The organism is Amycolatopsis sp. A133, from assembly GCF_031082405.1.
Taxonomy (GTDB): Bacteria; Actinomycetota; Actinomycetes; order Mycobacteriales; family Pseudonocardiaceae; genus Amycolatopsis.
In genome coordinates this window covers 742,322-784,674 of record NZ_JAVHJU010000004.1, presented here as the reverse complement: position 1 = coordinate 784,674, position 42,353 = coordinate 742,322, and the positions used below count along the sequence as shown (strand labels likewise).

40 protein-coding genes (1 of these 40 cut by a window edge) are annotated in these 42,353 nt (G+C 72.1%); 27 read left to right on the top strand and 13 right to left on the bottom strand.

Annotated elements, in window-relative coordinates; all coding sequences use genetic code 11:
• Nucleotides 1-132 precede the first annotated feature (132 nt).
• From Q5425_RS07815 to larB, 3 genes are read right to left on the bottom strand one after another with little or no spacing between them, the layout of a single operon-like run.
• A complete protein-coding gene (locus tag Q5425_RS07815; protein WP_308671417.1) occupies nt 133-600 on the bottom strand; it encodes a DUF4383 domain-containing protein in 468 nt (155 codons plus the stop codon).
• A 10-nt stretch (nt 601-610) separates the two neighbouring features.
• Nucleotides 611-1,822 (bottom strand): nickel pincer cofactor biosynthesis protein LarC, encoded by a 1,212-nt coding sequence (gene larC / locus Q5425_RS07810; protein ID WP_308671416.1) that lies wholly within the window; start codon nt 1,820-1,822, stop codon nt 611-613.
• A complete protein-coding gene (larB, locus tag Q5425_RS07805; protein WP_308671415.1) occupies nt 1,819-2,514 on the bottom strand; it encodes a nickel pincer cofactor biosynthesis protein LarB in 696 nt (231 codons plus the stop codon). Before larB ends, larC begins: the two co-directional genes overlap by 4 nt.
• A 194-nt stretch (nt 2,515-2,708) precedes the next feature.
• Here larB and Q5425_RS07800 point away from each other — a divergent pair, with 194 nt between their 5' ends.
• The 16 genes from Q5425_RS07800 to Q5425_RS07725 all read left to right on the top strand — a co-directional run bounded on the left by Q5425_RS07800 (nt 2,709) and on the right by Q5425_RS07725 (nt 22,595).
• Nucleotides 2,709-3,533 carry an asparagine synthase-related protein gene (locus tag Q5425_RS07800; RefSeq protein ID WP_308671414.1) on the top strand — a complete coding sequence of 275 codons (825 nt, stop codon included), beginning with the start codon at nt 2,709-2,711 and terminating at the stop codon, nt 3,531-3,533.
• A gap of 239 nt (nt 3,534-3,772) precedes the next feature.
• Nucleotides 3,773-5,593 (top strand): BTAD domain-containing putative transcriptional regulator, encoded by a 1,821-nt coding sequence (locus Q5425_RS07795; RefSeq protein WP_308671413.1) that lies wholly within the window; start codon nt 3,773-3,775, stop codon nt 5,591-5,593.
• A gap of 281 nt (nt 5,594-5,874) precedes the next feature.
• Nucleotides 5,875-7,539 carry a class I adenylate-forming enzyme family protein gene (locus Q5425_RS07790; protein ID WP_308671412.1) on the top strand — a complete coding sequence of 555 codons (1,665 nt, stop codon included), beginning with the start codon at nt 5,875-5,877 and terminating at the stop codon, nt 7,537-7,539.
• Nucleotides 7,540-7,560: 21 nt separating this feature from the next.
• A complete protein-coding gene (aroF, locus tag Q5425_RS07785) occupies nt 7,561-8,598 on the top strand; it encodes a 3-deoxy-7-phosphoheptulonate synthase (protein WP_308671411.1) in 1,038 nt (345 codons plus the stop codon).
• A gap of 30 nt (nt 8,599-8,628) precedes the next feature.
• On the top strand, nt 8,629-10,557 hold the full coding sequence (locus Q5425_RS07780; RefSeq protein ID WP_308671410.1) for an FAD/NAD(P)-binding protein: 1,929 nt from the start codon (nt 8,629-8,631) through the stop codon (nt 10,555-10,557).
• Nucleotides 10,554-11,876 carry an adenylosuccinate lyase family protein gene (locus tag Q5425_RS07775; protein ID WP_308671409.1) on the top strand — a complete coding sequence of 441 codons (1,323 nt, stop codon included), beginning with the start codon at nt 10,554-10,556 and terminating at the stop codon, nt 11,874-11,876. The genes Q5425_RS07780 and Q5425_RS07775 overlap by 4 nt, the downstream gene beginning before the upstream one ends.
• A complete protein-coding gene (locus Q5425_RS07770; RefSeq protein ID WP_308671408.1) occupies nt 11,873-12,949 on the top strand; it encodes a branched-chain amino acid aminotransferase in 1,077 nt (358 codons plus the stop codon). Before Q5425_RS07775 ends, Q5425_RS07770 begins: the two co-directional genes overlap by 4 nt.
• 14 nt (nt 12,950-12,963) lie before the next feature.
• Entirely contained in the window at nt 12,964-13,560 is a 597-nt protein-coding gene (locus tag Q5425_RS07765; protein ID WP_308671407.1) for a disulfide bond formation protein DsbA, read from the top strand.
• A gap of 10 nt (nt 13,561-13,570) precedes the next feature.
• The gene (locus Q5425_RS07760) at nt 13,571-14,818 is read left to right on the top strand and encodes an ATP-grasp domain-containing protein (RefSeq protein WP_308671406.1); all 1,248 of its coding nucleotides are present in this window, start codon (nt 13,571-13,573) and stop codon (nt 14,816-14,818) included.
• Between the two features lie 170 nt (nt 14,819-14,988).
• On the top strand, nt 14,989-16,200 hold the full coding sequence (locus tag Q5425_RS07755; protein ID WP_308671405.1) for an ATP-grasp domain-containing protein: 1,212 nt from the start codon (nt 14,989-14,991) through the stop codon (nt 16,198-16,200).
• Nucleotides 16,197-17,444 (top strand): MFS transporter, encoded by a 1,248-nt coding sequence (locus Q5425_RS07750; RefSeq protein ID WP_308671404.1) that lies wholly within the window; start codon nt 16,197-16,199, stop codon nt 17,442-17,444. Before Q5425_RS07755 ends, Q5425_RS07750 begins: the two co-directional genes overlap by 4 nt.
• A gap of 19 nt (nt 17,445-17,463) precedes the next feature.
• Nucleotides 17,464-18,798: a hypothetical protein gene (locus tag Q5425_RS07745; protein ID WP_308671403.1), complete on the top strand. Its 1,335-nt coding sequence runs from the start codon at nt 17,464-17,466 to the stop codon at nt 18,796-18,798.
• 48 nt (nt 18,799-18,846) lie between these two features.
• Complete coding sequence (locus Q5425_RS07740) at nt 18,847-19,521, top strand: cyclase family protein (RefSeq protein ID WP_308671402.1); 675 nt, start codon at nt 18,847-18,849, stop codon at nt 19,519-19,521.
• Nucleotides 19,514-20,680, top strand: a complete 1,167-nt coding sequence (locus Q5425_RS07735) for a DUF362 domain-containing protein (RefSeq protein ID WP_308671401.1) — start codon at nt 19,514-19,516, stop codon at nt 20,678-20,680. The genes Q5425_RS07740 and Q5425_RS07735 overlap by 8 nt, the downstream gene beginning before the upstream one ends.
• Nucleotides 20,677-22,017 (top strand): anthranilate synthase component I family protein, encoded by a 1,341-nt coding sequence (locus Q5425_RS07730; protein ID WP_308671400.1) that lies wholly within the window; start codon nt 20,677-20,679, stop codon nt 22,015-22,017. Before Q5425_RS07735 ends, Q5425_RS07730 begins: the two co-directional genes overlap by 4 nt.
• Complete coding sequence (locus Q5425_RS07725; protein ID WP_308671399.1) at nt 22,014-22,595, top strand: aminodeoxychorismate/anthranilate synthase component II; 582 nt, start codon at nt 22,014-22,016, stop codon at nt 22,593-22,595. The genes Q5425_RS07730 and Q5425_RS07725 overlap by 4 nt, the downstream gene beginning before the upstream one ends.
• Here Q5425_RS07725 and Q5425_RS07720 read toward each other — a convergent pair.
• Together Q5425_RS07720 and Q5425_RS07715 are read right to left on the bottom strand one after the other, a co-directional pair.
• Nucleotides 22,592-22,861 (bottom strand): hypothetical protein, encoded by a 270-nt coding sequence (locus Q5425_RS07720; protein WP_308671398.1) that lies wholly within the window; start codon nt 22,859-22,861, stop codon nt 22,592-22,594. The genes Q5425_RS07725 and Q5425_RS07720 overlap by 4 nt on opposite strands.
• A 335-nt stretch (nt 22,862-23,196) precedes the next feature.
• Nucleotides 23,197-24,156: a winged helix-turn-helix domain-containing protein gene (locus tag Q5425_RS07715; protein WP_308671397.1), complete on the bottom strand. Its 960-nt coding sequence runs from the start codon at nt 24,154-24,156 to the stop codon at nt 23,197-23,199.
• 377 nt (nt 24,157-24,533) lie between these two features.
• On the opposite strand from Q5425_RS07715, the gene Q5425_RS07710 reads away from it, so the two are divergent.
• Genes Q5425_RS07710 through Q5425_RS07690 form a run of 5 tightly spaced genes read left to right on the top strand, consistent with a single transcriptional unit; the run spans nt 24,534 to nt 28,883 of the window.
• Entirely contained in the window at nt 24,534-26,702 is a 2,169-nt protein-coding gene (locus Q5425_RS07710; protein ID WP_308671396.1) for an ATP-binding protein, read from the top strand.
• A complete protein-coding gene (locus Q5425_RS07705) occupies nt 26,702-27,136 on the top strand; it encodes a roadblock/LC7 domain-containing protein (RefSeq protein ID WP_308671395.1) in 435 nt (144 codons plus the stop codon). The genes Q5425_RS07710 and Q5425_RS07705 overlap by 1 nt, the downstream gene beginning before the upstream one ends.
• A complete protein-coding gene (locus Q5425_RS07700) occupies nt 27,133-27,510 on the top strand; it encodes a DUF742 domain-containing protein (protein ID WP_308671394.1) in 378 nt (125 codons plus the stop codon). Before Q5425_RS07705 ends, Q5425_RS07700 begins: the two co-directional genes overlap by 4 nt.
• Entirely contained in the window at nt 27,491-28,105 is a 615-nt protein-coding gene (locus Q5425_RS07695) for a GTP-binding protein (protein WP_396135132.1), read from the top strand. The genes Q5425_RS07700 and Q5425_RS07695 overlap by 20 nt, the downstream gene beginning before the upstream one ends.
• A gap of 19 nt (nt 28,106-28,124) precedes the next feature.
• Nucleotides 28,125-28,883, top strand: a complete 759-nt coding sequence (locus Q5425_RS07690; protein ID WP_308671442.1) for an MHYT domain-containing protein — start codon at nt 28,125-28,127, stop codon at nt 28,881-28,883.
• Here Q5425_RS07690 and Q5425_RS07685 read toward each other — a convergent pair.
• Nucleotides 28,880-29,509, bottom strand: coding sequence for a PaaI family thioesterase (locus Q5425_RS07685; protein WP_308671393.1), 630 nt, complete (start codon nt 29,507-29,509; stop codon nt 28,880-28,882). The genes Q5425_RS07690 and Q5425_RS07685 overlap by 4 nt on opposite strands.
• Nucleotides 29,510-29,694: 185 nt before the next feature.
• The gene (locus tag Q5425_RS07680) at nt 29,695-30,444 is read right to left on the bottom strand and encodes an SDR family NAD(P)-dependent oxidoreductase (protein ID WP_308671441.1); all 750 of its coding nucleotides are present in this window, start codon (nt 30,442-30,444) and stop codon (nt 29,695-29,697) included.
• A gap of 57 nt (nt 30,445-30,501) precedes the next feature.
• On the opposite strand from Q5425_RS07680, the gene Q5425_RS07675 reads away from it, so the two are divergent.
• The gene (locus tag Q5425_RS07675; protein ID WP_308671392.1) at nt 30,502-31,038 is read left to right on the top strand and encodes a ferritin; all 537 of its coding nucleotides are present in this window, start codon (nt 30,502-30,504) and stop codon (nt 31,036-31,038) included.
• Between the two features lie 18 nt (nt 31,039-31,056).
• Here Q5425_RS07675 and Q5425_RS07670 read toward each other — a convergent pair whose 3' ends face one another.
• Nucleotides 31,057-31,668, bottom strand: coding sequence for a helix-turn-helix domain-containing protein (locus tag Q5425_RS07670; protein ID WP_308671391.1), 612 nt, complete (start codon nt 31,666-31,668; stop codon nt 31,057-31,059).
• A 57-nt stretch (nt 31,669-31,725) separates the two neighbouring features.
• Between Q5425_RS07670 and Q5425_RS07665 the strand changes: the two genes are divergently transcribed.
• From Q5425_RS07665 to Q5425_RS07650, 4 genes are all read left to right on the top strand, one after another.
• Nucleotides 31,726-32,349: a hypothetical protein gene (locus tag Q5425_RS07665; protein ID WP_308671390.1), complete on the top strand. Its 624-nt coding sequence runs from the start codon at nt 31,726-31,728 to the stop codon at nt 32,347-32,349.
• 229 nt (nt 32,350-32,578) lie between these two features.
• A complete protein-coding gene (locus Q5425_RS07660; protein ID WP_308671389.1) occupies nt 32,579-33,616 on the top strand; it encodes a non-reducing end alpha-L-arabinofuranosidase family hydrolase in 1,038 nt (345 codons plus the stop codon).
• A gap of 12 nt (nt 33,617-33,628) precedes the next feature.
• Nucleotides 33,629-34,354, top strand: coding sequence for an SGNH/GDSL hydrolase family protein (locus Q5425_RS07655; protein ID WP_308671388.1), 726 nt, complete (start codon nt 33,629-33,631; stop codon nt 34,352-34,354).
• Entirely contained in the window at nt 34,351-35,262 is a 912-nt protein-coding gene (locus tag Q5425_RS07650; protein ID WP_308671387.1) for a PHB depolymerase family esterase, read from the top strand. Before Q5425_RS07655 ends, Q5425_RS07650 begins: the two co-directional genes overlap by 4 nt.
• Before the next feature lie 76 nt (nt 35,263-35,338).
• Here the strand turns inward: Q5425_RS07650 and Q5425_RS07645 are convergent, their stop codons facing one another.
• From Q5425_RS07645 to Q5425_RS07625, 5 genes are read right to left on the bottom strand one after another with little or no spacing between them, the layout of a single operon-like run.
• Nucleotides 35,339-37,459: an esterase gene (locus Q5425_RS07645; RefSeq protein ID WP_308671386.1), complete on the bottom strand. Its 2,121-nt coding sequence runs from the start codon at nt 37,457-37,459 to the stop codon at nt 35,339-35,341.
• Nucleotides 37,456-38,562, bottom strand: coding sequence for an alpha/beta hydrolase (locus tag Q5425_RS07640; RefSeq protein WP_308671385.1), 1,107 nt, complete (start codon nt 38,560-38,562; stop codon nt 37,456-37,458). The genes Q5425_RS07645 and Q5425_RS07640 overlap by 4 nt, the downstream gene beginning before the upstream one ends.
• Before the next feature lie 21 nt (nt 38,563-38,583).
• A complete protein-coding gene (locus Q5425_RS07635) occupies nt 38,584-39,573 on the bottom strand; it encodes a transporter (RefSeq protein WP_308671384.1) in 990 nt (329 codons plus the stop codon).
• Complete coding sequence (locus Q5425_RS07630) at nt 39,570-40,451, bottom strand: ABC transporter ATP-binding protein (protein ID WP_308671383.1); 882 nt, start codon at nt 40,449-40,451, stop codon at nt 39,570-39,572. The genes Q5425_RS07635 and Q5425_RS07630 overlap by 4 nt, the downstream gene beginning before the upstream one ends.
• Nucleotides 40,448-40,843: a GntR family transcriptional regulator gene (locus Q5425_RS07625; RefSeq protein ID WP_308671382.1), complete on the bottom strand. Its 396-nt coding sequence runs from the start codon at nt 40,841-40,843 to the stop codon at nt 40,448-40,450. The genes Q5425_RS07630 and Q5425_RS07625 overlap by 4 nt, the downstream gene beginning before the upstream one ends.
• Nucleotides 40,844-41,050: 207 nt before the next feature.
• Here Q5425_RS07625 and Q5425_RS07620 point away from each other — a divergent pair, with 207 nt between their 5' ends.
• Nucleotides 41,051-42,353: the 5' portion of an alpha/beta hydrolase gene (locus tag Q5425_RS07620; protein ID WP_308671440.1), read on the top strand. It continues 188 nt past the right edge of the window; the window shows 1,303 of its 1,491 coding nt (coding positions 1-1,303); the start codon lies at nt 41,051-41,053; its stop codon lies beyond the right edge, outside the window.

Genomic DNA, 42,353 nt, shown 5'->3' with positions numbered 1-42,353 from the left:
TGGGTGCGTTGGGCGCACCGAACGCCACATTGGGTGCGTTGGGCGCACCGAACGCCACATTGGGTGCGTTGGGCGCAACCAACGCCACATTGGGTGCGTTGGACGCAACCAACGCCGCATTGGGGCGCTTGGTCAGTGGCCCTGCTTCTCCGGCTCCGGGTACTGGCCGCGCTTGCGGTCGGCGGCCGTGGTCGCGATGGCCGCGGCGATCATCGCCAGGCCCAGGCCGAGGTGCAGCCAGTCGTCGGCGTTGTCCATCGGGAGGATGTTGGCCGGGCTGTCGTGGTCCATCGCCAGGCCGAACACCCACAGCAGCACGTAGATCCCGCCGCCGATCATCAGGAACACCCGGGAACTCCCGTTGCTGCGGGCGGCCAAGACGCCCAGGACGCCGAACAGCAGGTGCACCAGGTTGTGCAGCACCGACACGGTGAACACGCCGAACAGCTGCGCGCCCGACTCGTGCCCGGCGAACTTCAGGGCGTCGTAATCCGCGGTGATCCCCGGGATGAACCCCAGCACGCCCACGAGCAGGAACGCGACCCCGAACACCATCGCGGCGGCCCGGGCCGCGCTCCGCTCAACTCGTACATCCGTCATGGGGGCCCGGCTACCCCACCCCGGCCCGGACAAACCCGCTGCCCTGCGCCGCCGCGCGGACCTCGTCGAGGACCTGGCGCAGGGGCTGCCCGCTCGCTTCCGCGGCCGCCTTCACCTCCTCGTACTCCGGCTGGGCCGTGACGACCTCGCCGTTCAGGTAGCCGCGCTTCACGCTGACGGGTGTTCCCCGGTAGTCCACCGTGACGCTGTCGCGCGGCAGCGCGCGCCGCTCCACCGGGGACAGGCGGACGCCCAGCGTCGTGGTGTGCGCGAACACCGCCGCGCAGACGCCGTCGACGCGGTCCTCGGCCGCCAGGGCCGTCAGGAGCACGCCCGGCCGTCCCTTCGGCGCGGTCACCGGTGCGCACCAGGCGTCGGCCGCGCCCGCGCCGCGCAGCGCGGCCAATACCTCCGGCCACAGCCGGGGATCCAGGTCGTCCACTGTGGTCTCGACGACCGTCATCGCCGTGCGGACCCAGGACGGCGACGGCGTCGAGGCCGATCCGACGACCACGCGGACGATGTTCGCGTGCCCGGGCGGGTCGGCGGTGCCCGCGCCGACGCCGACCCGCACCGGCACGCACGCCGGCATGGGGCCGTACCCGTCGGCCAGCGTGACGAGCAGCGCCGCGCCGGTCGGCGTGCACAGCTCGCGCGCGGCAGGGTGCGCGGCCACCGGGGCGGCCGCGCCGGTGAGCAGCGCGAGCACCGCGGGCGGGGGCACGGTGAGCCGGCCGTGGGCCGCGGTGACCGTGCCGCCGCCGACGGCGATCGGGGAGACCGTGACCGTTGCGTCCAGCAGCCCCAGCGCGTCCAGCCCGAGCGCGCACCCGACGATGTCCACGATGGCGTCGAGCGCGCCCACCTCGTGGAAGTGCACCCGCTCCGGTTCGATGCCGTGCACGCCGGCTTCCGCCTCGGCCAGCTTGCCGAACACGGCGGTGGCGAAGCGTTCCGCCGCGCCGGGCAGCGCGGCGCTCCCGATCAGCTCGAGGATCTCCGGCAGGTGCCGGGCGTGCCGCGTCTCGGGCGCTTCGACGACCACCTGCCGGGCCCGCAGCCCGTGCCGCCGCACCACCTGTTCGGTGAGCCGGACGTCGTCGACCCGCAGCCGCGCCAGTCCCGCGAGGACACCGCCGAAGTCCGCGCCCGCGTCGACCAGCGCGGCCAGCAGCATGTCGCCGGCGCACCCGTTCCCCGCGTCGATCCAGGCGACGGTCACGACGCCACCGACTGCCGGGCGACGCGGGCCGCGGCGACCCCCGCGCCGAAGCCGTTGTCGATGTTGACCGTCACCACGCCGGGCGCGCAGCTGTTGAGCATGGTCAGGAACGCGGTCAGGCCGTCGAGGTGCCAGCCGTAGCCGACGCTCGTCGGCACCGCGATCAGCGGGGTGCCGCACAGTCCACCGAGGACGGTCGGCAGCGCCGCCTCCATCCCGGCGATCGCCACGACCGCGTCGGCGCCGTCGATGCGGTCGCGTTCGGCCAGCAGCCGGTGCAGCCCGGCCACGCCGACGTCGACGACGAGGTCCGGCGCCGAGCCGAAGACCGCGACCGTGGTGGCGCATTCCCGGGCGACGGGCAGGTCCGAAGTGCCCGCGCACACCACGGCCACCCGGCCGCGCGGCGCGGGCCGCGGACCCAGCGTCACCGTGCGGCCCGCGACGTCGATGTCCGCGCCCGGCAGGGTTTCCCGGCACAGCGCCCGGGCCTCGGCGTCGACGCGGGTGGCGAGGACCGCCCGGCCGGGATGGGCTTCGTGCAGGCGCGCGAGCGCCGCACTGATCTGCTCGGGCGTCTTCCCCGCGCCGAACACCACTTCCGGGTCGCCGGTGCGGGCGGCGCGGTCGAGGTCCAGGCGGGCGAATCCGAGGTCGGCGATGGCGGGTGCGGGTGTTCCGGTCGATACCACGGCCGACACGCTAGTGAGGCCGCGTTCGCGCTGTAAACCGAGTGCCGGGAATGCCGCACGAATGCGGCAATGGGTTGACTCGGTGGAACCACCGCGGTCGACTTGGCCGCACCACAGACAGTTCCGAGTGGAGGATACGTGTCTTTTCGGCCGAAAGGGATCACGATGACCGATCGACCAGCGGGAATGCCGTAATGTCCGCCGGAATCGAAGACCGGCTGCTGGCCCGGGTCCGCGCACTGGGCAGTGTGGCCGTGGCGTTCTCCGGCGGCGTCGACTCGGCGCTCGTCCTGGCCGCCGCCGTGCGGGCCCTGCCGCGCGGGCGCGTGCTGGCCGCGATCGCCGACTCGCCGAGCCTCGCGCGGGCGGAACTCGCCGCCGCACGGGAGATCGCGGCCGGTCTCGGCGCCGAGCTGGCCGAGGTCCCGGTCGTCGAGCTGGACGTGGCCGGCTACCGGGACAACGCGGGCGACCGCTGCTACTTCTGCAAGCAGACGGTGCTGACCGCCATCAGCGGGCTCGCGCACCGGCGCGGCCTGGCCCACGTGGCCACCGGCACCCACGCCGACGACCACCGGGCGGTGCACCGCCCGGGCCTGCGAGCCGCGCGTGAGCTGCGGATCGCCGAGCCGCTGGCCGAGGCCGGGCTGGGCAAGAGCGACGTCCGGGCCCTGGCGGCCGCCTGGTCGCTGCCGGTGGCGGACAAGCCGTCGGCACCCTGCCTGGCGTCGCGGATCTCGGTGGGGGTGCCGGTTTCCGTGGGGCGGCTGGGACTGGTGGAACGCGCCGAGATCGCGGTGGGCGCGCGGCTGGCCGAGGCCGGGATCCGCACCCGTGACCTGCGGGTCCGCCTGCTCGGCCGGGGGTTCCGGGTGGAGCTGGACGCCCGTGCGCGCGCGGCCGTCGAAGCGCGGCCGGGGCTCGCCGCGGCGGTGCTGGCCGAGCTGGGCGGGCTCGGCCTGGCCGGCCCGGGGACGCTTTCGGCTTATCGCGCGCCGGTCCTCGTGCCGCCGCAGTAACCGCGCGCATCATTTCCGTGACCGCGGTGCGGGCATTTTTACCGTCATCGAACGGAGCATAAAAAATTCCCGGCACCGCTTGCCGGTGCTGGGTGCCCGATATTTGCCGCCGAATGGTGTCGGTAATTCTTCATCGTGCTTTCTCTGGCCGGTCGAGCGCATTTTTCCGCTATGTTCCGGCAGGTCCGTGCGACGGCGCTGCCGACGGTAACCGTCCGCGTACGGTGGGGAGGATCGAAGTGTACTTCCAGTTGCTCGGCACCGTGCGGGTCCAGCGCGACGGGGAACGGGTCGACCTCGGCGGCCTGCGTCAGCAGCGGCTCCTGGTGATGTTGCTGCTCGACGCCGGCAAGGTGGTCAGCGCCGACCGGCTGCTCGAGGCCATGTGGGACGGTGCGCCGCCCGTGACGGCGCGGCGGCAGCTGCACAACGCGGTGGCCGCGCTGCGGCGCAGCTTCGGGGCCGCCAAGCACATCGTCGTCAAGGACGGCCCCGGCTACCGCATCACGGTGACCGCGCAGGACGTCGACGCCCACCGCTTCGCCACCATGGTCGCCGCCGCTTCGGCGGCCGCTTCCGTCGGGCGCACCGAGGCGGCCGTGGAGCTGCTGGAGGCGGCCCTCGCCCTGTGGGAGGGGCCGGCGCTGTCCGGGTTGTCCAGCCCGGCGTTCGAGATCGCCGCCGCGCGGTTCGAGGAGAACCGGGTGACCGCGACCGAACGGCTCGCGGTGCTGCGGCTGGACGGCGGCGACGCGGCGGCGGTGGTGGTGCAGCTGGGCGAGCTCGTCTCGCGGCACCCGCTGCGGGAAGAGACCCGCAAGCTGCTGATGCTCGCGCTGCACCGGTGCGGCCGCACGGCCGACGCGCTCACCGTGTACGAGCAGGGCAGGCGGCTGCTGCGGGACGAGCTCGGCGTCGACCCGGGCGCGGGCCTGCGCGAGCTGTACGAGCGGATCCTGCGTGACGAACTGCCGCACCGCAAGGCCGCGGAACCCGGCGGGCGGTCCTTCCTGCCGTACGACACGGCGCACTTCACGGGCCGGGCCGAAGAGCTCGAGTTCCTGACGGGCAGCCGGCCGGCCGGGACGGCGTTGAGCATCCTGGCCATCGACGGCATGGCCGGCGTCGGCAAGACGACGCTGGCCGTCCGGCTCGCCCACCAGCTGGCGCACGGGTTCCCCGAGGGGCATCTGTTCATCGACCTGCACGGGCACACCGCCGGGCAGGAGCCGCTGGACCCGGGCACGGCGCTGGAGCGGCTGCTGCTGGACTTCGGGCTCGCGCCGGAGCAGGTGCCCGGCGACACCGGGCAGCGCGCGGCGCGCTGGCGGGCGGAGGTCGCCGAGCGGCGGGTGCTCGTGGTGCTGGACAACGCCCTCGACGCCGGCCAGGTCCGCCCGTTGCTGCCGGGCACGGGAAAGGCGCAGGTGATCATCACCAGCCGGCGGCGGCTCGCCGGCCTCGACGGGGTGACGTCCCGCTCGCTCGACGTGTTCCCGGCCGGGGACGCGGCGGCGCTGTTCACCCGCGTCGCGGGCGCCGGCCGCACGGCGCAACGCCCGGACGCGGTCGCCGAAGTGGTGGCCCTGTGCGGTCACCTGCCGCTCGCGGTGGGGATCGCGGCGTGGCGGTTCCACAACCGGCCGGCGTGGTCGCTGGAGGACCTGGTGTTCCGGCTGCGCGACCGCGCCGGCCGGCTCGCCGAGCTCCGCATGGGCGACCGCAGTGTGGCCGCGCAGTTCGAGGTGTCGTACCGGAAGCTGTCGCCGGGACAGCGCCGGCTGTTCCGCATCCTGGGCGGCACGACCCGCCCCGGCGAGGAGTTCGACGCGGGCACGGCGGCCCGGCTGGTGAACCAGCCGGTGCGGGAAGCGGAGCGGCTGCTGGAGGAGCTGTTCGACGCGCACATGCTCCGCCAGCGGGCGACGGGGTGCTACCACTTCCACGAACTGGTCCACGAACACGCACGCGCGAAGACGGAGGAGCCGGACGACGGCCTCTTGACCACGTTCGGCCGCACCCTGCCTTCGGTGACCAAAGTGGAGTACAGCCTGGGCTGAGCCCCGCTGTCTGCCGGCGAACCGGCTTCCGGGAGGAGGCCGGCGCGGAACTTTCCCTACGAAAGTGACGGCTTGGGCGCGGAACTTTCCCTGCGAAAGTGACGGTTCGGCGGTGGGTCACCGAGCCGGCGCGCTGCGCGAACCCGGCCACCCGGGCACCGCCGCCGATGCAGGGCCGATGCGTCGGCGAGGCCGCACCGATGGCCGCTCCCGGCAGGGTGAACCGGGAACCGAACCCCCAGTCCCGTCGCCGTCGTGGGCCCGCACCAGAAAGTGATGACATGGAGTTCACTCACCAGACCGTCCTGAGCCCCGAGCTGCGGGCCAGGGTTCTCGAGGACCCGGCCATCGGGGGCGGGAACCTGCTGCCCGCCATGCTGGAGCTCAACCCGCGCCCCGACGAGCCGTTCATCCGCTCCCTGACGCCGATCCCGTACACCGACGGGGAAACGCGGACCCGGTTCAGCCTCCGGGACCTCGACCACCTCGTGCAGAGCTGGTCGGTCTGGTACCTCGAGCGGGGCGTGCGGCCGCGCGACCGGGTCGCCGTCTTCCCGCCCGACTCCATCCAGTACTTCATCCACCTCTGCGCGCTGGCGCAGATCGGCGCCATCTCGATGCTCATCAACAGCAACGCGAAGCGGGACAGCGCGGTCGCCCTGATCGAACGCAGCGGGGCCATCGGCCTCTACACCGACTCCGAACGGCTCGACCGGATCGCGGGCGACCTCGACCGGCTGAACCTGACGTGGGTCGAGACCCGCCAGGACGGCCCGCCGTCGGCCGTCCTGCCCGACGCGGACCGGTTCCGGCACCACCCGGACGATCCCGTCGGCCTGATGCACTCCTCGGGCACCACCGGGCTGCCGAAGCCGGTGATCCACACCCACAAGACCATCTTGGACGGTCCGAAGTGGCGGGCTGTCAACTACCGGGAAGAGCCCGGCGCCGTCATCCTGAACGCCCTCCCGCAGTCGCACCAGGGCTGCGTGTCGTTCAACGCCTACGCCGTGCTCGGCGGGCAGCCGATGGTCGTGTGGCGGGACGTCTCCGGCGCCGAACTCGCCCACGCCGTCGAGGCGCACGAGCCCACCATGGTGATGGCGTTCGGCCACGCCTACCCGGAGCTGGCCGCGATCGAGACGCCGCCGGGCGCGCTGGACTCGGTGAACATCTGGGTGTCCATGGCCGACGCCATCCACGAGCGGCACCTCAAGAACATCCTGGGCCGCCGGTCGCCGGGCCTGCCGCCCGCCGCCTTCCTCGACCGGCTCGGCACCACCGAACTGGGCTGGGGCGTGCTCATGCAGCCGCGCACCCTCGCGACCGAGCGCAACGACCGGTGCGTCGGCAAGTCCGTGGGCTACGCCGAAGTCGCGATCGTGCGGGAGAACGGCACCCTCGCCGAACCCGGCGAGATCGGCCTGCTCGGCGCGAAACCGCCGTCGATGACCGTGGGCTACTGGGGCAACCAGGACACCTACTACCGCAGCAAGCTCGCCGGCTACTGGCTCACCGGCGACGTCGCCTACCGGGACGAGGACGGCTGCTTCTACCAGGTCGACCGCGCGGTGGACGTGGTGCACACCGCCGCCGGGCCGGGCTACTCCGTGCAGATGGAGGAACTCATCCTCAACGAGGTGGCCGGGGTCGAGGACTGCACGGTGGTGGCCGGGCACCACGACGGCGAAGAGGTCGCCGTCGCCGTCGTGACCGGCGATGGCGTGGACGCGGAGAAGGTCCTGTTCGCGGCCAATGAAGCCTTGCGCGCCCACGGGAAGCCCGAGCTGTCCGTGGTCGAGGTGGCCACCGGCGACGAGGACTTCCCGCTCGGCGTCACCGGCAAGTCGCTCAAGCGCTTCCTGCGCGACAAGTACTCCGACCTCGCCGTCCACGTCCGTGACCGCCGGGGCAAGAACCTCGCGACGAGCGACGCGCTCGCCTGACCTTTCGGAGAAGAGATCGCCGTGACCGACCAAGACCTGCTGCTCGTGTTCGACGACACCGTGACCCGCGCCGACGTCGACGGCTGGCTGCGCCACCTGCGCGCCGCGGGCACGCCGGCGCGGGTGTACCGGCTCGGGGGCAGCCACGTGCTCCCGGTGTCCGGAGTGGACAGTGCGGAACTGCTCGCCGCGGTGCCGAGCCTGCCGCCGCCGACCCGGCGGGTGCCGCGGGGCGGTGCGGCGTGGCTGGCCTGCCGGCAGCTGCGGCCCGGCGGCACCGAGGTGACCCTGGGGCCGGCGACGATCGGCGACGGCTCGGTGGCGGTGATCGCCGGGCCGTGCGCGGTCGAGACGCCGGAGCAGATGACGGCCACCGCGGCGCTGGTCGCCGAGCACGGGGCCGTCGCCCTGCGGGGCGGGGTCTTCAAACCGCGCACGTCACCGCACTCGTTCCAGGGGCTCGGGTTCGGCGGGCTGGACCTGCTGGTGGAGGCCAGGAAGCGGACGGGGCTGCCGTTCGTCACCGAGGTCGTCGACGTCGAGCACGTCAAGCGGCTGGCCGACGTCGTCGACGGGTTCCAGATCGGCGCCCGGAACATGCAGAACTTCGCGCTGCTGAGCGCGGTGGGCCAGACCGGCCTGCCGGTGGTGCTCAAGCGCGGGTTCGGCTGCACCGTCGAGGAGACCCTCGCCGCGGGCGAGTACCTGCTGTTCGAGGGCAACGACCAGGTCGTGCTGTGCGAGCGCGGCATCCGCACGTTCGAGCCGTCGGCGCGGTTCACGCTCGACCTGACGGCGGTGGCGCTGTGGAAGCAGCGCACCCACCTGCCGGTCATCGTGGACCCGAGTCATTCCGGCGGCCGTCCGGAACTGGTGGAGCCGCTGTCGCTCGCGGCGATCGCGGCGGGCGCCGACGCCTTGCTGATCGACGTCCACGTCCAGCCGGAGCAGGCGCTGTGCGACGCGGACCAGGCACTGCGGCCGGACCAGTTCGCCGGGCTGATGACCCGGCTCGCCGGTGCCGCCGCCGGGCTCGGCAGAAGCCTGCAGACACTCTGAGCGGCCTTCGCGGCCAGGGAGCGGGAAACAGTGTCCGGTGAGACGTCGGAGATCGCCGTGGTCGGGCTCGGCCCGCGCGGGCTGTCGGTGGCGGAACGGTTGTGCGCCAACGCTGCCGTGCTCGTGCCGCCGGGCCGCCGGCTCGTCGTCCACCTCGTCGACCCGCACCTGGCCGAAGGCGGCCGGGTGTGGCGGAGCACGCAGGACCGGCTGCTGCTGATGAACACGGTCGCCTGCCAGGTGACCATGTTCGTCGACGAGAGCGTCGGCTGCGCCGGCCCGGTGGTGCCCGGCCCGAGCCTGTACGAGTGGGCGCGTTCGATCGCGCTGCTGGGCAGCCCGCTCGTACCGGACGCCGTCCGCGCCGAAGCCGCGTCGCTCGGGCCGGACGACTACCCGTCCCGGGCGTTCTACGGCAGCTACCTGCGCTGGACGCGGCGGCGGATCACCCGGATCGCGCCGCCGTCGCTGCGGTTCGAGGCGCACCAGGCGCGGGCCGTCGACGTCCGGGACACCGGCGCCGGGCGGCAGGAGGTCGTGCTGGACGACGGCACCGCCGTCGGCGGCCTCGACGCCGTTGTGCTCGCGCTGGGCCACCTCCCGCACGAGCTGACCCCGGCCGAAGCCGGGCTGAGCCGGTACGCGCGCCGGCACGGCCTGCGGTACCTGGGGCCGGGCAACCCGGCCGACGCACCGCCGTCCGGGGCCGCCGCCGGCGAGCCGGTGCTGCTGCGGGGGATGGGCCTGAACTTCTTCGACCACCTGGCCCTGCTCACGCTCGGCCGCGGCGGTGCGTTCACCCGGACCCCGGCGGGCAGGCTGACCTACACGGCGTCCGGCCGGGAACCGCGGCTGATCGCCGGGTCCCGGCGGGGCGTGCCGTACCAGGCCCGGGCGCGCAACGAGAAGGGCGCCTTCGGCCGGCACGAGCCGCGGTACCTCACCCCCGGGGTCGTCGAACGGCTGCGGCACGGCGCGGACTTCCGCCGGGACGTCTGGCCGCTGATCGACCAGGAGGTCCGCACGGTCTTCTACGCCACGCAGGTGCGGGAACAGGGGTGCGCGTGCGACGCCGGGGAGTTCACCGAGGCGTTCGCGGCGGCCGGGCCCGCCGAGGTGCCGTCGGCCGGGGACCCCCTGGCGGTCCGGGAGACCGAGGCCCAGCGGATCGTGCTGGCCAAGTTCGGCCTCGGCCCCGGCTGGGACTGGCGGAGCGTCGCGAACCCGTACCCGGCCGCCGACCTCGCTTCGACGGCGGCCTTCCGCCGTCGCCTGCGGTCCGTTGTGGACGAGGAGCTGGCGGAGGCGGCGAAGGGCAACGTGACCGGGCCGGTCAAGGCGGCGACGGACGTCCTGCGCGACCTCCGCAACGAGATCCGGCTGGTCGTCGACCACGGCGGGATCTCCGGCCGCTCCTACCGCGACGAGCTCCAGCGCTGGTACATGCCGCTCAACGCGTTCCTGTCGATCGGCCCGCCCGCCGAGCGGGTCGAGCAGTTCGGTGCGCTCCTGGACGCGGGTGTGCTCGAGGTGCTCGGCCCGGACCTGCGGGTCACCGGTGCGGGCGGCCGGTTCGTGGCGTGGTCGGCCGCGTGCCCCGACGTCACCGTGCACGCCACCACGCTGATCGAGGCGCGCTTGCCGGAGACCGACCTGCGGCGCACGACCGACCCGCTGCTGCGGGCCCTGCTCGCCCGCGGCGAGTGCCGCCCGTACCGCATCGGGGAGTACGTCACCGGCGGGGTGGCGGTCACCCGGCGGCCGTACCACCTGCTGGACGCGCGCAACCGCCCCCACCCGCGGCGGTTCGCGTTCGGCGTGCCGACCGAGGCGGTGCACTGGGTGACCGCGGCCGGCATCCGCCCGGGCGTCGATTCGGTGATCCTCGGCGACGCGGACGCGATCGCCCGGTCGTGCCTGCGGGTCGCGGCCGGCGTCGGATCGGGGCGGGCCGCATGACCGGGCTGCTCGCTCCGGCGTGGGCCGCGACGGGTGCCGATGCGCTCGTCGACGACCACGCCCTGCTCGCCGCGATGCTCAACACCGAGGTCGCCCTCGCCGAGGCCCAGGCCGAACTGGGCGTGATCCCCGAGGCGGCGGCGAAGGCCATCCGCGCCGCCGCGGTGCCGGAGCACTTCGACCTCGCCGCACTGGCCGCCGGCGTGCGCGAGACGGCGAACCCGGTGGTGGCGTTCGTCGCCGGGCTCACCGCGGCCGTCGACCCGGCCGCCGCCGACCACGTGCACCGGGGCAGCACCAGCCAGGACATCCTCGACACCGCCCTGATGCTGCTCTGCACGGCCACATTGGACCGCGTCACGCGGGATCTGCTCGCGACGGCCGGGAGCCTGGCCGGGCACGTCCGCGCCCACCGGGACACGCCGATGGCCGGGCGCACCCTGACCCAGCACGCCGTGCCGGTCACCTTCGGGCTCAAGGCCGCGACCTGGCTGCACCTCGTGCTCGACGCCGTCGAGCGCGTGCGCCGGGTCTCGCTGCCGGTGTCACTGGGCGGCGCGGCCGGGACCCTGTCCGCGTACCAGGAGTACGGCTCCGCCGAAGGTGCGCTCCGGCTGCCGGACCTGGTCGCGCGCCGGCTGGGCCTGGCTCCCCAGGTGCTGCCGTGGCACGGGATCCGCACCCCGATCGCGGACGTCGCCGCCGCGCTGCTGGTCACCACCGGCGCGCTCGGCAAGATCGCCGCCGACGTCCTCGTGCTGTCCCGCACCGAAATCGGCGAGGTCACCGAGGCACCGGCGCCGGGACGGGGGGCGTCCTCGGCGATGCCGCAGAAGCACAACCCGGTGTTCTCGACGCTGGTGGCGACGGCGGCCCGCCAGCTGCCCCCGCTCGCCGTCGTGCTGTTCCAGTCGATGGCGGTCGAGGACGAACGGTCTTCGGGTGGCTGGCACGCGGAATGGCAGCCGCTGCGGGACGCCCTGCGCATCACGGCCGGCGCGGCGGCGAACGCGGCCTGCCTGGCGGAGTCGTTGCGGGTCTCCCCGGCGGCGATGGCGGCGAACCTGCAGCTCACCCGGGGCGCGATCGTGTCGGAGCGGGTCAACGCCGTGCTGGCGCCGTCGCTGGGCAAGGCGGCGGCCAAACGCCTGCTGGCCGACGCCGCCGCCGAAGCCGGCCGCACGGGGCGTGACCTGGCTTCGGTGCTCGACGTCGACCTGCCACCCGGCCTGCTGGATCCGGCGGGCTACACCGGGCTGTCCGGCCCGCTGGCCGACCGGGCCCTGGCCCGCTACGACGTCGTGAAGGAGTGCCGATGACCGCGCTGGAGTCCCCGCCCGAGCAGACCGGGCCGATGCCCGCCGAGCAGCGCGAAGCCCTGCTGCGCATGCCCGGGTTCGGTTCGCTGTACTCCGACCACATGGTCACCGCGCGGTGGACCGCGGAGGCGGGCTGGCACGACACCCGCACCGGCCCGCTCACCGCGTTCTCGCTGCACCCGGCCACCATGGCGTTCCACTACGGACAGACGATCTTCGAGGGGCTGAAGGCGTTCTGGCGGCCGGACGGGCGGCACGTGCTCTTCCGCCCCGGCGACCACGCCCGCCGGTTCGCGCGGTCGGCCCGGCGGATGGCCATGCCCGAGCTGCCGGAGGCGGACTTCCTCGCCGCCGTGGCGGCGCTGACGCGCGCCGACCGCGACTGGGTGCCGCGGCCCCGCGGCCACAGCTTCTACCTGCGGCCGTTCCTGCTCGCCGCCGAGACGCACCTGTCCAACCGGCCCGCCGCCGAGTACCTGTTCGCCGTGATCGGCAGCCCCGCCCGGCCCGCCGCCGTCGAACCGGCGCCCATCCGGCTGTGGGCCTCGACCGAGTACGTCCGCGCCGCCGACGGCGGCACCGGCACCGTCAAGTGCGGCGGCAACTACGGCGGGTCCTACCTCGCGCAGCAGGAGGCCGCGGCGCACGGCTGCCACCAGGTCGTCTGGCTGGACGCGCGGGAACGCCGGTACGTCGAAGAGGTCGGCGGGTCCAACCTGTTCTTCGTCGAGGGCGACCGGCTGGTCACCCCGCCGCTGAGCGGCACGCTGCTGGCCGGCGTCACCCGGGACTCGATCCTGCGGCTCGCCGGGCGGCTCGGGCTGGCCGTCGCCGAGGAACCGGTCACGCTCGAGGACTGGGAGCGCGGGTGCCGCGACGGCCGCATCACCGAGACGTTCGCCTGCGGCACCGCCCGCGCCCTCGCGCCGGTCGGGCACGCCGTCACGCCCGAGGGGGAGTGGGCGATCGGCGACGGCGGCACCGGCCCGGTCACCCGCCGTCTGCTGCACACGCTGCTGGACATCCAGTACGGCGTGACCCCCGACGAATTCGGCTGGCTGCACGCCGTCTGAGGAGAGGACTCCCCGTGAAGGTCGACTTCTACTTCGATCCCGCCTGCCCCTTCGCCTGGATCACCTCGCGGTGGATCCTCGAGGTCGAACAGCGGCGGGAGATCACCCTGCGGTTCCGCGTGATGAGCCTCGGTGTGCTGAACGAGGACCGCGAACTCGAGCCGTGGTACCGCGAGTTCTGCGACCGCGCCTGGGGCCCGGTCCGGGTCTGCGTCGCCGCGGCGCAGCACCACGGCGAGGAGGTGCTGCGCGACCTCTACACGGCGCTCGGCACCCGGATCCACCACGGACGGAACAAGGACTTCCCCGACGTCGTCGCGCAGGCGCTGGCCGAGGTCGGGCTGCCCGCTTCGCTCGCGGACGCGGCTGCGAGCACGGACTACGACGAAGCCCTGCGCAAGAGCCACGCCGAAGCGCTGGCCCCGGTCGGCGCGGACCTCGGCACCCCGGCGATCCACCTCGACGGAGCCGGCTTCTTCGGCCCGGTGCTCAACGCGATCCCCCGGGGCGAGGAGGCGGCGCAGCTCTTCGACGGTGCGGCGGCACTCGCGCGCAACCCGCACTTCTTCGAGCTGAAGCGCTCACGCACGCCCGGTCTGAATTACGAGTGAGGGAACGGCCATGAAACGCATCGGGTTCGTCGAGTCGAACCGGTCCGGCTCCGGGTTCGACGCCCTGCGCGCGGCCCGCGCGCTGGGCCTGCACGTCACCTTCTTCAGCAGCGGGCTCGAGCGCTACCACGCGACGCCGGGCGGCACCGAGGTGCTCGAACGCTGTGTCGACGAGTTCGTGTCCTGCCCGACCCACGAACTCGAACCGCTGCTGGCGGCGGTCAAGGCCACCGACGCGCGGCAGCCGCTCGACGCCCTGCTCTCGGTGGCCGAGTACGAAGTCGTCCAAACCGCGGAGGCGGCCCGTCAGCTCGGCCTGCCCGGGCCGGACCCGGCCGCGATCCGGATCGCCCGCCACAAGGCCGATCAGCGGCGGCGGTGGGCCGAGCGCGGGGTGCCGAACCCGGAATTCCGCGTGGTGACCGCGGTTCCGGACGCGGTGCGGGCGGCATCCGAGGTCGGGTGGCCGTGCGTGGTGAAGGCGGTCGACGAGACCAGCGGCGCCCACGTCGTCCGGTGCACGACGCCGGAAGAGGTCGTGGCCGCGTTCGAGGCCATCCGGGCCGAGCCGGCCAACCGGCGCGGGCAGCCGCGGGCGGCCGAAGTGCTCGTCGAGGAGTGCCTGGTCGGGTTCGAGGTCAGCGTCGAGGTGCTGGCCGAGGCGGGCCGCGTCCGCGTGCTCGGGGTGACCGACAAGATCGTCGGCGGCCACAACCGGTTCGTCGAGCTGGGCCACAGCTTCCCGACGGCCCTGCCGGACGACGTCCGGCGGGAACTGGAGGCGGCCGCGGTGGCCGCGACCACGGCGGTCGGCTTCGACCTCGGCCTCGCGCACGTCGAGCTCAAGTACACCGCGGCCGGGCCGAAGCTGGTCGAGCTCAACCCGCGCCCGGGCGGGGCCCGGATCACCGAGCTGATGGACCGCAGCTTCGGGCGGTCCACGATGGAGCTGGTGATCCGCCAGTACCTCGGCGAGCCCGTCCCGGACCTCCCCCGGCCGATCGGCGGTGCGGCGATCCGGTACCTGACCGCGGAACCCGGGGTGGTGGAGAGCGTCGGCGGGCTGGAGATCGCCGCCGCGGTGCCGGGGGTGTGCGAGGCGGCGGTGTCCGTCGGGCCGGGCGACCGCGTCGAACCGCTGCGGGTCAACGAAGACCGGTTCGGTCACGTCCTGGCGACCGCGGCCGGCCCGTACCTGGCCGGCCGGATCGCCGAGGCGGCGGCCCAGCAGATCGTGGTGCGCACCCGCCGGGACTGACCGATGCGCCCGCACGGCCGAGGTCGCGAATGACTCATTCGGGACCTCGGAGGTCGCGAATGAGTCATTCGCGACACCACGGCGGGGGGCCGGCCGATGCGCGTCCGATGTCCCGCCGATGGCCGCGTCGGCGAGGCTGGGCGCACCGAAGTGCGGACAGGAGAATCGAAATGGCGAACCTGGTGATGGTCATGCCGTACCAGGCGTACCTGGAGAAGGCCCGGGCCGAGGGTTTCCGGATCACCGCGCTCTGGGACCCCGCCGAAGCCCGCCGGCTGTTCGGGGCCCAGGCTCCGGCCTACCTGCGGCAGGTCGAGGCGCTCGCCGACGGCTTCCGCCTCGTCGACTTCACCGACCGGGCCGCCTACGCCGGCGCGATCCGCGCGGCCGTGCGGGACACCGGCGCTCACCACGTCTGGCACGTCGGCAGCGAGGAAAGCATGCTGCTCGCCTACGATGTCGCCGAGGAGCTCGGGAAGGCCGTCAACTCGCCGCGCTCGGTCGCCCTGCTCAACAACAAGCTCGCGATGCGCACCCTTCTGCGCGACAAGGGTATTTCGCCGGTGCGGTTCGCCACCGCGGACCACTGGACCGGAGTCGCGGACCTGCTGACGGGCTTCGAATTGCCGGTCGTGGTCAAGCCGGCCGCGTTGTCCGCCAGCCGCGGGGTGCTCCTGCTCACCGACCCGGCCCAGCTGCCCGCGTGGGGCCGGGAACTGGCCGGCTACGACGGGCCGGTGCTGGTCGAGGAGTACCTGCACGGCCCGGAGTTCAGCGTCGAGACGATGACCGTGCGCGGCGAGCACCACGTCGTCGGCGTCACCCGCAAGCTGCTCGGCCCGCTGCCGCACTTCGTGGAGCGGGGCCACCTGTTCGGGGAACCGGAAACCCCGGAAACCCGGCTGGTGGCCGCGCTCGCGGTGGAGCTGCTCGACGCCGCCGGGTACCAGTGCGGCCCGGCGCACACCGAGGTCGTCCTGACCGCGGCCGGGCCGCGGATCGTGGAGTCGCAGGCCCGGCTGGGTGGAGACAAGATCCCGGATCTGATCGCGATCGCCCGCGGCTTCGACGTCAAGCGCGCCATGTTCGCCGCCCTGGCCGGGCGCACGACCCGGCCGGGACCCGGCGGCGAAGTGGCGCACATCGCGTACTTCTCCTTCCCCGCCGGGACCCTGCACTCGGTGTCCGGTTTGGACGAAGTGCGCGCACTGGACTTCGTGCACACCCTGAACTTCCCGTTCGCCCCCGGGGACGTGCTCCCGGAGACGGTGAGCTCCAAGACCCGGCACGGCCACGTGATCCTGACCGGCTCCGCGGACGCCGCCGAAGCCCAGGCCCGCGCGGACCGCGTCCGCGCCCTGATCGAGGTGGAGGTCCGATGAGGAACTTCTTCGCACTGCACCGCAACGTCCGGCTCCGGATCGGGCTGGCGTTCGTCCACAAGCTGATCGACGCGATGATCCTCACCTTCATCGCGATCTACCTCGCCGCGCACGTCGGTGTCGCCCTCGCCGGCGCGCTGATCCTGGTGTTCGCCGTGTTCGCGGTGTTCGGCATGCTGACCGGCGGCCACCTCTCCGAACGGTTCGGCCGGCGGCTGGTGCTCATCACCGGCGACGTCGTCGGCACGACGTTCCTGGTGCTGATGGCAGTCGCTTACCACGCCGGCTGGGGCGCGCTCGCGGTCTACTTCAGCTACGCGATCGTCAAGTTCGGGACGAACCTCGCGCTGCCCGCGAACGACGCGACGATCATCGACGTGACACCGCCGTCGGACCGCAAGTTCGTCTACACGGTCAACTACTGGGTGATCAACCTCGCGCTCGGCACGGGCGCCCTGCTCGGCGCGTTCCTGTACAGCGCGCACTTCGGCGCGGTGATCATCGGCGCCGCCGCCGGCATGGCCGTCGCCCTCACCGTCACCGTCACGCTCGTGGCGGAGACAAAACCCGAGACACCGCGGCCGCCGGTCAAGCTGACCGGCCTCGCCCAGTTCGTCGAGGGCTACAAGGTGGTGCTGGCCGACGCGACGTTCCGGCGGCTGATCGTCGCCGCCACCCTGATCCTCACCCTGGAAGGGCAGCTGAGCACGGCGATCGGGATCCGGCTGTCGACGGGCTTCGGGGTCCAGGACGTCTTCCCGTTCGGGGCCATCGGCGGCGTGCAGATGCTCGGCGTGCTCAAGGCGGTCAACACGGCTCTGGTGGTGGTGTTCGCGCTGGTCGTCAACACGCTGCTGCGCCGGATGCCCGACCGCGCCCGGGTCTACGCGGGCATCACCCTGTACACGGGCGGGTTTGTGGTCCTCGCGCTCACGAACGACGCGTGGCTGCTGCTGGCCGCCGTCGTCGTGCTGACCGTCGGCGAGCTGATGAACCTGCCGGTCCAGCAGGCGCTGCTGGCCGAGCTGGCCCCCGAGGAGGGCCGTCCCCGGTACCTGGCCGCCTACTACCTGCACATCCGGTTCGGCCAGGTCGTCAACTCGGTGCTGATCAGCCTCAGCGCGGTACTGGCCGCGCAGGGCATGGCCGCCGTCTACCTGCTCTTCGGCGTTGTGGTCGTCCTGCAGTACCGGGTGATCCTCGCCCGCCGTCCGGCGCCCGCCGAGGCGCCGGTCTCCGTCTGAGAAATCCCGGGAGGGAACCATGTCGGCACGCGCCGATCGGATCACCGAGGCCTACCTCGCCGGCTGCGAGGCGCCGGACGGCCCGCTGCGCCACGCGCGGGACCGCCTCGAGCTCTCGGAGGCCCAACGCCGGTCGTGGCCCCGGCTCCTGCCCCGGCCGATCATGGTCGACGAAGCCGGTTACCGGGCGTTCGGCCGGGACCTCGTCACCGTCTTCGACCTGGTCACGAGCCTGCCGCGGCGCGTCTTCGACGGCGACTTCGACCGGTTCCGCACCGCGCTGGGCATCGACGACCGGCACGCCGGCTTCATGTGCCGCCTGCTCGGCGAGGGACCGCCGCCGCTGTACGGCCGGGCCGACGTCTACTACGACGGCTCGGCGTTCAAGCTGCTGGAGTACAACATCGGCAGCGCGCTCGGCGGCCTGGACATGGTCGCCTCGCTGCCCCAGGCGTACCTGCGGGTCCCGGCGGTCGCGGAGTTCGCCGCCGAGCACGGCCTCGGCCACCTCGACATGGGCTCCGACCTCGCCGCGGCGCTGCGCAACGCGGGCAAGACCATCGGCGCGGGCGAGCCGGTGGTCGCGATCCTCGAGAGCCCCGGCGGGATGACCACCTACGGCCGCCAGCGGCGCTCGAGCGCCGAAATGCTGGTGCGCAACGGGATCGACTGCCGGGCCGGGGAAATCGGCGACCTGGAGTTCCGCGGCGGCAAGCCGTACCTGGACGGCACCGGCGTCGACGTGGTCCTGCGGTACTACGGGCTCGAGGAGATGCTCGCCCGGCCGGACTGCGACGAGCTGCTGGAGCCGGTCTTCCGGGCCCACGAAGCCGGCACCGTCGTGGTCTGGACACCGACCAACGTGTTCGGCAACAAGGGCACGCTGGCGATGCTGTCGGAGTACGCCGAGGTGTTCACGGCGGCCGAACGGGCGGTGATCGAGCGCGTGCTGCCGTGGTCCCGGATGCTCGGCCGCCCCGGCGCCGGACCGGACACCGGGCGCATCGAGGACTGCGTGCAGCGCCAGGACGACCTCGTGTTCAAGCCGACCGGGCTGTACGGCGGCCAGGGGGTCGTGATCGGCCGGGAGGTCGACGCGCGGACCTGGCGGGAGACCCTCGAAGCGGGATCGCGGACCGGCTCGCTGGTGCAGGAGGTCGTGCGGCCGAACCTGGAGCCGGTGATCGACCCGGACACCGGCGCCCGCAGCGAGTGGTACGCGCTCTGGGCCGCCTTCATGACGCCGTCCGGCCTCTCCGGCGGCGGGATCCGCGCGATCCCGCCCGGCGGCACGTCGGTCATCACCATGAGCAACAACGCGAGCGTCCGCAACACCTGCCTCTTCACCTGTTGAGCGCTGTACCTGTTGAACGCTGCACCTGCTGAGCAAGGAGATCCTGTGGTGGCCCGACTCGTCGACCTGACCCACGGCTTCTACGACGGAATGCCGTCCTACCCCGCCGACTGGTTCCCGAAGTTCGTCAGCGAACGCTCGATGACGCCGGAGACCGACCCGTACGGCACCAAGCGCACCTTTTCCTACCTGCACGTCTTCCCGCACAACGGGACCCACATGGAGTACCGGCTGCACTTCTACCCCGGCACCGAAGGCATCGACGAGGTCCCGCTGGAGACCCTGATCGGCCGCGCCTGCGTCGCCGATCTGTCCCACAAGGGCGAACTCGAGCCCGTCACCGGTGAAGACCTGGAGCGGACGCTGCGGCCGGTGTGGCGGGCGGGCGACCGGCTGCTCGTGCGCACCGACTACCTGCGGCACAACTGGGGCCGGCCCGACTACTGGGACCGGCCGCCGTACCTGACGCCGTCGGCCGCGGAGTGGGCCATCGAGAACGGCGCGAGCCTGTTCGGCCTCGACTGCCTCACCGAGCAGCCGGGCGACGCCGGTTCGCCGGTGCACCACGCGCTCCTGGCCGCCGGCATCCCGCTGCTGGAGTACGTCACCAACATGCACGAGCTGACCAAGCCCGTGGTGCAGCTGTTCGCGCTGCCGACCAAGGTCGCCGGGGCCGAGGCGGCGCCGGCGCGCGTCATCGCGATGGAGGAAACGGATGACTGAGCAGGTCGCCTTGACGGCCGTCGGCGGCGACGCCGACGTGCCCGACGGCCTGGACCGGCTGCTCGGCCTGCTCGGCGCGCCCCTGTCCGGGCTGCGGGCCGGCGACGAGGTGCTGATCAAGCCGAACCTCTTCCAGACGGCACCGGGCTTCCACGTGCGCCCGGCGCTGCTGGCGGCGATCGCCAAGGTCGTCGCCGGGCACGGGGCCCGGCCGGTGATCGCCGAACGCACGCACGCCATCTACGAGATCCTGAACGACCACGAAGCCGCGAAGTACGCCCGCGTCGTCAGCTTCGACGACCTGCCGCTGCGGATCACCGGCATCCCCGGTGCGACGTCGCTGCGCGTGCCGATCGCCGTGCCCGAGCTGATCCTGGACTGCGACTTCTTCATCGGCGTCCCGCAGCTGCGCACGCACGCGAGCGTCGTCTACTCCAACGCGATGAAGAACCTCGTCGGGCTGCTGCCCGGGTACACGACCCGGATCGTGCACATGGCGGGCGTCGACGAGTCCACTGTGGACCTCAACCTGATGCGGCCGCAGGACCTCGTGGTGTGCGACGGGACCACGGTGATCGAGGGCAACTACCCGATGGACGGGCAGGCCAGGGAGGCCGGGTTCCTCGCCGCGAGCCGCAACGCCGTGGCCCTCGACGTCGCCGTCGGCACACTGGCCGGCTTCGACCCCGGCAGCGTCGCGTACCTGCGTGACGCGCACGAGCGGGGGATGGGGCCGCTCGCGCTGGACGACGTCGAGCTGCTCGGCACACCGCTTCCCGAGCTGGCGTTCGACATGGTCAAGGCGCCGGTCGAGATCGTCGTGCCGCGCGAAGGGATCCACGTGTACGCCGAGCACGCGTGCCCGGCCTGCAGCCGGTTCGTGGCGGGGGCCATGAAGGCGCTCGCCGGCGAACTGTGCGCGTGGGACGGGGAGATGACGGTGATCTCCGGGCCGCAGGTGGTGCTGCCGCCGTTGCGCGGGGAAGTGGTGCTCGTCGGCAACTGCCTGTACGAACGCCGGGACCTGGGCATCTTCGTCGAGGGCTGCCCGCCGCGCGCGATCCAGCTGGCCGCGTTCCGCTACGCCATGGGCAAGCCGGTCGGCGACCACGAGCGGACGCAGTTCCGGGTGCCGGCCGGCCGGGCCGCGGCCCGATGATCACCTCCGCGCTCGCGCCGGGCGACCGGCTGCACCGCCACGTCGTCCCGCTGGCCACGGCGGTGGACCCGGTGGCGGCCGCGTCGGCGCTGCGGGCCGCCGGCCGCGCCATGCTCACCGCCGGCACCGGCGGCGCCGCTCCGGTGCTCGCCGCCGGTGAACTGGCCGTCCTTTCGCACCCCGGTGGCGGCTCGCCGCTGACCGCCGCCGTGGACCTCCTCCGCGGCCTGGAGCTGCCGCCGGGCACCACCGACGCCGAGGCGGCCTGGTTCGGGTTCCTCGGCTACGACGCCGCGCGGGACTTCGAGCGGCTGCCGAGCCGCCACCCGGCGACCGACCGGCCGGTGTACGAGTTCTTCCTGCCCGAGGTGCTGGTCCGGTTCGCCGAGGGCCAGGTGATCGGCCGCGGCACGACCGCCGCGGCCGCCCGCTCGGCGGCCGAGCAGGTCGCCCGCACGTTGCACGGCCTGGCGATCGCGTCGCTGGGCACCGTCGCGGTGGGCGCCGGCCGGTTCGGGTTCGCCTACGACGAGTACGTCGACGCCGTCCGCCGCGCCCGGCAGCACATCCTCGACGGCGATGTCTTCCAGCTCGTGCTGTCGAACGCGTGGACCGCACCCGCCACTGTGGACGGACTGACCGTCTACAAGAGACTGACGACGATCAACCCGTCGCCGTACCACTTCTGGTACGGCGGGCCGCGGTTCGAGGCCGTCGGCGCGTCCCCCGAGCCGTGCATGACCCTCTCGGGCGGGAAGGCGCTGATCCGCCCGCTCGCCGGCACCCGGCCGCGGGGCCGCGACGGGCACGCCGACCGGCTCGCCGAGGACGACCTGCGCTCGTCGGTGAAGGAGCTGGCCGAGCACCGGATGCTCGTCGACCTGGCCCGCAACGACCTCGGGCGGGTGTGCCGCCCGGGCAGCGTCTCGGTCGGGCGGCTGATGGCCGTCGAGCGGTACTCGCACGTCATGCACCTGACGTCGGACGTGTGGGGCGAGCCCGCGCGGGAGCGGGGCACCGACGAGCTGATCCGGGCGACGTTCCCCGCCGGGACGATGACCGGGACGCCGAAGGTGCGCGCGATGGAGATCATCGACGCGCTCGAGCCGTCGCGGCGCTGGCTGTACTCCGGCGCGGTCGGTTCCTTCGGGGTGGCCCACGTGGACCTCTACCTGACGATCCGCAGCATGGTGTGGTGCGACGGGGAGATCCGCCTGCAGGCGGGCGGCGGCATCGTCCACGACTCCGACCCGGCGGAGGAGTACGCGGAGTGCCTGGCGAAGCTCGGTTCGGGCGCGCGGGCGCTCGGCGTGACGGTGGAAGGAGCGGCCGCGTGATCTGCGTGATCGACAACTACGACTCGTTCGTCTACAACCTGGTGCAGTACCTGGGCGACCTCGGCGCTTCGTGCCAGGTGTACCGCAACGACGAGGTGACCGTGGCCGACGTGGCCGCGCTCGCCCCCGAGCTGGTTCTGATCTCGCCGGGCCCGGGCGACCCGGCGGAGGCGGGCATTTCGGTCGAACTGGTCCGCCGCCTCGCCGGGCACGTGCCGCTGCTCGGCGTCTGCCTGGGCCACCAGGCGATCGGCGCGGCGTTCGGCGCGAGGGTGGTGCACGCGGCCGAGCCGATGCACGGCAAGTGCTCCCCGCTCGCCCACGACGGCCGTGGCGTCTTCACCGGGCTGCGCAACCCGCTGACGGTGGCGCGCTACCACTCCCTGGTGATCGACCCGGCGTCGCTGCCGGCCGAGCTGCTCGTGACGGCCTGGTCGTCGACGGGGGAGGTGATGGGCGTGCGGCACCGCTCGCTGCCGATCGAGGGGGTCCAGTTCCACCCGGAGTCGCTGTTCACCGAGGAGGGCATGGCGATGGTGGCGAACGCGATGCGCTCCCGCACGCTGGTCCGCAGCTAGGCGAGCTCGGCCGAGACGACCGACGGCAGCTCGCGCAGCCGCTCGAGCAGGGGGCCGGCCGCATCGGCGGCGAGCAGGACGGCGCAGACCATGCTGCTCTCGCGGACCCCGTCCTTGATGTCGACGGACAGTTCGTGAACGGGGTGCCCGTCGAGGGCGCACACGAGGGCGGGAATCTGCTCGGCGCCGCCGACGAAGTAGGTGGCGATGCGCCGGCGCAGCAGCATGGCGGAGCGGGGCGCGGGAACGGCGAAGGAAGTGGACACGGCGGATCTCCCGGGTGAAAGGGGGAATGAGATCGGGGCCAGGTCCCGGAAAAGGGCGGTCGTCGACGCAGCGCGCCGGCGACCTGGGTTCAGCCGGCGCGCCGGGTTACGAGTCGCAAGGACAGGCTCGGACGCAGCACGGCGACAGGCTAGCACGACCCCCGGCTTGGTTGGCACCAAGACCGAGTGGCGGCGCTGCTGGGCGGTACCGGACGGCTCGGGGAGATGCGCCCCAATGTGGCGTTCGGTGCGTTGGGTGCGCCCAACGCACCGAACGCCGCATTGGGTGCGTTGGGCGCACCGAACGCCGCATTGGGTGCGTTCCTGCGGGCCGGTCAGCTTGCCCGGATGATCCCCAGCCCCAGGGTTGTGATCTCGTGGATCTGCGACTTGCCCGCCCGGGTGCTGCTGATCAGCCCGCTCGCCCGCAGGACCGATGCGTGCTGGCTCGCCGTCGCCGGGGAAATTCCGGTCAGCTCCGCCAGCTCGCTCGTGTTGCAGCGGGTGGTCGCGATCGTCACCAGCACCCTGGCCCGCGTCTGGCCGAGCAGCGCCGCCAGTGACGGGCCGGGCTCGGCGTCGCTGTCGAACCTCGGGTGGCTGATCGAATACACCAGCGCCGGTGGGCGGGCCGGGTCCTTGTACGTCGTCGGCATGCCGTGGGCGAAGAACGCCGGGATCAGCCTCAGGCCGCGGCCGTCGAGGTGCAGCTCCTGCTCGACCGGGAAGCGCACCCGCAGCACCGGCGGGTTCCACGTGACCTCCGGGTGCAGCGTCGAGAGCAGCAGCTGCGGCCCGCCGCGGTCCAGATTTGCCTGCAGCCGGTGGCGGTCGCGGGCGACCGCGCGCCGGACCGCGGTCCAGTCCGGGGCGACGCACTGGCGGTAGTAGTCGTGCAGGGCCGCGCCGAGGCGCCGCAGTTCGCGGGCCTCGCCGTCGCCGATGCGGCGCAGCCACGCCGGGACGTGGGTGCCCTGTGCCGCGAGTTCGGCGACGTCCGCGGCCAGCGTGCGCTCCGGTGTCTCGAGCACCGCCGAGACGCCCTCGCCGATGGTGCGGGCACCCGCCGGGGTGAGGAAGTCCGGGCAGTACCCGTACGGCGGGACGGCGGACATCAACAGCCGCCCGGACTGCGGGACCGCGGAGCGTGATCCCCGCCGCCAGCGGCCGAAGAACGGCTCACCCTCCGGGCGCCGGATCCGGTAGCTGCTCATCAGCAGCTCCCACATCGGGTCGGCGTCCTCGGCGATGGTCACCTTCGCCAGGTCCGCTTCCGTGAAGTGGATTTTCAACACTCGAACGCCCCCTTTCCCGGCCGAGGTTACCGGCGCCGCCGGGCCCGCACACGGGCGGTCACTCCTCCCGGCGCCGCCGGAAATTCACGGACCCGGCCCGGAATTCCACCCGTACCGGCGTCTTTCCTTCACCCTCCGCAAGGGTAAAAAGCCGTGCGGTGGCAGTTCACGCTGTGTCATTGGTGCGTACGGGGGAAACGACCGGTGTTCCTTGACAGCGCCGCACTGGCCGAGGTTATGTCTCCGGCTGAATTACGCGGAAAAGGAACCGTAAATCGTTCTCGGCCACCGGTACGAATCGAGCCACGCCACCGATGAAAGAAGACGAACCCTCGTCCCGCCGTTCCGTCGCCTCCTGGAATCCCGGGAGCTGGCGGTTGCGCACCAAGATCTCCGTTGTGCTGTTGCTGCCCGTCCTGGTCGCCCTGCTGCTGGCCGGCGGCCGGGTGCAGGCCGAGCTCGCCCGTGCGGGCGGGCTCAGCGCCGTCCGCGACCAAATGCCGGTCGTGCAAGGGATTTCCGAACTCGCCGGGCTGGTCGACGACGAGATGATCCACGACGGCGGGGCCGCCCAGACCGCCGCGGTCGACGAGAAAGCCGCCGTCGTCCGCCGCGACGCCGCATTTTCCCAGCTCAACCCGCAGCTGTCGCGATCATTGGAAGATCAGCTGGCCAAATTGGCCGACCTGCGGCAGCAGACCGGCTCACCCGCCGGGAAAACCGTCGCTTACCACGACTTCACGGTCGCGCTCAGCGAAGTGATCTCGGGTGTCGTGGAGCAGGCCGGAAATGGTGCTCTCGGCGCCGCGGCCGCCGGCGTCGAATCGTTGGTGCAGCTGAGGACCAGTCTCGCCGATCAAGAAGCGCTGGCCGGCCGGACGGAAGGGACTTCGGTCGCAGCCGCCGGGCGCGCCGCGGCCGAGGAAACCGTGCTCACCGGACAACTCCGGCGCGCACTGCCCGCCGGCGCGGCGGCCGCCCGGTTCGCGGCGGCGACCAGTACCGGCGCCGGAGGCCCCGAGGTGAAGCGCACGATGCTCGGCACCATCCTCGCCGAGCAGGTGAAAACGCTTTCGGACGCGGTCGGCGTGCAGACCAACGCCGCGCGGTCCGACGCGCTGCGCGACGCGGCGCTGGTGCTCGCGTCCCTCCTCGGTGCCCTGGCCATCGCGCTGGCCGTGGCCCGGTCGGTGGTCGCCCCGATCCGGCGGCTGCACACGGCCGCGCTCGACACCGCGCGCCGCCGCCTGCCCGACACGATCGAACGCATCCGCGAGGGCGAGGACGTCGACTGGCGGGCGACCGCGCCGCTGCCGGTCGACTCCGAGGAGGAGATCGGGCAGCTCGCCCGGGCCTTCGACGACATGCACCGGCAGGCGGTGCGCCTGGCCGTCGGTGAGCAGGCCGAGATGCGGATCCAGGTCAGCGAGATGTTCATGACGCTGTCCCGGCGCAGCCAGTCGCTGGTGGAGCTGCAGCTGTCGGTGATCGAGGACCTCGAAGCCGACGAGCAGGACCCCCAGCGGCTGGCCGAGCTGTTCCAGATCGACCACATCGCCACCCGGCTGCGGCGCAACGGCGAAAACCTGCAGGTCCTCGCGGGCGGCAAGCCGGTGCGGCGGGACGCCGGGCCGGTCGCGACGGTCGAGCTGCTGCGGGCGGCGACGTCGGAGGTCAAGGACTACCAGCGCGTCACGCTCGGCAACGCCCCGCGCGGGTCGGTGCAGCCCGAAGCCGCGGCGGACGTCGTGCACATCCTCGCCGAGCTGCTGGAGAACGCCATCCGGTCGTCGCCGCCGGAGGAGCAGGTCGTGCTCACCGCCGACCGGGGCTTCGACGGCGGCCTGCTGATCGAGGTCGTCGACGTCGGGCTCGGCATGACCCGTGAAGACCTCGGAGCGGCGAACGCCCGGCTGGCCGCCGGAGCCGCGGTGAGCCCGGAAACCACCCGCCGGATGGGCCTGTTCGTGGTGAGCAGGCTCGCCGCGTCGCACGGGATCACCGTGCGGCTGCGGCCCACGACCACGCGGACCGCGAGCGCCGGCATCACCGCCAGCGTGCACGTCCCGGGCGTGCTGATCCTGGTCGACCTGCCGCCACGGGCCATCCCGCCGGCCCGGTCGGCGCCGGTCGACGGCACCGCCCGGCACGAGCTCGAACCCCGGTGGCCCGCCGAAGAACCGCCGCCCGCGGCCGTGGCGGACCCGCCGACGCCGATCTTCGACCAGATGCTGTCGCACTGGTTCGCCGAGGCCCCGGCGACCCCGGCCCGGCCCGGCGCGTGGGCGACCCCGGCCGACGAGGTCCGCGAGGCCGCGGAAGCCGCGGTCGGCACCCTCGACGGCGTCGAGTTCACCGGCTCCGGGCTGCCGGCCCGGCAGCCCGGCGCCCAGTTCGCGCCGGGCTCGGTCGCCCCGCGTCCGCCGCAGCCCGCGGACTCGTCCTTCCGCGACCCGGCCGCGGTGCGGAACAACCTTTCCCGGCACTACAGCGGCATGCGCGCGGCCCGCCACCGGGTCGCGGGCGAACCGGAGGCGGAGCAGTGATGAGCACCCGGCAGGGAGGAACACAAGTGGCCGAAGGGTCCCGGAACTGGCTGGTGTCGGCGTTCACCCAGGAGGTCCCCGGTGTCGCGCACGCCGCGCTCGTCTCGGCGGACGGGCTGCTCGTGGCGGCCGACGAAGCCCTGCCCCGCGACCGCGCCGACCAGCTCTCGGCGATCGCGTCCGGCCTGTCCAGCCTCGCGCTCGGCACCGCCGACCTGTTCACCGCGGGCCGGGTGGTGCAGTCGGTGATCGAGATGGAGCAGGGCTTCCTGCTGCTGATGAACGTCGGCGACGGCTCGAACCTGGTGGTGCTGGCCAACCCGGGCTGCGACATCGGGCTGGTGGGCTACGAGATGACGTTGCTGGTGGACCGGGTCGGGAAGGTGGTCGAAACGCCGGCTCGGCCCGCGGCCTCCCCGGGGGCGGCCCGGTGACCGAAGGCCGGCGACGCGAAGGCGGGCGGCACGCGGCGTCGCTGGCCCGCCCCTACGCGTGGACCGCCGGTCGCACCCGGCCGACGGTCGACCTGGCGGTGGAGGCCCTCGTGGAGACGACGGCGGAGGGCCGCACGGCGCCCTTCAGCCCGACCAACCCCCTGGCGGTGGTGACGCAGCTGTGCCTGCACCAGCGGTCGGTCGCGGAGGTCGCCGCCCACCTGGGCGTGCCGCTGGGCGTGGCCAGGGTGCTCATCGGCGACCTGCTCAGCGCCGGCCAGGTGTCGATCCGCGACACGCTCACCGCGGACGCCTCCTGGGACGAACGGAACGACCTGCTCGAAAGGGTCCTCAGTGGACTACGTGCGCTCTGACAGTGCTTATGGCAGCGGTGCCTGCAAAAGCCGGATCACTTCGGCGAAGATCGTCGTGGCCGGCGGGTTCGGGGCCGGCAAGACGACGTTCGTCGGTGCCGTTTCGGAAATCGACCCGCTGCGGACCGAAGCCCTCATGACGTCCGCGGGCGTCGGCGTCGACCGGGCCGAAGCGGTGCCGGGGAAGTTCGCCACCACGGTCGCGATGGACTTCGGCCGGCTCACCCTCGCCGACGACCTGGTGCTCTACGTCTTCGGCACGCCGGGCCAGCACCGGTTCTGGTTCATGTGGGACGACCTCGTCTGCGGCGCGGTGGCGGCGATCGTCCTGGTGGACACGCGCCGGCTGGCGGACTCCTTCGCCTCGATCGACTTCTTCGAGTCGCGCGGGCTGCCGTTCCTGGTGGCCATCAACCAGTTCCAGGACACCCGCCAGCACGGGCCCGAGCAGGTGCGCGAAGCCCTCAAGATCCCGGCGGCGGTGGAGGTCGTCACCTGCGACGCGCGTTCGCCGGAGTCGACGAAGCAGACCCTCATCGCCGCGGCCGAGCACGCGCTCGCCGAGCACCACGCCCCCCGACCACGGAACACCTGAAGGAGCCCGGAAAATGCCCATGGACCACGAAGACTTCGCGATGGGCAACTGGCTCGTCGTGCTCGCCTACCTCACGTCGGTGGTGGGCTGCGCCCTCGGCCTCGCCTGCACGCTGCAGGCGCGGTCCACCGACCACCCGCGGACCCGGCTGACCTGGCTCGTGCTCGCGGCGGTGTCGATCGGCGGGGTCGGCATCTGGGTCATGCACTTCATCGCGATGCTCGGGTTCTCGACGCCCGGGCTGCCGGTGCGGTACGACATCGTGCGCACGGCGCTGTCGGCGATCCTGTCGGTGGTGGCGGTGTTCTGCGGGCTGCTGGTGTTCGGCGTCCGCAACCGGTTCGCGTGGAAGAGGCTGCTGCTCGGCGGCCTGCTGACCGGGCTCGCGGTGGCCGTCATGCACTACACGGGGATGTGGGCGGTGCAGGTCAAGGGCACGATCGGCTACGACCCGGCGCTGGTGGTGCTCTCGGTGGTGATCGCCGTCGTCGCGGCCACGGCGGCGCTGTGGTTCACGGTCGGGCTGGACAAGCTCCTGCCCCGGCTGGTGGCGGGCCTGGTGATGGGCGCGGCGGTGACGGGCATGCACTACACGGGCATGGCGGCGGTGCGCCTGCACCTGAACCCGGCGGCGCCCGACCCGGCCGGCACCGAGGTGTTCTCGTTCCTGTTCCCGGTGTTCGTGCTGGCGGCGCTGGCGATGGCGGTCCCGATCTGCGCGGTCCTGATGGCGACGTCGAGTTCGGAGGCGCCCCGGCACACGACGCTGGTGCCCTAGTCCGGGGTGTTCACGGGGAACCGGTCGGCGCTGAAGTGGACGAGGATCGCGGTCGCGCTCGCGCAGACGACGTCGCCGGCTTTGAGTTCCCCGCTGGCGTGGAGCTTCCGCCCGTCGCGGCGCACGAGCCGGCCCACGGCGGTGAGCGGCACCGCGTACGGCGTCCCGTGGTGGTAGTCGACCGTCAGGGAGGCGGTCATCCCGGGAAAGCCGGCGGCGGCGGTGGCGCGGCCGAGCACGTGGTCCAGCACGGCGGCGACCCAGCCGCCGTGCACCCGCCCGGGCGGCCCTTCGTGCGCGGCGCCGAGCAGGACGTCGGCGCACACCGACTCCGGTCCCACGTGAACCCACGACAGCGGCGGCGCGAGCGGGTTCCCGGGTCCTTCGAGGGGGTTGTTGATGCTGAGGTGCCCCCCACCTTCGAGGGCGGCGAGCAGCAACGGCTTCGCACTGCCGGCGGCACGCAGGGCCGCGGTGACGTCTTCGATCTGTCGCGCCGCGGCGGCGAGGCCGGCTTCGTCGTCGCGCACGCAGACGGAGGCCTCGATCAGCTCGCGGATCCGGGAGCCGAGCAGGGCCCGCCCGGGTGGCACGCCGTCGACGACGGGGAAGGGATTGTCGGACATCGTGCTCCCCGGGGCGCGGAACTAGAACACGTTTCAGTCTAGCAGGGCTGGGGGATGGTCACCGGCACCGGTTCGGACCGCCGGGAGCTGGGCGATCTGCGTTCAGCGCGTTTCGCGCAGTGCCCGGTCGACGGCCCGGTCGACGACGGTGCGGCCGATTTCCGGCGGATTCGACCCGCAGGGGATCACCAGGTCGGGTGCGCCGTGACGCCGCCGTCGACGACCAGGTCGTGGGCGGTGATCCAGGATGCCAGCGGGGACGCCAGGAACACGCACGCGTTACCCACGTCGGCGGGTGTTCCGAGCCGGCCCAGCGGGGCCGCGCGCTGCCACCGCTCGATGCCCTCCGGCCAGTCCTGCGCCAAGCCCGGTCGCGAAATCAGCCCGGGGGACACCGTGTTGACGCGGATCCCGCGCGGGCCGTACTCCAGCGCGGCGCCGCGGGCGTGCATCACCAGTGCCGCCTTGGCCGCGCTGTAGTGGACGTGCCCGTGCGCCGGCTGGCGGGCCTCGATCGACGCGATGTGCGTGATGCTGCCGCCCTCGCCCATCAGCCGGGCCGCGGCCTGGGTGCAGGAGAACGCGCTCGTCAGGGTCGCGTCCAGCATGGCCCGCCAGCGCTGCGCCGTCAGCCCGTCGAGGGCTTCGACCGGCTGGATCCCGGCGTTGTTCACCAGCGCGTCGAGCCGGCCGCCCCAGTCCGCGACCGCGTCGAGCAGGGTGTGGCAGGCCTGGTCGTCGGTGAGTTCGGCGGCGAACGCGCGAGCCCGCCCGCCGGCGGCTTCGATCGCGCCGACGACGTCGTCGGCGGTGCCGGGGCGGCGGTGGTGCACGGCGACGGCCGCGCCCGCCTCGGCGAACCGGAGCGCGATGCCACGGCCGATCCCGCCGGAAGCGCCGGTGACGCAGGCGGTGGTGCCGGACAGGTCGGGCAGGGGAGTCACCGGGCCGATCGTAGCTGCGCCGCCCGGATCGGCCGTAGGTTGTGGGACATGGCCAAAACCCGGAAGTTCGCCGAGCTGCTGCAGACGCAGATCCGCCACGAGTTCACCGCCGCCCAGCAGTACACCGCCCTGGCCGTCTGGTTCGACGCCCGTGACCTGCCGCGGCTGGCCAAGCGCTTCTACCGGCAGGCGATCGAGGAGCGCAACCACGCGCTGGCGATGGTGCGCTACCTGCTCGACCGCGACGAGCCGGTGGCGATCCCCGGCACCGGCGACGTGCGGAACGACTTTTCGAGCGTCCACGAAGCCATCGAGCTGGCCTTGACGCAGGAACGCGCGGTCACGGCCGACATCGAGGCGATGGCGAAGGCCGCGCGGGTCGAAGAGGATTACCTCGGCGAGCAGTTCGTGCACTGGTTCCTCAAGGAACAGGTCGAGGAGGTGGCGCAGATGTCCACGCTGCTCACCGTGGTCGAGCGGGCGGGCGGCAACCTGTTCGAGGTCGAGAACCACCTGTTCCGCGAGGCGGGCACGGAGGTCGAGGACGCCCCGGACATGCCGCCGGTGGCGGGCGGGAAGCTGTGACGGCGTCGGGAGACCGGTTTACGGCTCGCTCAGCAGTTCCCGGGCCAGCACCCCGGCCCACCAGCGCTCGACCCGCCCGGGCGACCAGCCGCGCTCGACGGTGAACGTGGTGTAGACGTCGACGTTGCACAGGCCGGCGTAGACGTCGACCGCGGTCGGGACGTCCGGCCGCAGTGTCCCCTCCGGCCAGGACGTGAACACCTGGACGCGCGTCCCGTCGGCCGTCTTCCGGGCCGCGCGGTAGAGGTCCGCCAGTTCGGGTTCGGTGCGGCCCGCTTCGCGGACCAGGGCGATGAGGTCGCCCGCGCGCTCGAACAGCCGCCGGTCGAAGGCGGCCATGGCCGCCAGCTGGCCCTCGGGCGCCGCGGCGGCCTCCAGTTCGTCGAGCAGGCGCGGGAGGTCGGCGGTCAGGTCCGCCGCGTCGGCCAGCGCCCGGACCAGGCCGGTCTTGTTCTGGTAGGCCGCGTACACGGTCGGCACCGAGACCCCGGCTTCGCGCGCCACGTCCCGCACCGTGGTCGCCGCCCAGCCCTGGGAGACGAACAGCCGTCGGGCCGCTTCGGCGATGTCCGCCCGGGTGCGTTGCGCCTGTTCCAGCCGGCGCAGTGAGTCGTAACGCCGCTCTGCCATTAGTCCCTTTCGTTGGCTATATTCAATATAGCACCCGTAAAATCAAAGGGGACGATCATGGCTTTCACCGTGCTGGCCGGCTTGGGCGGCCTCGGGTTCGTGCTGCTGGCCGTGGTGGTCAACGTCTGCTACCTCCGGGCCCGGCTCCCGATGCCGGGCGCGAACCCGGACGGCGTCGCCCACGGCTTCGCGGCGGCGGGCGACGCGCTGAAACGGCCGTCGGTGCTGGCGCCGGCGTCCTGGCTGTGCACGACGGCCTTCGCGGCCGGGCTGCTTTCGGTCCTGCCCGGCGCGTGGGCGTTGGCCGGGTTCGCCGGTGTGCTCCTGCAGAACGCCACGTTCGCGGTTGTGGAGGCCCTGCGGTTCGGCATGGCCGCGGCGGCCCGCGACGGCGGTTCGCCGGCCGGCTGGTGGGGGTTCAGCGCGGTGCTCTTCGGGTTCAACCAGGTGTTCCTGGCGACCGCGCTGCTCGGCTTCTCCGTGGCGGGGGCGCAGGCGGGCTTCTTCGCCGGCTGGCACGTCTGGCTCGGGTACGCCAGTGCCGCGCTGTTGTTCGTCTCGGCGTCGGCCGCGCCGTACCACGTCGACGGCACCAACCGGCTCGCTTCGGTGGGGCTGGTCGGCTGGCTGGGCTGGGCCGCCTGGGTCGTCGCCGGCGGCGTCACCCTGCTGGCGTACTGAGCCGGCCGCAAGCGCGAGCCCGTCTGCGACGGACAAAAGACTTCGCGGCGCGTGACGGGTCCGTCATCGACCGTTGTCAGGGAGCGGTACACGGGTTTAAGCTGAGCCCAACAATCGAATGTTATCGCTAACAGAACAACGAAAGTTTCGAGAATTCGTCGAATTTCGGATCCGGTGGCGAAAGTTTCGGCCGCCGCCGGCTCGCTTCTCCCTGTCCCCAGGAGGTTCTGTGAAATCCCGGATCCGGTACCTCACCACCCTCGCCGCGGTGCTGCTGACCGTCCTGGCGGCCGCCCCCGCCGCGGATGCCGCGCTGCCGCGGAGTTTCCGGTGGAGTTCCAGCGGGGTGCTGATCAGCCCGAAGTCCGATGCGACGCACGACATCGCCGGCATCAAGGATCCGACGGTCGTCTATTCGGGCGGTAAGTACCACGTGTTCGCCAGCACCGCGAACGCCGCGGGCTACAATCTGGTGTACCTGAATTTCTCCGACTGGTCCCAGGCCGGTTCGGCCACCCAGTACTACCTCGACAAAACCGCCATCGGCCCCGGTTACCGGGCGGCCCCGCAGGTCTTCTACTTCGCGCCGCAAAAGAAGTGGTACCTCGTCTACCAGAACGGAAACGCCGCCTACTCCACCAACAGCGACATCGCCGATCCGAACGGCTGGAGCGCGCCGAAGAACTTCTACGGCGCGATGCCGGACATCATCCAGCAGAACATCGGATCCGGGTACTGGGTCGACATGTGGGTCATCTGCGACTCCGCCAACTGCTACCTGTTCTCTTCCGACGACAACGGGCACCTGTACCGGTCGCAGACCACCCTGGCGAACTTCCCGAACGGCTTCACCAACACGGTGATCGCGATGCAGGACTCCGACAAGTACCAGCTGTTCGAAGCCGGCAACGTCTACAAGATCGCCGGCCGGAACCAGTACCTGCTGCTGGTGGAGGCGATCGGCTCCGACGGGCGCCGCTGGTTCCGCTCCTGGACGTCCTCGAGCATCGCCGGCACCTGGAAGCCCCTGGCCGCCACCGAAGGCAACCCCTTCGCCCGGGCGAACAACGTCACCTTCCCCGCCGGGCAGTGGACCAAGGACATCAGCCACGGCGAAATGATCCGCTCCGGCAACGACCAGACACTGCCGATCAACCCGTACCGGCTGCAGTACCTCTACCAGGGCAAGGACCCGGACGCGGGCGGCGACTACAACAGCCTGCCCTGGCGGCTCGGCCTGCTCACCCAGACGAACTCGAACTGCTGAGGGAGGACCGTGATGAAGAGGTTCCTGGCCGCCGCGGCGGCCCTGGCCATCGCGCTCACCGGCTCGCCCGGTGTCGCCCACGCGGAGTCGAACGGCGGCGTGCGGATCATGCCGCTGGGCGACTCGATCACCTACGGCACCGGCGTGCCCGGCGGCTACCGGATCGGCCTCTGGCAGCGCCTGGCCGCGGGCCGCTACACCAACGACTTCGTCGGCTCGCAGTTCAACGGGCCGGGCAGCCTCTGGGACCACGACCACGAAGGGCACCCCGGCTGGCGCATCGACCAGATCGACGCGAACGCCACCGGCTGGATGCGCGCCTACAACCCCCGCTCGGTGCTGCTGCACATCGGCACCAACGACGTGCTGCAGAACTACAACGTCGCGGGCGCGCCGGGCCGGCTGTCCACGCTGATCGACCACATCACCTCCGCGGCCCCGAACGCCGACGTCTTCGTCGCGCAGCTCATCCCGATCGGGTGGGCGAGCGGGGACGCCGCCGTGCGGACGTTCAACAACGCGCTGCCGGGGATCGTGCAGAGCAAGGTGAACGCGGGCAAACGTGTGCACCTGGTGGACCTGCACAGCGCGGTGAGCACCGCCGACCTCCCCGACGGCGTCCACCCGAACGCCGCCGGCTACGACAAGATGGCGGCCGTCTGGTACAACGCCCTGCGGTCGGTCCCGGGGAGCATCGGCAACCCGCGCGTCGCCGTGGCCGGAGGGGGGACACGATGAAACGCGTGCTCGGTGCCCTCCTGGCGCTGGTGCTCATGGTCACCGGCCTGGCCGCGCCCGCCCACGCGGCGGCGCTGACCAGGGTGACCGGCTTCGGCAACAACCCGACGAACCTGAACATGTACGTCTACGTGCCCGACCGGGTCGCGGCGCGGCCGGCCCTGCTGGTGCTGGTGCACTACTGCGGTGGATCGGCGAGCTCGATCTTCGGCTGGAACGGCAAGGACTACGTCACCGCGGCCGACCGGTACGGGTACGTCATCGTGCTGCCGGAAGCGACCCGCAGCGAGAAGTGCTTCGACGTCTCGACGCCGAATGCGCTGCGCCGCAACGGCGGCGGGGACTCGACCGGGATCATGTCGATGGTCTCCTACGCCAAGTCCCGCTACAACGCCGATCCGGCGCGGGTCGTCGTCAGCGGGTTCTCGTCCGGGGCGATGATGACGAACGTGCTGGCCGCCCAGTACCCCGACGTCTTCGCGGCGGGCTCGGCGTTCTCGGGCGTGCCCGCCGGGTGCTTCGCCACCACGAACGGCTCGCTGTGGAACAGCACGTGCTCGGGCGGGAAGTCGATCAAGACCGCGCAGCAGTGGGGCGATCTGGCCCGGTCGATGTACCCGGGCTACACCGGCCGCTACCCGCGGATGCAGCTGTGGCACGGCACCACCGACACGACGTTGTCGTACCCGAACTTCGGTGAAGAGATCAAGCAGTGGACCAACCTGAACGGGCTGGGCCAGACACCGGCGTTCACCGACCACCCGCAGTCGTCGTGGACGCGCACCCGGTACGGCAACACGAGTACCCAGGCCACGGTGGAGGGGGTCAGCATCGCCGGCGTCGGGCACTCCCTGCCGATGACCGGGCAGCTGGCGTACGCGATCTCGTTCCTCGGCCTCGATCACTGAGTCTGCCGTGGCCGTCGTGAGTGGTAAAGCGGGTTCTAACCCGCTTTACCACTCACGACCAGCCGCGGCAGACCTCTTACCGGCAGAAGGAAACTTCCGGGTAGCCCGGCTGATCGAGCACCGGCCGGGCTTCGCCCCGCAGGTGCTGGTCGAAGAACGCGTTCACGTACCCCCGGGTGATCTCCTGCGCCCGCACCGCCGTGCCCTTGGCGCCGATGTCGACGCCGAACTCGTCCCCGACCAGCCCGACGTCGGTGAACGACGCGTGCTGCGTGCCCGCCACCTCGACCCAGCGCTTCCACCCGGTCATCTGCGCGTAGTCCCGTTCCCACTCCACGTTCCCCGGTGCGCACTTCGGCACCTGCTCGTGGTTGACGAACATGAACGGCCGCGCCAGCCCCGGTGCGGTGAGCGGGAGCTCGGTCTGCCCGTCGATGTTGATCCCGGCCTTGATCCGGCTGTCGGCGACCATCGCGGGGATGGTGCCGGCGCCGCCCATGGAGTGCCCGGCCATGCCGATCCGCTCCGGATCGATCAGTCCCGCCTGGGAGCGCGTCAGCGAGTCCAGGACGAACGACACGTCCTTCGCCCGGCCCAGCTCCAGCTTCTGCCAGAACGCGCTCTGGTGCGGGACTTCGCAGGACGCGCACCCGGCGAAGTGCCCGTCCGGGAAGCTCTGGCCGGTGTTCTCGTAGGTGTGGCCGATCAGCGCGACCACGTACCCGTGGCTGGCCAGGTCCTCGGCCAGCGCGCTCAGCGTGGCGCGGGGCTTGGTGTAGCCGGGCGACAGCACGACCAGCGGCAGCCGGCGGCCCGACGGCCGGGCGTCGGCGACGGAGTTCGTCACCATCTTGGCGAGCGTGTCGGACGGCACGTCGAGGCCGCTGCCGCTCAGCAACGCCGCCGACTCCGCCGGGGTCAGGTACTGCGTCTTCGGGCCCTTCGCCGAGGCGGCCGGGTAGAAGAGCGAGACCATCAGCTCCCGGTACGGGACCGACGGCACCCACGGGTCGGGCCGCGAAGTGTCCTTCAGGTACACCGCCGTGCTGCCCACCGGCCGGTCCCCGGTGGGGGTGGGCAGGTACGGCGTCGACGTCCGGGCGAAGGCGACCTCCGGGTACTGCGTGGACGGCTGGTCCAGCAGCGGCTGCGGCTTGCCGCGCAGGTGCTGGTCGAAGAACGCCCGGACGTAGGCCGCGGTGATCGCCTGGCCGCGCACGGCCGGGGTGGTCGCGCCGAAGCCGAGACCCAGCTGTTCGCCGACCAGGCCGATGTCGGTGAACGACGGGTGCGCCATGCCGGCCACGGTCAGCCAGCGCTTCCAGCCCTTCAGCTGCTTCCAGTCGGCGTCCCAGGTACCGGACTCGACGCCGGTGCCGGGGGCGTACAGGCTCTGGCGGCCGAAGAACAGGAACGGGCGGTCGAGCCCCGGAGCGAGCAGGGGATCGCTCTGTGTGCCGTCCATGTCGATCCCGGCCTTGATCCGCGGGTCGGTCACCATGGCGTTCACCGTGCTCGTGCCGCCGACGGAGTGCCCGGCCATGCCGATCCGGGAGCTGTCGAGCAGCGGAGCCCACTTCGAGTGCGTCAGCGAGTCCAGCACGAACGACACGTCCTTCGCCCGGCCGCGCTGCAGCTTCTGCCAGAACTCGGGGTGGTAGCTGCCGCAGGCCGCGCAGCCGGTGACCCGGCCGTCCGGGAAGGTCGTGGCCACGTTCTCGTAGGTGTGGTCGACCAGGACCACCAGGTAGCCGTGGCTCGCCAGGTCCTCGGACAGCGAGGTCAGCTCGGCGCGGGGCCGCTTGAAACCGGGCGACAAGACGACGGCGGGCAGACCGCGCCCGGCCGGGCGCGCATCGACGACGGCGTCGGTGCGGACGGTCGTCATCACCGACGGCGGGATGCCCTCGATGCCGGCTTCGTCGAAGACGGCCTTCGCCTCGGCTTCGGACATGAACTGCTTCTTCGGCCCTGGTGCGGGAACCGCCGGGTAGAAGAGGGAGACCATCAGTTCGCGGTAGGGCACCGTGGATACCCAGGGATCGGGCCGCGACGTGTCCTTGAGGTACAGGGCGGTCGTGCCGACGGGCCGGTCGCCGGTCGGTTTCGCCAGCGTGAGCGCCGGTTCCGCCGACGCGGCCGGTGCGGACAGGGTGAGCGCCAGTGTGGTGACGACCATGAGGATTCCGGTTTTCATCCGATGAAGGTCACTTCCGGGTAGGCGGGCGAGGGCGCGGTCAGCAGCGGCTGGGGACGGCAGCGCAGGTGCTGGTCGAAGAAAGCGCTTACGTAGTTCCGCGTGATGGCCAGCGCCCGGTACGGGTCGATCGCATCGCCGAGGTCGACGTCCAGCTGGGCGGCGAGCACGCCGAGGTCGGTGAACGACTGGTGCACGGTGCCGGACACCATGAGCCAGCGCTTCCAGCCCGTCAGGTGGGTCCAGTCGGTTTCCCAGTCGTCGTACGGCCCCGGCTCGCCCGGGGTGTAGCCGTCCATGCTGCCCAGGAACAGGAAGGGCCGCGAGAGCCCCGACACCGGGATCGGGACGTGGACGCTGCCGTCCAGGTCGGCCCCGGCGCGGATGCGCGGGTCGGCCAGCATCGCCTGGGTGGTGATCGCCCCGCCCGCGGAGTGGCCGGTCATGCCGATGCGCTGCGGGTCGATCAGCGCACCCCACTTCGAAGACAGCAGGGCATCAAGCACGAACGACGTGTCCTTCGACCGGACCTGCGCGAACTTCTCCCAGAACCCCGGCTGGTCGTCGACCTCGCAGGCGGCGCAGCCGGTGACGTGCCCGTCGGGGAAGGTCGTGGCGCGGTTCTCGTAGGTGTGGTCGATCGCCGCCACGGCGTACCCGCGACTGGCGAGGTCTTCGGCCAGCGCGGTGAGCGTCGCCCGCGGCTGCGTCCAGCCCGGGGACAGCACGACCAGCGGCAGGCCGTGCCACCGCCCGGCCGGCTTCGCGTCGACGACGGCGTTCGTCCGGACCGTGCTGAAGGCGTCCAGCGGCAGGCCCGGGATGTTCTGCCGCTCGAGGTTGAGTTTCGATTCGAGCGGGGTCATGTACTGCTTCTTCGGCCCGTTCGCCGAGGTCGCCGGGTAGAAGACGGAGACCATCAGCTCCCGGTACGGCACCGTCGGCACCCACGGGTCGGGGCGCGAAGTGTCCTTCAAGGACAGTGAAGTGACGCCGACGGGCTGGTGCCCGGTCGGGCGGGGCAGGTAAGGCGTCGTGGCCGCCGAAGCGGGCGACGCGGACAGCGTGAGTGTGAGTGCGGTGACTGCCGCGAGCGTGCGCATGACTCCCCCAGTCGGAATTCGTCAGGACAGGTGGCGGAGACGGCGGAAGCAGAACCAGGTGAGCAGCGCCGTCACGGCGAGGTAGAGCGCCAGTTCGAGCCACTGCAGTGGCCAGAACCGGGAACCCGGCTGGTAGGTCACGCGCTGCTGGTAGCCGTGGGTGCCCAGCTGGGCCATGCACTGTTCGAGGCTGCCGCGCGGCGGCGGGCCCGCGTCGCGGCCCGGCCGCGGAACGCAGCTCTGCACGAAGTCCGGCAACGGGGTGACCACCTTCCCGGCCGAGTCCACGGTTTCGTTCGCCAGTTCCCACGCGCCGGGCTGTTTCCGCACGCCGATCTCCAGGATGTCGCCGGTTTCGTCGCCGGTGATGTTCGTGATGTTCTCCCTGGTGATCGCGATTGTCTCCGTCTGCGGCGGCAGCAGGTACGGGCGCACGAACATCGGGACCAGCAGCAGCACGGCGGCGAGCGTGACGAGCGTGACGGCCATGGCGGCCACGGTCCGCTTCAGCAGCATTCCGACCGCGACGCCGAGGACGAGCGCGAAAGCCGCGTAGCCGATCGGGACGATGCCTCGTGCGCCGAACACCACCGGCGAGATGCGCGCCAGCATCCCGCGGTCGGTCTGGACGGCGGAGAGCGCGTCGATCGGGCTCGCCCACCACGTCACCGCCACGCTCAGCAGCCCGCCCGCCACCATCGCGGCGAGGATCCCGAACCCGAGTTTGGTGGTGAGCCACCGCTTGCGCGTGACGGTCTGGTTCCACACCAGGCTGTGCGTGCCGCTTTCCAGCTCGCGCGTGATCATCGGGACGCCCCAGAAGACGCCGATCACCGCGGGCAACAGGTACAGCGCCAGGATCGTCCCGCCGAAGAGGGTGTCCTGGTCGGAGAAGTCCGTGCGCCCCACCAGATCCGGCCCGGTGATCACGAGCGGGACGGCGATCGCGAGCAGGCCGGCGAGCATGGACAACGCGGAAAGGCGGAACTGGCGCCAGGTCAGCCAGGTCATCGGAGGACCTCCAGGGCGGGACGGGCGGCGGTGGGGTTGCTCATGTACTCGAGGACGAGGTCCTCCAGGCCGAGCTGCCCGACCGTCCACGCGGGATCCAGGATCGGTGCCTCGGTGCGGACGAGGACGGTGGTCTGGCGGTCGGTGTGCTTCGCCGAGACGACGTGCTGGTCCGCCGGCAGCGTCTCGACGTCGCGGCGCGGCCCGGAGAGCCGGTGGTGCGTCGCGAGCAGCGTCTCCACCTCGCCGATCACCCGGACCTGCGAAGCGACCAGCACGACGAGGTGGTCGCAGACCCGCTCGAGGTCGTTGACCAGGTGCGAGGACATCACCACGGACAGCCCGTGTTCGGCCACGGCTTCCATGAGGTCCTGCAGGAACTCCCGGCGGGCCAACGGGTCCAGCGCCGCGACCGGCTCGTCGAGCAGCAGCAGTTCGGGGCGCTTGGCGATGCCGATGGTGAGCGCCAGCTGGGCGCGCTGGCCGCCGGAGAGCTTGCCGGCGTGCTGCTTCGGGTCCAGCCCGAGCCGTTCGACGCGTTTTGCGGCGAGCGAAGCGTCCCAGCGCGGGTTGAGGTGGGCGCCGAGCCGCAGGTGCTCTTCGATGGTCAGTCCACTGTAGACCGGCGTGTTCTGGGCGACGTAGCCGACCTTGGCCAGCTGCTCCGGGCCACTGCCCGGTACCCCGCCGCACACTTCGATCGTGCCGGTCGTCGGCTCCAGCATGCCGGCCGCGATGTTCAGCAGCGTCGACTTGCCGGCCCCGTTCGGGCCGACCAGCCCGGTGACGTGACCGGCTTCGATCTCCAGCGTGCAGCCGGTCAGCGCCGGCTTGCGCTGGTACTTCTTGCCCAGTCCCTGGGCGCGCAGGACGGTCACGCTATTGCCTCTCTGGCGGAGTCGCGAAACGTGGACATCAGCAGGGCCTCGATGCTCTCTTCGTCGAGACCGGCCTTGCGGGCCTTGCCCAGCCAGCGGCGCAGGTCCTGCCGCAACGGCCCGAGCACGGCGAACGACGCGCCGCCGTTCAAGGTCGCCGTCACGAACGTGCCGACGCCGGGGCGGGCCGAAACCAGGCCGTCGTGCTCCAGTTCGCGGTAGGCCTTCAGCACGGTGTTCGGGTTGATCGCGAGACTCGCGACCACGTCCTTGACCTTCGGGAGCTGGTCTCCCTCGTTCAGCAGGCCGAGGCGCAGCGCGTGCCGCACCTGCTGGACCAGCTGCTGGTACGGCGACAGGCCGGACCTCGCGTCCAGGTGGAACTCGATCATGGGCAACTCCATTTATCTAGTTACCTAGCACTATAGCTAAGTGGTGCCAGTGGGGCCAGTGATCTTTTCCGGGACCGGAGCCAACCTCGCCGTGGCTGCGGCGTCTGTGGAGGCGAAGTGATCGTTTCCTCTCCGAAGGGACTTTTTGTGCGTCGATTTTCTGGGGGAGGCATCGTCCGCGGCGTGGTCGTCGCGCTCGGTGTCTCGATGGCCGTCGCGGCGGGGCCGGCGGTCGCGTCCGCGGCACCGGCATCCATGGACACACTGCCGGCGCCGCAGCTGAGCTGGAGCGACTGCGCGGACGGTTTCCAGTGCGCCAAGGCATCGGTGCCGCTGGACTACGACCGGCCGTCCGGCGCGAAGATCGACCTCGCGCTCATCAAGCTGCCCGCCACCGATCCGGCGCACCGGATCGGCTCGCTGTTCGTCAACTTCGGCGGCCCCGGCGCGTCCGGCCTGCAGCGGCTGCGGGAACGCGGCAAGTGGCCGTGGCTGTTCTCCGACGAACTGCGCGCGCGGTTCGACCTGGTTTCGTGGGACCCGCGCGGAATCGCCAACAGCACGGCGGTCCGGTGCTTCGACTCCCTGGCCGAGCAGCAGGACTTCTTCGGTTCGTTCCCGGAGATGCCGGGCGACCCGAGCGGGAACGCGGCCTTCTACGCCAAGTCGAAGGAGCTGGCCGACCGCTGCTCGGCGAAGGCCGGCCCGATCCTCGAGCACGTCTCCACGGCCAACACGGCCCGCGACCTGGAAATGCTGCGCCGCGCGGTCGGCGACCCGAAGCTGAACTACCACGGCATCTCCTACGGCACCCAGCTCGGGGCGACGTACGCGAACCTGTTCCCGAACCGGATCCGGGCGATGGTGTTCGACGGCACCATGGATTTCGCCGGCAACTCCACCGGCCGGAACGGCAACGGGAAGAGCGTCCCGCTGGACACCCGGCAGGACGTCGCGACCGGCATCGCGCAGACCTTCGAGCAGTTCCTGCGGCTGTGCACGGAAGCGGGCCCGAAGTGCGCGTTCTCTTCAGGCGACCCGAAGGCGAAGTGGGCGGCGCTGACGGCGCGCGCCAAGCAGGCCCCGATCGTCAGCGACGGCGAGACCTGGACGTACTCGGGCATCGTCAACGCGGCGGCCGACCTGTCGGACTCGCGGGGCTGGGCGGACATCGCCGCGCTGCTGCAGCGGCTCTACGACGCTCCGGCCACGCCCGCGCTGCGTACCGCGGCTGTCAAGGGTGAGCAGTACGTTTCGAACCGGACCGAAGCGTTCAACGCCATCCAGTGCTCCGACAGCGACGTGCCCACCGACCCGGCGATCTACAGCCGCTACGCCGAGTCGGAAGACCAGCGCGTCCCGTATTTCGGGCGGATCGCCGTGCTGGACATGATGAGCTGCGCGTTCTGGAAGGCGAAGGACACCGACCGCTACCCAGGACCGTGGAACCGCCCGACGTCGGCGGAGATCCTCGTGCTGAACAACCGCTACGACCCGTCCACCCCGCTGC

Coding starts and splice junctions, on each gene's coding strand:
- Q5425_RS07775 (WP_308671409.1), top strand. CDS start 10,554: ATGACCGGGCTGCTCGCTCCGGCGTGGGCCGCGACGGGTGCCGATGCG.
- Q5425_RS07645 (WP_308671386.1), bottom strand. CDS start 37,459: ATGAAAACCGGAATCCTCATGGTCGTCACCACACTGGCGCTCACCCTG.
- Q5425_RS07690 (WP_308671442.1), top strand. CDS start 28,125: ATGGACCACGAAGACTTCGCGATGGGCAACTGGCTCGTCGTGCTCGCC.
- Q5425_RS07755 (WP_308671405.1), top strand. CDS start 14,989: ATGGCGAACCTGGTGATGGTCATGCCGTACCAGGCGTACCTGGAGAAG.
- Q5425_RS07625 (WP_308671382.1), bottom strand. CDS start 40,843: ATGATCGAGTTCCACCTGGACGCGAGGTCCGGCCTGTCGCCGTACCAG.
- Q5425_RS07650 (WP_308671387.1), top strand. CDS start 34,351: ATGAAACGCGTGCTCGGTGCCCTCCTGGCGCTGGTGCTCATGGTCACC.
- Q5425_RS07675 (WP_308671392.1), top strand. CDS start 30,502: ATGGCCAAAACCCGGAAGTTCGCCGAGCTGCTGCAGACGCAGATCCGC.
- Q5425_RS07815 (WP_308671417.1), bottom strand. CDS start 600: ATGACGGATGTACGAGTTGAGCGGAGCGCGGCCCGGGCCGCCGCGATG.
- Q5425_RS07750 (WP_308671404.1), top strand. CDS start 16,197: ATGAGGAACTTCTTCGCACTGCACCGCAACGTCCGGCTCCGGATCGGG.
- Q5425_RS07640 (WP_308671385.1), bottom strand. CDS start 38,562: ATGCGCACGCTCGCGGCAGTCACCGCACTCACACTCACGCTGTCCGCG.
- Q5425_RS07685 (WP_308671393.1), bottom strand. CDS start 29,509: ATGTCCGACAATCCCTTCCCCGTCGTCGACGGCGTGCCACCCGGGCGG.
- Q5425_RS07655 (WP_308671388.1), top strand. CDS start 33,629: ATGAAGAGGTTCCTGGCCGCCGCGGCGGCCCTGGCCATCGCGCTCACC.
- Q5425_RS07670 (WP_308671391.1), bottom strand. CDS start 31,668: ATGGCAGAGCGGCGTTACGACTCACTGCGCCGGCTGGAACAGGCGCAA.
- Q5425_RS07730 (WP_308671400.1), top strand. CDS start 20,677: ATGATCACCTCCGCGCTCGCGCCGGGCGACCGGCTGCACCGCCACGTC.
- Q5425_RS07790 (WP_308671412.1), top strand. CDS start 5,875: ATGGAGTTCACTCACCAGACCGTCCTGAGCCCCGAGCTGCGGGCCAGG.
- Q5425_RS07800 (WP_308671414.1), top strand. CDS start 2,709: ATGTCCGCCGGAATCGAAGACCGGCTGCTGGCCCGGGTCCGCGCACTG.
- Q5425_RS07770 (WP_308671408.1), top strand. CDS start 11,873: ATGACCGCGCTGGAGTCCCCGCCCGAGCAGACCGGGCCGATGCCCGCC.
- Q5425_RS07705 (WP_308671395.1), top strand. CDS start 26,702: ATGAGCACCCGGCAGGGAGGAACACAAGTGGCCGAAGGGTCCCGGAAC.
- Q5425_RS07665 (WP_308671390.1), top strand. CDS start 31,726: ATGGCTTTCACCGTGCTGGCCGGCTTGGGCGGCCTCGGGTTCGTGCTG.
- Q5425_RS07745 (WP_308671403.1), top strand. CDS start 17,464: ATGTCGGCACGCGCCGATCGGATCACCGAGGCCTACCTCGCCGGCTGC.
- Q5425_RS07735 (WP_308671401.1), top strand. CDS start 19,514: ATGACTGAGCAGGTCGCCTTGACGGCCGTCGGCGGCGACGCCGACGTG.
- Q5425_RS07760 (WP_308671406.1), top strand. CDS start 13,571: ATGAAACGCATCGGGTTCGTCGAGTCGAACCGGTCCGGCTCCGGGTTC.
- Q5425_RS07635 (WP_308671384.1), bottom strand. CDS start 39,573: ATGACCTGGCTGACCTGGCGCCAGTTCCGCCTTTCCGCGTTGTCCATG.